Origin of the sequence: Pedobacter sp. KBW06 (assembly GCF_003852525.1) — a bacterium.
Classification (GTDB): Bacteria; Bacteroidota; Bacteroidia; order Sphingobacteriales; family Sphingobacteriaceae; genus Pedobacter.
Genome location: NZ_QAJL01000001.1, coordinates 647,338 through 705,008 on the forward strand (window position 1 = coordinate 647,338; position 57,671 = coordinate 705,008).

Annotated in this window: 43 protein-coding genes (2 of these 43 only partly in view); 12 read left to right on the plus strand and 31 right to left on the minus strand. The window is 44.0% G+C overall.

The features are described from left to right. The 10 genes from DBR43_RS02565 to DBR43_RS02610 form a co-directional block, all read right to left on the minus strand. On the minus strand, window positions 1-605 hold the 5' portion of the coding sequence (locus DBR43_RS02565) for an AraC family transcriptional regulator (RefSeq protein ID WP_124577618.1). It extends 268 nt beyond the left edge of the window; only the first 605 of its 873 coding nucleotides appear in the window; its start codon is at window positions 603-605; the stop codon falls past the left edge of the window. Window positions 606-822: 217 nt separating this feature from the next. Further along, a complete protein-coding gene (locus tag DBR43_RS02570; RefSeq protein ID WP_124577620.1) occupies window positions 823-4,887 on the minus strand; it encodes a hybrid sensor histidine kinase/response regulator transcription factor in 4,065 nt (1,354 codons plus the stop codon). 93 nt (window positions 4,888-4,980) lie between these two features. Beyond that, window positions 4,981-5,736, minus strand: coding sequence for a LytR/AlgR family response regulator transcription factor (locus DBR43_RS02575; RefSeq protein ID WP_124577622.1), 756 nt, complete (start codon window positions 5,734-5,736; stop codon window positions 4,981-4,983). 96 nt (window positions 5,737-5,832) lie between these two features. Continuing rightward, window positions 5,833-7,158, minus strand: coding sequence for a RagB/SusD family nutrient uptake outer membrane protein (locus DBR43_RS02580; RefSeq protein WP_124577624.1), 1,326 nt, complete (start codon window positions 7,156-7,158; stop codon window positions 5,833-5,835). An 11-nt stretch (window positions 7,159-7,169) separates the two neighbouring features. Continuing rightward, window positions 7,170-10,529 carry a SusC/RagA family TonB-linked outer membrane protein gene (locus DBR43_RS02585; RefSeq protein WP_124577626.1) on the minus strand — a complete coding sequence of 1,120 codons (3,360 nt, stop codon included), beginning with the start codon at window positions 10,527-10,529 and terminating at the stop codon, window positions 7,170-7,172. 37 nt (window positions 10,530-10,566) lie between these two features. After that, window positions 10,567-13,254: a zinc-dependent metalloprotease gene (locus tag DBR43_RS02590; protein ID WP_124577628.1), complete on the minus strand. Its 2,688-nt coding sequence runs from the start codon at window positions 13,252-13,254 to the stop codon at window positions 10,567-10,569. A gap of 128 nt (window positions 13,255-13,382) precedes the next feature. Next, entirely contained in the window at window positions 13,383-15,011 is a 1,629-nt protein-coding gene (locus tag DBR43_RS02595) for a histidine kinase (RefSeq protein WP_124577630.1), read from the minus strand. Window positions 15,012-15,305: 294 nt separating this feature from the next. Then, window positions 15,306-16,724: a Gfo/Idh/MocA family protein gene (locus DBR43_RS02600; protein WP_124577632.1), complete on the minus strand. Its 1,419-nt coding sequence runs from the start codon at window positions 16,722-16,724 to the stop codon at window positions 15,306-15,308. Between the two features lie 111 nt (window positions 16,725-16,835). Next, window positions 16,836-18,347, minus strand: a complete 1,512-nt coding sequence (locus DBR43_RS02605; RefSeq protein ID WP_124577634.1) for a sulfatase — start codon at window positions 18,345-18,347, stop codon at window positions 16,836-16,838. A 34-nt stretch (window positions 18,348-18,381) separates the two neighbouring features. After that, a complete protein-coding gene (locus DBR43_RS02610; protein WP_199756936.1) occupies window positions 18,382-20,841 on the minus strand; it encodes a glycosyl hydrolase family 95 catalytic domain-containing protein in 2,460 nt (819 codons plus the stop codon). Window positions 20,842-21,627: 786 nt separating this feature from the next. Between DBR43_RS02610 and DBR43_RS02615 the strand changes: the two genes are divergently transcribed. The 4 genes from DBR43_RS02615 to DBR43_RS02630 are packed head-to-tail and all read left to right on the plus strand — an operon-like array spanning window position 21,628 to window position 26,162. Beyond that, on the plus strand, window positions 21,628-22,311 hold the full coding sequence (locus DBR43_RS02615; protein ID WP_124577636.1) for a DUF4369 domain-containing protein: 684 nt from the start codon (window positions 21,628-21,630) through the stop codon (window positions 22,309-22,311). A gap of 3 nt (window positions 22,312-22,314) precedes the next feature. After that, window positions 22,315-23,466, plus strand: a complete 1,152-nt coding sequence (locus DBR43_RS02620; protein ID WP_124577638.1) for a TlpA family protein disulfide reductase — start codon at window positions 22,315-22,317, stop codon at window positions 23,464-23,466. A 5-nt stretch (window positions 23,467-23,471) separates the two neighbouring features. Beyond that, window positions 23,472-25,178 carry a galactosyltransferase-related protein gene (locus tag DBR43_RS02625; RefSeq protein WP_124577640.1) on the plus strand — a complete coding sequence of 569 codons (1,707 nt, stop codon included), beginning with the start codon at window positions 23,472-23,474 and terminating at the stop codon, window positions 25,176-25,178. A 30-nt stretch (window positions 25,179-25,208) separates the two neighbouring features. Further along, the gene (locus tag DBR43_RS02630; RefSeq protein WP_124577642.1) at window positions 25,209-26,162 is read left to right on the plus strand and encodes a hypothetical protein; all 954 of its coding nucleotides are present in this window, start codon (window positions 25,209-25,211) and stop codon (window positions 26,160-26,162) included. Between the two features lie 20 nt (window positions 26,163-26,182). Here the strand turns inward: DBR43_RS02630 and DBR43_RS02635 are convergent, their stop codons facing one another. The 4 genes from DBR43_RS02635 to DBR43_RS02650 form a co-directional block, all read right to left on the minus strand. Further along, window positions 26,183-26,779, minus strand: a complete 597-nt coding sequence (locus DBR43_RS02635) for an RbsD/FucU domain-containing protein (RefSeq protein WP_124577644.1) — start codon at window positions 26,777-26,779, stop codon at window positions 26,183-26,185. Between the two features lie 70 nt (window positions 26,780-26,849). After that, a complete protein-coding gene (locus DBR43_RS02640; protein ID WP_124577646.1) occupies window positions 26,850-29,570 on the minus strand; it encodes a GH116 family glycosyl hydrolase in 2,721 nt (906 codons plus the stop codon). Window positions 29,571-29,808: 238 nt separating this feature from the next. Beyond that, window positions 29,809-32,106 (minus strand): glycosyl hydrolase family 95 catalytic domain-containing protein, encoded by a 2,298-nt coding sequence (locus tag DBR43_RS02645; RefSeq protein ID WP_124577648.1) that lies wholly within the window; start codon window positions 32,104-32,106, stop codon window positions 29,809-29,811. Window positions 32,107-32,222: 116 nt separating this feature from the next. After that, the gene (locus DBR43_RS02650; RefSeq protein WP_124577650.1) at window positions 32,223-33,806 is read right to left on the minus strand and encodes a cysteine peptidase family C39 domain-containing protein; all 1,584 of its coding nucleotides are present in this window, start codon (window positions 33,804-33,806) and stop codon (window positions 32,223-32,225) included. Between the two features lie 284 nt (window positions 33,807-34,090). Between DBR43_RS02650 and DBR43_RS02655 the strand changes: the two genes are divergently transcribed. After that, complete coding sequence (locus DBR43_RS02655) at window positions 34,091-34,381, plus strand: putative quinol monooxygenase (protein WP_124577652.1); 291 nt, start codon at window positions 34,091-34,093, stop codon at window positions 34,379-34,381. A 7-nt stretch (window positions 34,382-34,388) separates the two neighbouring features. Here the strand turns inward: DBR43_RS02655 and DBR43_RS02660 are convergent, their stop codons facing one another. Together DBR43_RS02660 and DBR43_RS02665 are read right to left on the minus strand one after the other, a co-directional pair. After that, complete coding sequence (locus tag DBR43_RS02660) at window positions 34,389-35,153, minus strand: methyltransferase domain-containing protein (protein WP_124577654.1); 765 nt, start codon at window positions 35,151-35,153, stop codon at window positions 34,389-34,391. A 65-nt stretch (window positions 35,154-35,218) separates the two neighbouring features. Further along, complete coding sequence (locus tag DBR43_RS02665) at window positions 35,219-36,577, minus strand: OmpA family protein (RefSeq protein ID WP_158622402.1); 1,359 nt, start codon at window positions 36,575-36,577, stop codon at window positions 35,219-35,221. A 361-nt stretch (window positions 36,578-36,938) separates the two neighbouring features. Between DBR43_RS02665 and DBR43_RS02670 the strand changes: the two genes are divergently transcribed. Beyond that, complete coding sequence (locus tag DBR43_RS02670) at window positions 36,939-37,817, plus strand: alpha/beta hydrolase (RefSeq protein WP_124577656.1); 879 nt, start codon at window positions 36,939-36,941, stop codon at window positions 37,815-37,817. Between the two features lie 81 nt (window positions 37,818-37,898). On the opposite strand, the gene DBR43_RS02675 is transcribed toward DBR43_RS02670, so the two are convergent. Next, window positions 37,899-38,357 (minus strand): GNAT family N-acetyltransferase, encoded by a 459-nt coding sequence (locus DBR43_RS02675; protein ID WP_124577658.1) that lies wholly within the window; start codon window positions 38,355-38,357, stop codon window positions 37,899-37,901. 167 nt (window positions 38,358-38,524) lie between these two features. Here DBR43_RS02675 and DBR43_RS02680 point away from each other — a divergent pair, with 167 nt between their 5' ends. Beyond that, on the plus strand, window positions 38,525-39,988 hold the full coding sequence (locus DBR43_RS02680) for a PLP-dependent aminotransferase family protein (RefSeq protein ID WP_124577660.1): 1,464 nt from the start codon (window positions 38,525-38,527) through the stop codon (window positions 39,986-39,988). Between the two features lie 76 nt (window positions 39,989-40,064). Here DBR43_RS02680 and DBR43_RS02685 read toward each other — a convergent pair whose 3' ends face one another. Together DBR43_RS02685 and DBR43_RS02690 are read right to left on the minus strand one after the other, a co-directional pair. After that, window positions 40,065-41,447, minus strand: coding sequence for a sugar porter family MFS transporter (locus DBR43_RS02685; RefSeq protein ID WP_124577662.1), 1,383 nt, complete (start codon window positions 41,445-41,447; stop codon window positions 40,065-40,067). A 49-nt stretch (window positions 41,448-41,496) separates the two neighbouring features. After that, window positions 41,497-43,320 carry a class I mannose-6-phosphate isomerase gene (locus DBR43_RS02690; RefSeq protein ID WP_124577664.1) on the minus strand — a complete coding sequence of 608 codons (1,824 nt, stop codon included), beginning with the start codon at window positions 43,318-43,320 and terminating at the stop codon, window positions 41,497-41,499. Between the two features lie 216 nt (window positions 43,321-43,536). Between DBR43_RS02690 and DBR43_RS02695 the strand changes: the two genes are divergently transcribed. Then, complete coding sequence (locus tag DBR43_RS02695; RefSeq protein WP_124577666.1) at window positions 43,537-44,268, plus strand: GntR family transcriptional regulator; 732 nt, start codon at window positions 43,537-43,539, stop codon at window positions 44,266-44,268. Window positions 44,269-44,341: 73 nt separating this feature from the next. Here DBR43_RS02695 and DBR43_RS02700 read toward each other — a convergent pair whose 3' ends face one another. Beyond that, window positions 44,342-45,643, minus strand: coding sequence for a hypothetical protein (locus DBR43_RS02700; protein WP_124577668.1), 1,302 nt, complete (start codon window positions 45,641-45,643; stop codon window positions 44,342-44,344). 337 nt (window positions 45,644-45,980) lie between these two features. On the opposite strand from DBR43_RS02700, the gene DBR43_RS02705 reads away from it, so the two are divergent. From DBR43_RS02705 to DBR43_RS02720, 4 genes are read left to right on the plus strand one after another with little or no spacing between them, the layout of a single operon-like run. After that, window positions 45,981-46,655 carry a TetR/AcrR family transcriptional regulator gene (locus DBR43_RS02705; RefSeq protein WP_124577670.1) on the plus strand — a complete coding sequence of 225 codons (675 nt, stop codon included), beginning with the start codon at window positions 45,981-45,983 and terminating at the stop codon, window positions 46,653-46,655. Window positions 46,656-46,658: 3 nt separating this feature from the next. Next, window positions 46,659-48,320, plus strand: a complete 1,662-nt coding sequence (locus DBR43_RS02710; protein WP_124577672.1) for a peptidase domain-containing ABC transporter — start codon at window positions 46,659-46,661, stop codon at window positions 48,318-48,320. Window positions 48,321-48,324: 4 nt separating this feature from the next. After that, the gene (locus DBR43_RS02715) at window positions 48,325-49,671 is read left to right on the plus strand and encodes an HlyD family secretion protein (RefSeq protein WP_124577674.1); all 1,347 of its coding nucleotides are present in this window, start codon (window positions 48,325-48,327) and stop codon (window positions 49,669-49,671) included. 4 nt (window positions 49,672-49,675) lie between these two features. Then, the gene (locus DBR43_RS02720; protein WP_199756937.1) at window positions 49,676-51,070 is read left to right on the plus strand and encodes a TolC family protein; all 1,395 of its coding nucleotides are present in this window, start codon (window positions 49,676-49,678) and stop codon (window positions 51,068-51,070) included. Window positions 51,071-51,191: 121 nt separating this feature from the next. Here the strand turns inward: DBR43_RS02720 and DBR43_RS02725 are convergent, their stop codons facing one another. The 11 genes from DBR43_RS02725 to DBR43_RS02775 form a co-directional block, all read right to left on the minus strand. After that, window positions 51,192-51,731 carry an SRPBCC family protein gene (locus DBR43_RS02725; RefSeq protein WP_124577676.1) on the minus strand — a complete coding sequence of 180 codons (540 nt, stop codon included), beginning with the start codon at window positions 51,729-51,731 and terminating at the stop codon, window positions 51,192-51,194. A gap of 11 nt (window positions 51,732-51,742) precedes the next feature. Continuing rightward, window positions 51,743-52,093, minus strand: coding sequence for a YciI family protein (locus DBR43_RS02730; RefSeq protein ID WP_199756938.1), 351 nt, complete (start codon window positions 52,091-52,093; stop codon window positions 51,743-51,745). A 69-nt stretch (window positions 52,094-52,162) separates the two neighbouring features. Further along, window positions 52,163-52,888, minus strand: a complete 726-nt coding sequence (locus tag DBR43_RS02735) for a hypothetical protein (RefSeq protein WP_124577678.1) — start codon at window positions 52,886-52,888, stop codon at window positions 52,163-52,165. An 80-nt stretch (window positions 52,889-52,968) separates the two neighbouring features. Continuing rightward, entirely contained in the window at window positions 52,969-53,556 is a 588-nt protein-coding gene (locus DBR43_RS02740) for a Crp/Fnr family transcriptional regulator (RefSeq protein ID WP_124577680.1), read from the minus strand. Between the two features lie 293 nt (window positions 53,557-53,849). Beyond that, window positions 53,850-54,935 (minus strand): NAD(P)H-dependent flavin oxidoreductase, encoded by a 1,086-nt coding sequence (locus DBR43_RS02745; protein WP_124577682.1) that lies wholly within the window; start codon window positions 54,933-54,935, stop codon window positions 53,850-53,852. Between the two features lie 11 nt (window positions 54,936-54,946). Continuing rightward, entirely contained in the window at window positions 54,947-55,318 is a 372-nt protein-coding gene (locus DBR43_RS02750) for a nuclear transport factor 2 family protein (protein ID WP_124577684.1), read from the minus strand. A 2-nt stretch (window positions 55,319-55,320) separates the two neighbouring features. Next, window positions 55,321-56,055, minus strand: a complete 735-nt coding sequence (locus tag DBR43_RS02755; protein ID WP_124577686.1) for an SDR family NAD(P)-dependent oxidoreductase — start codon at window positions 56,053-56,055, stop codon at window positions 55,321-55,323. A gap of 7 nt (window positions 56,056-56,062) precedes the next feature. After that, complete coding sequence (locus tag DBR43_RS02760) at window positions 56,063-56,287, minus strand: tautomerase family protein (protein ID WP_124577688.1); 225 nt, start codon at window positions 56,285-56,287, stop codon at window positions 56,063-56,065. A 4-nt stretch (window positions 56,288-56,291) separates the two neighbouring features. After that, complete coding sequence (locus DBR43_RS02765; protein WP_124577690.1) at window positions 56,292-56,834, minus strand: YceI family protein; 543 nt, start codon at window positions 56,832-56,834, stop codon at window positions 56,292-56,294. Window positions 56,835-56,941: 107 nt separating this feature from the next. Beyond that, window positions 56,942-57,532, minus strand: coding sequence for a Crp/Fnr family transcriptional regulator (locus DBR43_RS02770; RefSeq protein ID WP_233602823.1), 591 nt, complete (start codon window positions 57,530-57,532; stop codon window positions 56,942-56,944). A gap of 42 nt (window positions 57,533-57,574) precedes the next feature. Next, a protein-coding gene (locus DBR43_RS02775; protein WP_124577694.1) for a PAS domain S-box protein crosses the window boundary here: on the minus strand, window positions 57,575-57,671 show its 3' end. The gene runs 2,309 nt beyond the window's last position; only the last 97 of its 2,406 coding nucleotides appear in the window; its start codon lies off the right edge, out of view; it ends in the stop codon at window positions 57,575-57,577.

Sequence of the window (57,671 nt, forward strand, 5' to 3'; positions counted from 1 at the left end):
ATCTTATTCCTGAAATTGGCATAGGTATATTCATAGATATCACTGATGCGGTCCCGCTCTACCTGTTCCAGGTCGTATTGAAAACCGATAGAGGCCAGTGTTTCCAGCTCTCCGCATTTGGCAATTTCCACTAAAGCCTGCATGAGCATGATGATTCTTTCGGTTCCTTCGGCTTTCAGCATTCTCGTGAGCAGGTCTGCAACCTCTTGCCTGTTCTTGCCCGTCACCTTTACCCCTCTTTTGGATTTCTCCAGCACATCTTTCAACAGCTTGTTTTCCGGCAGGTTCAAAAAGAAATCCCCCCAGAGGGCTTCAGAGAAATGGGCCACTTTCACGTCCAGGTTTGCCGTCTTTCCGCCTTCATCGAAATACATTTCGTCAAACTTCCAGTAATGTGGCAGATGTGCCCCTACCAGGACGATATCGCCGGAATTAAAAGGCTGGATATTGTCGCCGATAAACTGCGTTCCTTTACCTTCATTGAAATAGATCAGTTCCAGTTCCTGATGGTAATGCCATTTGTTATTTACAAAAGGTTCGATATCCTGTCTTACACTAAATGATTGAGCAGGAGCCATAGATACTTTAAGTAGTTGCGCTTTCATAATCAATAATTATTTAGTTGAGGACTCGGGGAATCAGCGTGCTGCAAAACTTCCATATAACAGGAAGCCACAGAAAGAAGGATCATCGGATACTCGTTCATAGATTGCTTAATCTTAACAGATATTTATAATTGGTTTTGCTAATGTAAGTCTCATCGCCATATCCGAGGGGGTGAAATCTTAAAGAAAAGGGGTGAAATTCTTAAATCAACGGCCTTTATTCTTCAAAAGCATAATCAGAGGGGGTTCTTCCGAATTGTTTCACAAATTCTTTACTGAAATATTTGGGGTCATTGAAACCCACGATATAAGCAATTTCATATACGGTGTAGACATTCTGGCGAAGCAGCTGGGCGGCTCTTTTCAGGCGGACGGATTTGATAAAGTTATTTACGGTAAGCCCCGTGAGGACTTTAATCTTTTTGTACAGGATCGGCGTACTCATGCCCAGATCTGAGGCAAGGCTGTTGACACTGAATTCTGCCTCAGCAAAATTCTTTTCAATGATGCCCATCACTTTGTTCAGGAATTCCTCATCTGCCGACTCAATTAAAATATTGGAAGGCTGCAAGGTAATCTGCTGAGAAAACCTGCGCCTCATATTGGCCTGCAGCATGAGCAGGTTGGAAATGTTGAGCTGGAGGCTGTTGATGCTGAAAGGTTTGGTCAGGTAAGCTTCTGCTCCTGTTTTCAATCCGTTCACTTCATGGATATTTCCGGATCTTGCCGTCAGCAGGATGATGGGGATATGGCTCGTACGGACATCCGTTTTTAAGGTGCGGCAAAGCTCCAGGCCATCCATTACCGGCATCATCACATCGCTGACAATCAGGTCCGGAATCCTGGCGATGGCCAGCTCTACTCCTGTTTCCCCGTTTTCGGCCACCAGGATCTGGTAATAAGGGCTCAGAGACTGAACAATAAAGTCCCTTACCTCAGAGTTGTCTTCGACAATCAGCAGGGTCAGTGTTTCCTCTTCGCTGCTTTCCGGGAGCTGTGGGCTCCAGGTGTTTTCAGGATCGGCTTCAAACTGATAGTGCTCGGGATTTTCGCTGTTCAGGAACTCTTCCACGAGCTCCTCCTTAGAAAAATGCCCCTGACCGAGCTTCAGCTTCAGGCGGAAGCAGGTATGCATTCCGGTTTCCCGGATCTCTTCTTCCTCTGCCAGGAACAGGCCACCATAATGGAGTTGTGCAATTTTTTTGGACAGCGCCAGTCCGATTCCTGTACCGCTGTTTCTGGACAAAGGATCTTTTACCTGGTAAAAATTGGTAAACAACCTTGCCCTGCTTTCTTCAGGAATCCCCTTCCCGTTGTCAGAAATACTGATCTCCACGAAACCGGAAGCTGTTTTGAGGATAGACAGGTGAATGGCTCCGCCATCCGGGGTAAATTTAAAGGCATTGGACAGGAGGTTAAACAGGACCTTTTCCAATTGCTCATTGTCAAAATAAACTTCGATCTGCTCTTCGGCGGTGATAAACTGATAAGTGATCTGGTGTTTGATCGCGAGGTATTGAAAAGAAAGGAAAATCTCTTTGGCAAAGGGAACGATATTTCCGGGAGAAATGTTCAGCCTCAGCTTTCCGGACTCCGCTTTCCTGAAGTCCATCAGCTCATTGACCAATCTCGTAAGCCTTCCTGCATTTTTCCGTACCGTGAGCAGTTTCCGGTTTAATGCCGGAGATTCCCGGGTTTCATTGATCAGGTTCTCCAGCGGACCAACAATCAGTGTCAATGGTGTTCTGATCTCATGAGAAACATTGGTAAAGAAATCCAGTTTCATCTGATACAGTTCATGCTCTCTTCTGAGCAGTGCCCTGATCCATAAAAATCTGGAGAACAGGAACAGGAGGCCGAGGAAGCAGCTCAGGTAAATCAGGTAAGCCCACCAGGTTTTCCAGAAAGGCGGATTTACATGGATCGTTAAACGTGCCGGCGCGGCGTTCCAGACCCCGTCATTATTGGAACCTCTGATCAGAAGCGTATAGGTTCCTGAAGGAAGATTGGTGAAAGTGGCTGAAGGACTGTTTACATAATTCCAGTCTTTTTCAAAGCCTTCCAGTTTATAGGCGTACCTGTTCTTTTCCGATTTGATATAATTGAGCAGTGCAAAATCTATGGTAAAGATGTTCTGATGGTGAGAAAAGGTGATCGCCTTGGTCAGGCTGAAATTTTCAGAGAGCAATTCCGTTTCATCGTTAATGCTGACCAGCTTATTAAAAAGTTTGAGGCGGGTAAATACGGCCTTGGGCACCATGTTGTTGTCTTTGATCTGTTCCGGAAAAAAGCTGACCATGCCATTGAAGCCCCCAAAGAAAAACTCGCCCTTGCTGTCTTTAAAGAAAGAATTGTAATTGAATACATTGCCCGGAAGGCCATCCCTCACGGTATAGGTTTTAAACACCTTATGGTCGAACTTGGAAAGGCCGTTGTCTGTACTGATCCATAAATTCCCTGCCGCATCTTCCAGCATCCCCAGTACCACATTGCTTGGAAGGCCATCTGCTTTGGTAAAGAAGCGTGTCGTTTTAAGTGCCGGAATATAACGCATCAGTCCCGATTCATAACCACCCAGCCAGATCGTCCCTTTGGAATCTTCCTGAATAAAATTGATGTCGTTAAACATCGCATGGTTGTCTTTGGTTTTAAAACGCCTGACGATATTGGAATTGTGTTCCAGAATGTAAGTTCCCGAGCTGCAGGCCATCCAGATGTTCTTTTTGGAATCCTCAAAGAAACAGCGGACTACTTTCAGATCGTGCCGGGCATCCTGACCGCTATAAGGCGCAAAATTATCGGATTTCTCATTATAAAGGTAAATCCCCTGTGCCCTGGTCCCGATCCAGAAGCGCTGCTGGCTGTCGTGGAGTAAGGCCACGATCCGGTTGGAGTTCAATGCATAAGGATCTCCGGGGTTGGGCTTATAATGTTTGAAGCTCCGGGATTCGGGAAGGAAAAGGTCCAGTCCACCTTCATAAGTCCCGACCCATACTTTTCCATTGTGGTCTACCGACACTGCTTTCACCAGGTTGGAACTCAGGGATGCCGGATTTTCAGGATCATGCCTGAAACTGTTGAACTTCCCCGAACTGCGGTCGTAATAATTCAGCCCTTCTGCTTCGGTCCCGATCCAGAGGTTGTGTTTTTTATCTTCAAGTACAGAACTCACCACATTACTGCTCAGTGCATTTTTGCCGGTATTTGATTTATACTCCCGGAAAGGGGTAGAATTTTCATGGTATACATTGACCCCTCCATAATAGGTCCCTACCCAGATTGACCCGGCAGCATCCTGCATCATGTCGTAAATGGAATTCTGGTTCAGGCTGGAAGGATCATCGGGATGGTGGTTCAGGACCCTGACAGAATGATCTTCCACATCGATGATATTGATGCCGTTTAAGGTAGAGACCCAGAGTTTTCCATCCTTTGCCATCATCATTTTCCGGATCACATTGCTGCTGATGCTGTTGGCGCTTCCTTTTTTAGACCTGAAATGCCGGAAGGCAGTCCTGGTTGGGTCCAGCAGTTCCAGTCCTGCGCTATGGGTTCCGATCCACAAATTATGCTGACGGTCTTCGAGGATAGAAGCGATGTCATTGTCGCTTAAACTTTCCGGACGTTTCGGATCATGAACATACGACTGGTAGCGGTACTTACCTTTCTCCGGGGTCATGCTGTTCATCCCTTGCAGGGTACCGATCCACAATACATTGTTGTGGTCCTGATGGATGGCTTTAATGAGGTGATGGAGCGGGCCGCTCCCGGGCTCTGCCCTGGTAAAATAACGTTCAAAGCGGTCCTGACCAACGAGTTTGTTTAAACCACTGTCTGTTCCTACCCAGATGTGTCCCTGACGGTCTTCATAAATACACCTGATGACATTATTACTCAGGCTGTTTTTTTGTTCTTTATGGTACTGAAAACGCTTAAAGGAATTGGTCTTTGGCAGGTATAGGTTGAGTCCTTTTTGTGTGCCTACCCACAAATTCCCTTTGCGGTCGGTAAGCAGGGCATTGATGTTCTGACTGCTCGTTAAAGAAGACTTGTCTTTTCTATGGTATTTATAAATCTCGAAATTCTGGGTATTGAATTTATTGAGGCCGTCTTTGGTCCCGAACCACATAAAGCCCATGCTGTCCTGCGTGATGGAAAGCACACTACTTTGGGAAAGTCCGTTTTCTACGGTCAGGTGGTTAAAACTAATGTTAGGCTTTTGCGCATGGGCTCCAATAGCACAGCACAGCAGGAAAAAAAACAATAGTCGGTTAGGGTTCATAAAGGTTAGGTACAATATATTACGGATTGGCCCAATATATTGTCGTATTTGGTCGGAAGTAAAAGTATAGAATTTAATGGAAATTAAAAGCGATTATTGATTTAACCAGTTTTTAAAAGCTTCCGCTCTTTCTTCACTGACCACCACTTCCAGTCCTTCTACCGGTGCAGGTTCGAGTACAATCCGCACCCGGTTCCGGGAAAGCTTATACATTTCCCTGATCGCTTTGATGTGAATGATAAACTTGCGGTTGATGCGGAAGAAGTCGGAATTGTCCAGCTGTGGTTCCAGACTGCCTATGGTTTCTTCAATGATGTAATTCTGTTTATCATTGGTCACCAGGAACAGGTATTTATCGTCCGCCATAAAATAAGCCACATCATCAGACTGTACGGTTTTGATGAGTTTGCCGAGTTTAACCATAAAGCGGTTTCGGATTCTGGTTAAAGGTTCCTCTGCTTTAAAACGGATCTGAGGGATATTGATTTCAGAAAATTTGCGGATGCTGTCCAGCTTGGCCAGGGCCGAGGCTACATCTTCTTCGTCGAAAGGTTTGAGCAGGTAATCGATGCCCTGATTTTTAAAGGCTTTTAAGGTATACTGATCGTAGGCTGTGGTAAAGATCACCGGGCTTTCTACGCTCACCTGTTCAAAGATCTGGAAGCTCTCCCCATCGCCCAGGTGGATGTCCATGAACAACAGGTCTGCGGTATTTTTGCCCAGCCAGGCCACCGCAGCTTCGACGGTTCCCAGGATGGCGAGCACTTCTATTTTCGGATTCAGCTTCAACAGCGTCTTGTGCAGCGTATCCGCCGCCAGTTCTTCATCCTCAATAATTAATACCCTCATCTTTTTCTGCTGAACTGTAAATGTAAAAAAAAACTCCGGCCTGTAAAAACAGACCAGAGTAATTCACGTTCAAAAGACGTATACTATATCTCCCCCCTATTGAAGATTAGGATTGTTAGCGATCGCATCCTGAGGGAAACGGATCGTATATCTTGGATCATTTTTCTGAAGCGTAAAAGTTGCTCCCAACGAAGTATGCTTTAATTCCGGCTGACCATAACGTCTTAAATCGTACCAGCGGTGACCTTCCAGCGCCAGTTCTCTTTCTCTTTCGTTGATGATCTCCTGTAAAAGCGCAGCTTTACCAAGTCCTGAGATCCTGGTTTGTTCTGCAGCGAAATAAGCAGGTGTCAGACGTTTTGCTTTCAGGGCCATTAAACTTTGTAAGGCCAGCGACAGGTTATCGCTCTGCAACGCCGCTTCTGCCTGGATCAGGTACAATTCTGAGTTATGGAAAGAGATCTTTAAAGCATCTAAATTACCTTTAACCGATCTGTAATCCGTTCCTCTTTTACTGAAGTACTTCGCAAATCTTTTGTCGTTAACCTGGTCGTAAATACCAATCAGGTGTGGTGCGATTAAAGAAGCATTGGTCGCTCCCGGATCAAATGCCTTTTCCATGGACATGATGTTTTCTTTCGACTGGTAGTGATTCGGTAAAACTGAGGTCGCTACATTCAGGTCTTCCAGTTCCCCGTTCAGCGCTAAAGCATCCTGACTGGCCTTCAGGGCATTTGCCCAGTCTCCTCTGAATTCATAGATCCTTGCAGCAAGTGCCAGGGCAGCACGTTTGCTAAACCTATAGTTCTTACCCGCCTCAAAAGTCGTTACATTAACCAATTTCAATCCCTCTGAAAGATCGGCAAAGATCTGATCATATGCCTTTTCTACAGATACCGGAGTATATTTTTGCTCCAGATCAACGGTTAAAGAAAGTGCTACACCACGATCTGTTGCGGCAGTATTTTTATCATATGGTTTTGCATATAAGTTCAGCAACTCAAAATGGCCATAGGCACGAAGTAAGTAAGCCTCTCCTTTTAACTGTTCTGTTTCTGCACTCTGCCCGGCTTTATCGATCACATCTGCGATTACCGTATTTGCATAAAAGATAGACTTATACATCGACAGATAAGGAAACTGAAGGGAAACAGGATCCGGAGTAACGTCATTCCATTTATAGATATCGCGGTAATTGTTGGTTTCCGAGTTGTCTTCATTCAACAACAATTCTTCCGTACGATAAGCAAGTAAGGACTTATGGTTAGGAAAGCCGGCGTATCCCGAGTTCAGCAATCCCCTGAAGTCTTCTGCAGTTTTAGGAATGACCCTTCCTACCGGTTCTATATCTAAATATTTCTTACAGCTGCTGGCCGATAAAATCAGGCAGATTACAGCGGTTAATTTTATGATCTTATTCATCAGATTTTTATTTAAAAAGTGGCATTTAAACCGATAGAAATACTTCTTGTAATCGGTTGTGAATAAATATTACCATAGGTCTCCGGATCAAAGAAGCCTTTATAGCTCGTTCCGAATACAAATGGATTTCTGCCTTCTACACTAATTCTCAAGCTATTTGCTTTAATTTTACCGGCAATCTTAGATGGCATGGTATAACCAAGACGGATGCTGTTGATCCTCACATAGCTGATTTTCTTTGCAAAAATATCCAGGTCGTTATAAGTATTTCCAGGATCGTTACCACTTTGCCATTTATAAGCCATCCAACGGCTTCCCGCAAAGGTGTCGTATCCATATATTCCAGGTAAGGCACTACCAGGATTTTGTGGCGACCATGCGTTCAGTACATCTCTCGAGTAATTCCTTCCACGGTCTACTTCAGCTGCGCTGTAAGTAGGTCTCGCTTTCACCCACTGGTCAATGTTAAAGATGGCGGTTACCGACAAATCGAAATTCGCATAACGGAAACGGTTGGTTAAGCCCCCTGTAAATTTAGGGTCCATATCACCAGCATAGGTATACAGGTCCTGGAATCCTTTTCCATCCAATCCACTGCTCACCAGTTGTCCGTCAAATATGCCGGCAAGCGGATCGTATAATTTATAGAAATCTTCCAGGGAAACTGTTTTTCCGTCTCTCTGGAACTGAGGAATACCGTTGGCATCCAGTCCTGCTGTTTTAAGTACAAACAATGCATTCACCGGATACCCTTCTTTAGATGGGTTCAGCTGATTCGGGCGAACTTTTTCTCTGATCACCTTACTTTTGTTACGGGCAATGTTAAAATCTGTAAACCATTGGAAATTATGGGTGCTGATGTTTCTCGTGGACACAGAGAATTCAATTCCCTGGTTCCTTACCTGAGAGAAGTTTGAGCTTGTAAAATCAAATCCATTTTCCAGTTGTAAAGCTTCTGTTCCAATCAGGTCATCACTGAAACGGTGGTAATAATCTATCGTGAACTGAACTGCATTATTCAAGATTCCGAAGTCCAGACCTGCATTATAGGTAGTCGTTTTTTCCCATCTCAGTTTATTGTTTGGCGGACTGTTTACAGAAATTACAGGTTGATTTCCACCCGGAAGGATTGGAACATTACCATAATCACCCACTACAAATGGCGAGGTATTTTTGTCGATATTTCCCTGAAGTCCGTATGAACCACGTACACGCAGATTGGAAATCCATTTCGCATTTTTAATAAAATCTTCTTCACTGGCATTCCAGGCACCTGAGATCGAATAAATCGGCAGGTATCTGTACTTAGGATCTACCCCAAAAAGATCTGATCCATCGTAACGGATACTTCCATAAGCGGTATATTTTCTATCGTAAGTATAAGATAAGGTACCATAGAAAGAGGCAAAAGCATTTTCACCTTTTGTTTTCTGATAGGCACGGTATGGAGATGATTTTCCATCGTAATTGCCATTTGGAAATATAATGTTCTGGTTGGTCAGTGTCTGTTCATTAAAACCAAAAGCTTTGACATTGATGTCTTCTCTGTTGTTTCTTCTCAACTCTGATCCGGCAAGTGCCTCGATTTCATGTTTATCAGCAATCACCTTTTTGTACTCCAGAATGGACTTCCAGTTGTACTGAAATAAGGAAGAGGTCTGATTTTGATTCGTTCCCCCTACCGGTAAAAAGTACTCATCTTTTTTAGTTGCAGAGTTGTAATATTTGGTTCCTTCTCTCAGTTTACGTAAAAAATAAGAAGACTGACCTGCATATTTCTCTACGCCAACATCCTCAAACTGAAGGCCCAGTTCCGTGCGGATTTTCAGGTTTTTATTGATCTGATAACCCAGGTCCATAACCGTTTTCACACTCTTACTGTTGAGGGTATAGCGGGTATTTTCACGTTCTTCCACCAGGTTAAAAGGAAGGTAAACATCTCCGTTTACGTTCCCAAACATATCCGGATCGTAGTTAAAAGCGCCTGAAGCATCTCTCACCGTTTGGTAAGGGTTTACATTCCTGGTATAGGTAGCCAGATTCGTAAATGAATCTGCATCTGTCAGGTAATTATTACGTTTGGTTTTGGAACCAAAAATGGCCACTCCTGCTTTCAATTTCGAAGAAATGTTATAATCCGTTTTCAGGGTCATGTTGTAACGTTCCATTCCGGTTTGCTTCGTCGTTCCCTTCTCGTTATAATAACCACCGGAGAAGTAATAGCTCGCCTGTTCCGTTCCACCAGACAATGCCATCGTGTATTGCTGGTTAATGGCCTGCTGATACAATTCCTTTTCCCAGTCTGTACCTTGTGTTCTCAATGCATTGATTGCACTTTGTGTTGCGGTACTTAAACCTGAGAAACCATTGGTTCTATACGTATTGAGTTCTCCGCTTTTGTTAAGAATTCTGGCAATTGCACCCTGGTTATCTCTCCAGGTCAGATCAGCTCTGGAGGCTAAGCCCAATTCAAAATCTACCTTTTCATTGGCATTCATCAAATTAAGTTTGCCAAGGTCTGGTCTTTGTGCGATAAAGGTATTGGCGCTGAAATTGATTGCCATCGGTCCTTTTTTACCTTTTTTCGTGGTAATCACAATTACCCCATTGGCAGCCCTTGCTCCATAAATAGAGGTTGCGGCAGCATCTTTCAGGATGGTAATGTCCTCGATGTCGTCCGGGTTTAGCCCGGCGATCGGCAAATTACGCAACTGGTCAATATTGTCTTTATCTGCAAGTCTGCTTGGAAGATCTGTTCCTTCCAGCGGAAGGCCGTCCAATACCCATAAAGGATCCTGGGTTCCGTTCAGAGAAACTGTACCGCGGATTCTGATCTTTGGTGCTGCGCCTGGTCCGCCGGTAATGGTACTTACATTTACCCCTGCTACCTGTCCTGCCAGCATCTGATCAATTCCGGAAACACCGGTCTGACGGATTTTACTGTAATCCAGTTTGGTGGTTGCCGTAGTATTTTTACGCTTGGCGATATCCGAATATCCGTTCACGACCACTTCGCCCAGCGTATTGTCGCTGTTTTTCAGGGAAACCGTGATGTTCGTTTTATTGATGATATTGATCAGTACTGCTTCATATCCAAGATAGCTCACCTTTAATGAAGTGGTTCCTTCAGGTACTTTTAAGCTAAATTTACCATTGCTGTCTGTTACCGTTCCGATCACAGAGTTTTGAATCACTCCCGGAACACTGCTTTGCTCACCGATGGCGGCATTGTCTACAAATACAGAAGCCCCCGGGATGGGCAAGCCATCCTTTTCGTCCAGCACCTGCCCGGTGATGGTCGTTTGTTTCTGACTGAAACCGGTCAGGCTGATGCCTAACAGGAACAGTATTAAAAGTAATTGTTTATTCATATCCCCTATATTATTTTATTAGTTTGTTGGTTGTTCCTTAGTTCATTTTAAGGCTCTGACGAATCCTTAAGATCAGGTCCATATAATGACCTTTTGTGGCATCATCCCCTCTGCCTTTATTTTTTTCCAATAGTGTTACAATCTGTAACAGTTCTCCGCGTTTCGCTGCGGCCACATCAGAAGTTCTGCTCATCGAGTTCAACTGAATGTTTCTTAAAGCTGTTCCTTCTGCTGCGGTTGCCGTTTTGCCATCGTTTCCGAAGTCGCAGAGCTGCAATTCATTTTTAAGTTTCAATTTGTTTTCCTGTAATGCGGTTTTGTTGATCTTCTCCAGCATTTTATCGGTACTTACCAGGAGTACATCTACATAGTTCTGCTCCAGCATGCGGTCTTCCACAGAAAGTTTTTTACCATTTAAGGTTTTTGCAAACACTGTTCCTCTCAGTTCTTTCAGTAATTCTGACGCGGTAAATACGTTTTCTTTACCCATCATGATTTCCATCTCCATCATTCTCAACAGGCGCTCCTGACTTACCAGGCTATACAATAGACCATATTGAAATTCGCGTTTCAGGTTGTATGGCGCATATTCTACCAGTCCTACCGGTGATTCTTTGATCGGGAAGGTCTTTTTCAGCAATGCGGCATCAAATAACCATTCCGGGGCAGTGATCGCCTGTTCTTTTAAAAAGTCAAGGGCTTTGAGCTGCATGGCTTTAGGAACCGGGGTATAAGCATCTTTATGGTCACCCGCTACCGGGTTTTCCAGGTATAAACCACCAATGTTCGCCATCACATGTTCCGCATAGGTTTGCCATTGAAAGATGGCCGCCATAAACAGCTTTCCAGCCTGTACGTAGTCTTCTCCCTCATTGGAAGCCCAGGTTGAAATCTGTGGAACCAGGCGTTTCAGGTTGGCCAGTCCATACTGACTTGCTTTCACGGCATCATCCCCTAAATCTTCCGACTGTGCCCTTGGGTCGATCACATTTTTCGAGTCCTGCTGCTCTCCGTAATGGTATAAAGGATCGTTAGCATGTGCTTTGATCCATTCTTTAAGGACCGGCAGTTCCTGATGCGGATCTTCCACATCTAACCAGCGGTATCCCCAGGCAATGGCATATTTATCATAAAGCCCGATCTGAGGCGTAATATTGGTCACTTTATCTTCCGGTTGTGCCACATAGTTGAAACGTGCATAATCCATAATAGAAGAAGCTGTTCCGCCCATACGCTTCGTAAATGAAGGCGAACGCAGGGAATCTACCGGGAAGGCAAAAGAGGAACCCATATTGTGTTTTAAACCTAAAGTATGCCCGATTTCATGGGAAGAAACAAAGCGGATGGCATGTGCCATGCGTTCATCAGAAAGCTTGTTTTTTCTTGCTTCCGGATCAATCACGCCGGTTTGTATCCTCATCCAGAAATTCAAAGAGGTCATCACATTGTGCCACCAGATCACATCTGATTCCAGGATTTCTCCCGAACGTGGATCTACCACCGCAGGGCCCATGGCATTGGATTTAGGCGATGCGGCATAGGTAATTTCCGAATAACGGATGTCATCACCATCGTAATCTGTCGTATCTGTGACTTCTCTCGCCTGAATGGCGTTTTTAAAACCCGCTTGTTCAAAAGCTTTCTGCCAGTCTACCACCCCCGCAATGATTTGTTTTCTCCATTGCACAGGCGTGGATGGATCAATATAAAAGATGATCGGCTTTACCGGCTCCACCAGTTCCCCTTTCAGGTAACGGGCACGGTCTTCCGGTTTAGGCTCCATTCTCCATCTGGTTAACAGTTCCCTGGTTTCCAGTTTGTGCTGTGCATCAGAAAAATACCATCTTGGTGTGGTAAAAAATCCAACTCTATCATCTGCAAAACGCGGTTTCATCGGTTTTTCCGGCAATAAAAGCAGGTTTGTCGTTACGGCCATACTGATGGGCGTGCTGCTTCTGCCTTCCGTCACTTTGGTGCTCAGTAAAGCGCGGACCACGATGTTTTCCGGAAAGCTTTTGATGTGCTCAATCCCGGATAAGCTCGTTTTTGGCGCAGTGCCCAATCCGATATCCGTAAAAACATCATTAAAGCTTTTGTCTGTTCCATCAAAAACCCTGTTCATCTTGATCACTACCGCCGAAGAGTCCGGGGAGTAAGCTTCGATCTTAAAGGACTCAATCACGGAGCCCACAAAGTTATCTTTCACAGAACGCGTGATGGCATCCCCCTCCGGTGATTCCACCTGAGGAACAATGGATTTCACCCAAACTGTCTTCGCCAGTTTGTTCTGAGAAAAGCGGATCACTTTATTGTCGTAATTGATCCCTTTATTCAGGCCAAACTCATTCAATGCCAATGGCACGGAAGAGATCTTGTTCACGATCAGAAAATCTTTTCCCATTAATTTTAAAGGGATCTCAAAGTAATAATCGGTTTCGATCTGGTGAACTTTAAATAAACCGTTAAGGGTCTTTGCTTTCTTTAACAGTTCGGTATAATTTTTAAGGTCTTTGCCTTTGGTACTATCGGCAGGATTTTTCTTTTTTAAGGTGTCGGCAACTGCTTTCTTCGCAATTTTTTTAGGCAATTTCTTAGGCGTCTGTGCGTTTACACTGAACGCAAAGAGACATACTAAACCGGTAAAAAAAGGAATCCTGAAGGTATCGGCTAGTTTAATCTGGTGTTTTTTTCCGGTTGAAAAAAATGAAGTCTTATTCAAAATCATGTTCCAAAGTGCTGCATAATTGGCACATTATGAAATTATTAGGAGTGGAATGGCGCATTATGTTTAGTGAAAGCGCAGTTTTAAGGAGTGAAAAAAATCATTGTTAATTAAATATGATGTCCTGATTATTATTCAGTTAAATACAAAACAGGGAGAAAGCACTGATATTGATCCCCTTCAACGCCATACTTCAGCTGTTCGTTTCCAAAATAAGCGTAGGTGCTTTGCAGGTAATTTAAACCCTGCTTTCCGGAATCGCGTACATCGGGACGAAGCTGCAGGTTATTGCTCACCATAATTCCATCGCCCTGGCTCTCCATCCTGATTTTAAGCGGATTGGATTTGGACAGGATATTGTGCTTCACTGCATTTTCAATCAGGGTTTGTAAGCTCATAAAAGGGATTTTCGCTTGCAGGTGTTCTTCAGAAACCTCCAGGGTTAAAGGTTCCAGTGCTTCTCCAAAGCGGATCTTCAATAAGAAAAAGTATTCATTCATGAAGCGCAGTTCTTCTTCCACGGTAGCCAATCCGTTGGGATAGGATTCCAGTACATAACGGTAAACCCTGGACAGCTTGACGACAAATGATTTTGCCAGATCAGGGTCCTGTGCAATCAGGGCGTTTAAAGAACTGAGGGAATTGAACAGAAAATGCGGATTCACTTTCTCTTTTAGTTTTCCAAGCTGCAATAAGGCATTTTCCTTTTGCTGCCGCTCGGCAATGAGGTTTAAGGCCTGTTTCTCCATAGAGAGTTCCTGCCGGTTGATCTCCACCTCTCTCCTTAGTAAAAATTCCTTTTGCCACCTGTGCTGGTACAGCCAGATCAGCCCGATGATGATACTTACCGCAATCAGCCCGAGATAAACGGAATAATTCTTGATCGCCGAAACGTCTTCCTCCAGGACAAAGCTTGGAATATCGACCACCATCGTCCATTTTAAACCGACAATCGCGTTGGGGATATAGTATCTGTTTACAGGGATCTGAATAGAATCTGACATCACCTTTTCGCTTCGGATTTTCCCACCTCCGATCACCTTGGTGTTCATTTTTTCCGTCCGCATCCGGTACATCTTTTTTCCAATCAGTTTTTCATATGGATTGTAGATGCAAACTCCGTTTTCGTCAACAATAAATGCAAAAGTGGTGGTAATGGGATCTATATTATAAAAGGAATGCTGGAGTTCCAGCAAGTTGATGTCCAGCCCAAAGATCAATTTACCTTTTGCGGATTGCAGCAGATCTGAGGCTGTAAGCCAATGCAGGGTATCCCTTTCATTGGTCATCCTGGATCTGACCATCGGCCCATTCTGAATTAAAAACTGTTGCCTTGCCCAGGCTTTGACCTCATCGGGCATTGCCGCTTTACGAACCCCTTCTGCATTGCGAATCAGGTAAAAGAAAGAAGTATCTGCTCCTTTTACCAATGCATACCAGGCGCGATTCACCTTTTTTTCTACCAGCAGGGCTTGCCTAAGTGTCTTTTGCAGGTTTTCATCACTAAGCTCCTCAGCATTACCTCCCTTTCCCTGAGCAAATGATTTGATCGCATTCCGGTTAATATTCAGGATATTATTGAACTCATAACTGAAAATGCTGAGTTTTTGCTTGTATAAAATCCCCCCTGTGAATCCCGAAATCCGGGTCATGCGTTGCTCCAGTAAACTGCCGGTAAAAAGGACAATCCCGATGATAGACAGAAAGATGGTTAAACCGATGACCATCAGGTACCGGGGTTTTTGTACAGCAAACTTCATTGCCGCAAAGATAAGAAAATCAGCACGATAGCTATGCGGCAGGATATTCCGGCAGACCGAAAGGCTAAAGAATTACCTCCGGATAAAATAAAATAAACTCTTTTTACTATTCCTTATAGAAAACAATCAAATAATATTAGAATAATAACATTCGCTAATAAATCGGCTTATCTTTTGACATAGCAGCTACAATTTTTAACTCATAAACGGTATGGAAGCAAATCACAAAAGCCCGGGACTGCACAAACGTTTGCGACAATTCCGGGCTGCTTATAAAAAGGTGATATATACTGTTTATTTCATGCTTCTTACCGTCGTGTTTCCACCACCGTCCAGCGTTAAGTTTACCGGCTTATTGGCCGTCCATCCACCTCTGGTGAAATCAGGAATATCGACACTGGAAGACCGCTTCGAAACAGATTTCTTGCTCAATGGCACAATACAGCTCCATGCTGCGGCATCATACACATCCTGGTCCAAAGGCAGACCATTACGCAGGCAATCGATCAGGCGCCAGTCCATCATGAAGTCCATTCCGCCATGTCCGCCTACTTTCTTCGCGATGTCCCCCACATGTCTGATCAGTTCCGGAGTATACTTATCATATAATTTTTTCATTTCGTCTTCTTTCAGCCATTCTTCCCCAAAGGTGATGCGTTCCGGATCAGGCCATTTGCTGGCAAATCCTTTTGTACCGCTCAACAGGTGGATTCTGGAATAAGGTCTTGGAGAAGTCACATCATGCTGCAGCATTAAGGTTTTCCCTTTGTTCGTTCTGATGGTGGTGGTATTCATATTTCCTCTGTAGTTTCTGCCTACAAATTCATTATAGAAAGCATCTTTTTTGGCTCTTTCCTTCGCTTCATTTCCCATCATGAAATCATTGGACGACATAGAAACAAGGTAATCCATTTTATCGCCCCTGTTGATGTTCATACATTGCGCAATAGGGCCCAAACCATGTGTAGGATATAAGTTACCATTGAAATCAATGTTTTCTTTCAGTCTCCACATGCTTTCATAGCCTTTCTTGTTAAAGTTGAGGCCCAACAGGTCGTGGATATAGGCTCCTTCTGCATGGATCAGCTCTCCGAACATGCCCTGACGGACCATATTTAAAGTGAGCATTTCAAAGAAGTCATAACAGCAGTTTTCCAGCATCATACAATGCTTGCGGGTCTTTTCAGAGGTTTCTACCAGTTTCCAGCAATCTTCGATCGTGAGTGCCGCAGGAACTTCTGTAGCGGCATGTTTGCCATGCTCCATTGCATAAACTGCCATTGGGGTATGTAAATGCCATGGGCTACAGATGTAAATCAGGTCCAGGTCTTCTTTTTCAATCATTTCCTTCCAGCCATTTTCGCCGGAATATTCTGTTGCTTTGGGTAATCCTTTCCCGGTCAGGATTTTTTGTGCAGCAGTTGCCCTTTCCGGAAGTTTATCACAAAGGGCTTTGATTTCCACCCCTTCAATAAAGGACATGCGTCCTACAGCGCCCGGTCCGCGCATTCCAAGGCCAATAAAGCCAATGCGGACTTTATCGATCTTTGGTGCCGCATATCCGCACATGTTAAATTTTGGTGCCGCTTCGCTGTAGCGATAAGTGCTTTCCTCTTCAGCGGCTGCCTCTTTTGAAAAGGCAGGCAGTCCGATGGCTACTGCTCCTGTGCCAATGGCCAGTGATTGTAAAAATTTTCTACGGTTAGGTTTCATTTGTGGTCTTGTTTGGTTAGAATTGATGTATTAAACGAATATAATGAATCTGCCCCCTCCTTTTTAACGCTTTGTCAACGCAAACGCTTGCGTAAAAATCAGGTGACTGATTTATTCCATTAATCCCGCAGCTTCCTGATCGTCGTATTTGGCAATCTGCGCCTTCAATACCCCTTTTAATTCCCTTGTAATCAAGTCATATCCCTTTTTCCCGAAGAGGTTATTTTCTTCGCTGGGGTCCTTTTGAAGGTCATAAAGCTCCCAGGTATTCACCCGTTCATAGAAACGGATCAGTTTGTACCTTTTGGTCCTGACCCCGAAATGCGGTGAAACGGAATGGACGGTATTTTCATAGTAATGATAGTACATTGCATCCCTGCCTTTGGCCCTGGGATTCCCCTTTACTAAAGGCATAAAAGACTTGCCCTGGATTTCTTTAGGCAGGGCTAATCCAGCAGCATCCAGCATCGTTGGCGCAATGTCCAGGTTCATCACAAAATCTTCCGATTTGCTGCCTGCTTTGATCTTTCCCGGATAACGCATCATCATCGGCGTCCTGAAGGATTCTTCATACATAAAGCGTTTGTCGAACCAACCGTGTTCGCCCATATAAAAGCCCTGATCAGACAGGTAAACCACGATGGTATTGTCTGTTAAATGATGCTGGTCCAGATAGTCCAGTGTACGCCCGATATTGCGGTCCAGAGAAGCCGCAGTGCTCAGGTAATCTTTCATATAGCGCTGGTATTTCCATTCTACCAGGGCTTTCCCTTCCAGCTTTCCGGCTTTGAGATCGGCCTCAATGGGTTGATAATAGGCATCAAACTTTGCGCGCTGCTCCGGGTTCATCCGTTTTATCGCGCCATCTGCCTGCTTGCTATAAGAAAGCATTTTCAGATCATAATCCATCAGCATTGTTTTATCAATGGTCATGTCCTGAACTTTTGCCGCTTCCCTGTTCTGGTAAGCATCGTAAAAGTTCGCAGGCATTGGAAATTTCATCTTTTCAAAACGCCCCATATCTGTGGTATCAGGAATCCAGGTTCTATGTGTCGCTTTATGCCCGATCACGAGGCAGAAGGGCTTTGAAGGATCTCTCTTCTCCATCCATTCCTCTGCAGCATCTTCAATCAGGTTAGACACGTAGCCCGTTGTATTTTTCCGGCTCCCATCCATCATCAAAAAATCAGGATTATAATAGTTCCCCTGGTCTGGAAGGATCTGCCAATAGTTGAACCCTTCCGGATTACTTCCCAAATGCCATTTCCCGATCCATGCGGTCTGGTATCCTCCGGATTGCAAATGTTTCACAAAAGTATCCTGGTTGCCATCAAACCTGGAATGGTCATTATCTTTGAAGCCATTTTTATGACTGTATTTTCCGGTAAGGATCACGGCCCTGCTCGGGCCGCAAATGGAGTTGGTCACGTAGGCCTTGTTGAAGAGCACGCCCTCCTTTGCAATCCTGTCGATATTCGGGGTTTGCATCAGTTTGCTTCCGTAAGCACTGATCGTTTGAAAGGCATGGTCATCAGACACGATGATCACGATATTGGGCTTCTTCTGGGCAAATAATGCAGAAGACAAAAGCAGCAAGCTAATAAAAAGCGGGATTTTTTTCATAGAATAAATATAGTCATCGTCTTTTAATTCCGGATTAAGGGCGTTCAAAACGGTAAGATGCACCTTTAACCGCCTTGAAGCTAAGCAGCTCCGCTTTGTCTTTTGTCCGGGCGACCGTTTTACCACTGGCATCTTTCAAAAGCGTATTTTCAGGTAAAGCTACCCAACAGGTTCCGGCATTCAGCGCGAGTATTTTACCGCTTTTCAATTGAGAATTTTGCCATTCAAAATCAACCACAAAAGCATTTCTGGCCCTCATTCCTTTCACGCTTCCATCTTTCCAGTCTGCATCAGAAGGCAATGCCGGCAACAACCGGATCACATTGTCTTTTCCATGACTCTGCATCAGCATTTCTGCGATGCCTGCTGTTCCCCCAAAGTTTCCATCAATCTGGAATGGCGGATGTGCGCAGAACAGGTTCGGATAGGTTCCACCGGAATGCATGTTTAATTTACGGATCGGATCTACCGGGGTCAGCAGTTGCCGGAATAATTTTAAAGCATGATCACCATCTCCAAGTCTAGCCCAGAAATTGATCTTCCAGGCTTTCGACCATCCGGTCCCGTCATCACCTCTTTGTTTCAGTGTTTCCCTTGCCGCATTTGCCAGTTCCGGGCTGTCCCATGGGGTAATCTCTTCGTAAGGATGTAAACCATACAAATGAGAGGTATGGCGATGCTGAGGTTCCGCATCTTTCCAGTCGTCCAGCCATTCATTGATGTCTCCGGCAGCACCGATCTGGTTTGGAGCCAGACGGCTTCTGGTACCGGCCAGCTTTCCTGCCCATTCCTGGTCTTTATTTAAGATTTTTGCAGCTTCAATGCTGTAGCCAAAGATTTCCCTGCAGATCTGCATGTCCATCGTTGGCCCCATGGCCGTTTGTCCTTTAAAACCATCGGGCATGATATAGGTGTTTTCCGGCGAATTGGAAGGAGCAGTCACCAGCCATTTGTGGCTTGGTTCTTCGATCAGAATGGCCGCCAGGAAGTTTGAGGCTTCTTTAAGAACAGGATAATATCTGGCCAGGAAAGCCTTGTCTTTGGTAAATTTATAGTGTTCCCAGATGTGTTCACAGAGCCAGGCACCACCAGTTAAGGTTGAGCCCCATGCGGCACCTTCTCCCGGGGAAGTGTATCCCCATGGGTTGGCGATCACGTGTGCTACCCATCCCGGTGCATTGTAATAGGCTTTTGCGGTTTTCATCCCGGGTTTAACGAGGCTCCCGATAAAGCGGTGTAAAGGATCTGCAAGATCTCCCAGTCCGGTTGGTTCGGCCAGCCAGTAGTTCATCTGGATGTTGATGTTCATGTGATAATCCCCGTTCCATGGTGTCTGGTATTCTTCTGCCCAAAGCCCCTGCAGGTTGGCAGGTAAACTCCCCTGTTGTGAGGAAGAGATGAGTAAATAACGTCCGAAATTATAATACAGGGCCGGAAACTGAGGATCGGGTAATTGTTTGGCATAACGGACCAGGCGTTCAGGGGTACTTAAACCTGCCACTTCAGCACTTGCTCCTTTAAGGTAAAACCGGCTTCTGTTGAAAAAACTACCGAAAGCACTGACATGTGCTTTTTCCAGTTGTAAAGGGCTGAGTTTCTCTGCGCGAAGCAGATTGTTTTTTACAACCGGCACCGGATCTGCCCCTCTTTTGCTGTAATCAGCGATGTTATAATCTGTAGCGGCTGTCCAAAGCAGAATGCATTCATCGGCATTGAGCACTTCGATCGCGGTTCCTTTAACGGATTTCTTTCCGCCATTCGCCTGCACCTGTAATCCCGCAGCAAAGCGCAATCCGGCTTCTTTACCATTTGGCAATTGCCCGGTCATGATCAGGCCCTGGCCCTCAGTTTTTACGCTTGCATTTTCTTTCCTGCTGATGCTGGTGGAAAAGCTGATTTTTCCTTTTTCCGAAGCCCTGATCCTGATCATCAGGACATTTCCCGGAATGCTGATCAATGCTTCCTGCGTATAAGTCACCCCATTCCGTTTCCAGCTCGTTTTCGCGATGGCCTTTTCCAGGTTTAAAGTTCTGTGATAATCTGAATAAGCAGCAGTGGTATCCTTCCAGGAGATGAACAAATCGCCCATGGTCTGGTAACAGCCATAAGGAACATTTTGCCCGTTTCCGGAACCGGAACCCGCCCCTTTTGCTACAAACTGTTTCTGCAGCAACTCCTGGGCCTCTTTATTTTGCCCTTTCAGCAGGTAATCCTGGATGGGTTTCAGGTAATTGCGGGCATTTTCATTGTCTGCATCCTGGACCCCGCCAGACCATAATGAGATTTCATTGAGTGTGATTTTGTCTTTATTGGGGTTTCCACCAATCAGGGCACCAAGACGGCCATTTCCTAAAGGCAAAGCCTCCTGAAAGGAGGCAGCTGGTTTTTTAAAATAAAGCTGTATATCGGACGATTGCGCATAGCCCGTTCCGCTCATTGCAAAGAGCAAACTCTGGCCAATTGTGGCTAAAAACAAGTTTTGGTAAAACTTCATATCTGGTTTGGTTTCAGGTGTGTTACTCAAAGAACGGCACAAATAACCAACAGAAAATTTATCTTTTTGTCAAATTATTAAGGGATTTTGGCTTTAAGCGGTTAATTACCGGTGTTTCCATACTGCTGCGCAGGATCTCCCCGATATGGCAATAAAAAAACATTTGATTCTTATTTAAAAATAAATACATTTACAATAGACCAAACGGAAAATTGATTGCCATTTAAAATTGATTATTTTTCAGTAATTTATTTTATTCACTTATTAAACACTATCAGCGTTAATTATGAATATCCACCCCCTGTTACACAGATCAAATTCAATACTCCGAAATAAATCACTACAACTCACCGGATCAGGTGAAAATCCAGAACCATTACTTACTTAAACGATATTTTGTACAAAAGAAGCGGAACTTTCCCTGTTGCAACAGGAAATTCCAATAACCAGCATAAGGTTATAAAACACATGTCGTACCAAGATGATATTACGTGAAATTATCATCATTAAATTAACCAAATACAAAACATGAAAAAGTTAAATTTAAAAACCGACGCGACCAAAAAATCTGAAGTATTAAACAGGGCTCAATTAAAAAAAGTATTAGGTGGTGCTGTAGCCAGTACGATTTGCAATAGCTGGAGATCAAATCCTAACACCTGCTACAATTGCTGTATCACAGTACATAGCATGGATTACTGTGCTGGTGTTTGCTAAAACCAATTAAAGACCGGGGGAGTTTCTCCCCTGATCTTTAATTTCAGATTCATCCCTAAATTTTTGCCCATGAGATATTACATTGCCTTAGTTTTACTGCTTACTTCTTTATACACTTCGGCGCAAGCCATCAAATTTCATGTACAAGGGACTGTTCAGGACAGCAAGCATGCTAAATTTGCTTATTTAACGACACTGTCCCATCAGGTTCCCATTTCCAGTTCAAAAATATTTATGGTCAGCCCGATAACAAACGGAAAGTTTGATTTCAAAGGGACGTTTGACCCGGGCGAAAACGGCTATCAACATGCCTGTGTATTTGTCGAAGAGCGTGGCAACATTTCAAAAGAAGAGATGATTTCTAAATTCAACCAACTTATTCTGGTTGTCGACAAAGAAAAGAATTTCAAGCACATCATACTTGAAAACATCGGGCTGGACATTCAAAATTTTGATCAGGTGAAAGAGGCCCGTATCGTATCCGGTGGCAAACTGACTACCCAATTGCACGAATGGTTTGCTGCGTTAAGGGCTAAAGACGGTTCATTGTTGAAATTTGTAAAAAAATATCCTGCATCCATGATGAGCCTTGATGCCGTATTCGAGATTAGTCAGGGCATTGGCGAAGCAAATAGTGACAGAATAGAAAGTTACTTCGGTTCTCCCAAAATGCTTTACGCCTCACTTTCTGAGCAGTTAAAGAAGAGTAAAAAAGGAATCGCTTTAAAGAAGCGGATAGACAACTATAAGTAATCCATGGGATTAAGACTGATTTTAGTATTATTCCTGACCAACATCATGGTTACGGCTTCGGGTCAACAAGAAATGTCAGGAAAATTATCGCTGACTGCCGATTTAAGCTCCACGCAGCGGCAACCGCATAAAGTTTTAATTGAAAAAACAAACCTCGGTCGTTATGAGCGTAAAACAGACACCGTCTTCATCACCGGCCCTGAATTCAGTTATCAGACCACCCTTGATGAGCCCGGATTTATAAAGGTCACTTTTTACTGGCCGGAAAAAAAACTCAGCTCAATTTCATTCCTGGGCATTCCTTCCGCTTATCAGTTATCCATCAATAAGGATCATCAACCGGTAATGTCCACTGTTGTGCCCTCAGCAATAGAAACTCAAATCAATGCACTGGAAAAACAGGTGGCCGGCTATGAATCCAGATCGGATAGTTTGGTCAGAAGCATCAGCTATGAGCATAAAAAAATAACAGCGGTTGAAAAGAAAATCAGTTTCATCAGAGACTCGATGGAAAATGCCATTGACGGGCAGCTCTATAAAAAATTTATACTTGAGCACTTAAATACCGCAGCGGGTTTGTATGCACTTTGTAAATATGGCGACAGACCATTGGGAAATTCGCGGATCACTGCGCAACCGGAGCAGGTGGAATCCCTGTTCAATCAATTGGATAAAAGCATCAGTCAATTGCCTTCTGCTCAAACATTATTAAAGAAATTGTCCTTAGGCAGAGAACTGACCATTGGCAAACCGATAAAAGACCTCTCTCTTCCTGACACTGCAGGCAAATATGTTAAAATAAGTGATTATAAAGGACAGTACCTGCTCGTAGATTTTTGGGCCAGCTGGTGCCTGCCATGTCGCGCAGGGCATCCTTTACTCTTAAAAATTTACCGGAAGTATAAGAACTCGGGATTTCAAATCCTCAGCATTTCCCAGGATGAACTCAAAGCAAAAGTAGCCTGGAAACAGGCCATTCAGGAGGATTCCCTAAACCTTTGGCCCCAGCTAAGTGATTTTAATCACCTTGCACAAAAAGCCTTTGACATTCAATATGTACCATCAAATTACCTCATAGATCCGAAAGGAATTATTATTGCAAAAGACCTGAGAGGAGATGCACTGGAAAAGCAATTGAAAAAGATATTTGAATAACTGCTATGATATTTTTATCCGCTCAACCCGACCAATACTATTTCCTGTGGCAACTGCAATTGCAGTTGTTCAATTTCCAGCGACTGGGAATTCATCCCCATCAGATTCATGTATTGATTGGTTATGATCCGAAAAGAGGTTTATCTACTTATTTTAAGGATTTGATTAAACAACACCCGGAGGTTAATATCCATGCGTATGAAGACAGCAGGGTAAAACCCGGATACCTATCCTCTATTCGACCTCACCTCATCGCAAAACATTTCAGGGCCAATAAACATCTCGAGACTAAAGCCGTATTCTATCACGATTCGGATATTATTTTTAACCGGCTTCCTGATTTTGAGAAATTATCAGCAGATGAGATCTGGTATGCTTCAGACACCAGAAACTACACGGATTCCAATTATATAAAGCAGGCAGGAGGCATAGCTACTTTCGGGCAAATGTCTGCGCTTATCGGCGTTTCAACCAGGCAGATTGAGCAGCATGACCTGAATTGCGGAGGTGCACAATACCTTTTAAAAAAGGTTTCGGCCTCTTTTTGGGAAGAACTGGAATCAAATTCAGAATCCATGTTTTCCCTGCTGCATCAATTCAATATGCAATTGGGCTATTGTAATCCTAAAAAAATACAAGCCTGGTGTTCGGATATGTGGTGTATATGGTGGCAAGCCATCAGAATGGGTAAGCAGGTCGCGATTCATGATGAATTGGATTTTGCCTGGGCCGATACCAGGATAGACGATTCTAAAATATTAACCATTACTCACTATACCGGGAGTGAATCTATTAAAGACAACAGGTTCTTCCGGAAGAACGATTATTTCAGCTGTTCACCTTTTAATGATGACTTTTCAGCCATAGATAAAAATTCTTACAGCCATCTTGTAACGACAGAAATCAGGAAATACAAGCAATACCTGTTAAAAGAAAGGTGCAATTTAACTGACTTCAGCTTCCTGATACCAGTCCGCATTGATTCCGAAGACCGGCTTGAAAATGTCTATATCATCACCAAATTTATTCACCAGTACTTCCATACAAATATCATTTTGATTGAAGCGGATGATGTTCAGAAACTGGATCCCAGCCAGCTTCCTGACACCCTGCAATATCACTTCATAAAAGACGACAATACCGGGTTCCACAGGACCCGGTACAACAACCTGTTAATCGGGCTCGCTGACACGCCCTACATTGCCTTATACGATACCGATGTCATTCTGCCCATCAAGCAGATCACAGCAGCCACGGAACTGCTAAGAACAGGTCAGCAGCAGATGGTCTATCCATATGACGGCAATTTCATCGGGGTCGATCTGCTGATGAAAGCAATGTTTTCAAAGCTATTAAATACAGGACTCTTTGAGCATAACTCCGGCAAACTGCTATCTGCTTCAAAACGCTCCTATGGTGGTTGTGTATTTTTAAACAGGAAAGCCTATCAGGAAGCCGGCTTAGAAAACGAACATTTAACCAGCTGGGGGCCAGACGATGTGGAACGCTGGAAGCGAATGCTATTATTGGGTTATCAGATCAAAAGAATACCAGGCTCTTTATACCATTTACCACACCAGGATTCGATCAACAGCGGTTACCCCAATAAAGACAAGCGTATTAAACTGACCAATGAATACTTAAAAATCTCTTCCATGCAAAGAATTGAACTGGAACAATACATCAGCACCTGGAACTGGCCAAATACTTAACCTGTTAAAATTTTCTTAAATTCTGAAACCATGAACACAACACCTTCAACTATTGAACTCGATCTGTCGGACGCGCTCTTGTCAGCTGATGGTTACGGACTCAATAATGGCAAAATGGGATTATGTATTGCCTATTTTTTGAATGGAAGCAATGGCCATCGCCCTGATGCCACACAAAAAGCAACAGCATTACTGGATGAAGTTGCTGAAAATATTGCCCTGGTGGAAGAATACAGCTTTAACGACGGACTGATTGGCATAGGCTGGGCGATAGAGTTTTTAGCGCAGAACAATTTTATCGAGGTCAATACGGATGATTTCCTGGAAGATCTGGACGATGAGCTTTATAAGTTAATCATGTACAGTAAAGCGCCCTCAATCGATCTGAATACCGGTACATTAGGACGGATGTTGTATTTATATAAACGGCTCACTGCCCAAAATCCGGAGCGCAATTTTTATAAAGAGATCTGCAATAAAGAGTGTATGGTGCTGTTGATTGACGAATTGTACGAAAGTTTAATTTCTGACGAGAATTCGGTACTGAATCAGGACTTCAACCAACTTGAGGAAGAGACCATTATAACCATCAGCCAATCCCTTATCATGGCATGCAAACTCCTTCCTCTGCAATTGAATTTTAGTTTATTAAATGAGATCATCTGTAAAATCACTTCAAAGATTGAAGCGCATTTTTCAAATCCCTCCATGGAAAAGGCTACAGATAACAGCAGGTTTTTGTGGCTGTTAAATGGATGGTATGAAGCCGGACTTAGCTTAAACATCAAGGAATGGAAAGAAAAAGCTTCGATAGAAATTGAGAACCCGGGCCAGACCTTTCATTCCGATGAACAGGCTTTTATTCTTAATAAATTTAAGCATACAGAGGTTTCATTTCCCCGGAATTCACTCCTCAATACACTATGGAGTGTATCAGCAGACAACCATGACCACAGCTGGTCTGAAGCATGGCTGTTGCAATGAGAGATATCCGCCTGATTCAATTACGGCTTCATGTTTGCCCGCAATTGTAATTCTTTATCTGCGTTCCAATATCCACAATCCAGCTGCAGAAATACCGAAGTATAGGGAATGGTTTCATTCGTTTTGATCACCAATACCTTAAACAATTTAGATTCCGCATCCAGTTTCTTAAACACCTCATCGTGAAGCAGGGTCTGAACGTTCTGTGCAGCAAACAAGGCTTTGGAATCCTGAATAAACTGAGTTACTCCTTTTGCCTGTTCTTCTTTGATAAAACCCAGCTCTTTATCCCGGTAAATGACCGGCTTCACATGTGTGGACTGATTGACCTGACCTAAAACGAGCTTTAACACCGGCAAGAGCTCTTCATTGGCATAGATATATTCCATCCCCGGAGCATTTTGTTCCGGAAAGGCCTTATCTACAATCAGGATCCAGTTTCTATGTCCAAGGAAGGGAAGCTTTTCATCAAACTGCTGTTTCCAGTTGCTTTCTTTCTTTAGAGGGCTGGCCGTTGTTTTCTGCTCTGCAGCAAAATTACATCCGGCGATCAGGAAGGTACTGCTGATCCCCAGAGCGATCAGCAGTGTTTTTGAAATTGTTGACAATATTTTCATGCGTGTGTAATTGCTTTTTTGATGTACTTACTGGATTCCTTGTACCTGATTACTGATGAGCTAAATGTCATCAGGAAAAAACGACACTTAAACTTTGATTTTCTTTGATCAGCAACCTGCTGTCGAAAATAAGCTCCAGGGTATCTCCCTGTTGTTTAAAGCGCAGTGGCACTTTTTTTTGATCCAGCATCGCCACCGCAGACTTCAAATTTCCTGTTCCTATTTTTTCCAGGCTTAACTTTTGAAGGGATAAATCACCATAGCTCAGTTTCAGCTGATGCGACTGCTTCGTCCCGGTTTGCTTCTGCACATAAGTACCCCATCCTTTGGCCGTGGTAAAGGCTGCTTTAAAATCCGCTTTGTTCCATTTCGGCGCAAAGCCCAGTTCTCCTTTCGGGCCATGACAGGTAAAGCCGCAGGCGCTGATAAAAGTCCCGTAACTCGCCATTGCCCTGGCATAATGGTCACTACATTCGATTTCATTAAAAGGATTTCTTTTTGAAGCATGGTAGCGGTCCTGGATCACCCGGGTCAGCACAAGGCTTTCCCCGATCATTCCCTCTGCCATCATGTGTGCGGCCACCTGGTGCTCAAAGCCGCTCATACATTCATGGAAATACCCCAGCTGCCAGCTTACATTTTCGCCAAAAGGCTGTGGTTCATCGTGAGGATTGGTATTCATCACCATGCCCCCCTCTCCTTCAAGCGCGTAAGGACGCCCCCCAATATGGGTTTTAATATAAGGGCCTACATCCATCGTGAAATTGTATTTCCATAACGCTTTCAATGCTGCCAGCGCTTTATCCTTAGCGAGCACTCTGGGCAAACCCACCTGAAAGGCCCAACTCTGTCCGTATACCTGATCAATATGACAGGTATTGTAGGAACCTAATTTCTTGCGGCCCTGTGCCGCATCGGGACGATGAATAAAGTACTCCCCGTTGAAAAGTTCCTTCTCCATGTTTTTTCGCCCATTGCCGGCATAGTTTTCACATATTTTAGCAAAATCCTTATCCCCCATTTCTTCGGCCATGAGCTGGGCTGCTTTTGCGGCCGCAATACAAAGCCCTACAATCCAGGCGATCTCTCCTTCCCAAACTGCATCCAATGTATTTTCCATTGGCGTATCGGTCATCCCATCCCCGTTTTTATCCTGGGCGAGCATAAATTCCACTGCTTTTTTGATCTTTGGCCAGTTCGTACGCAGAAAGGAGTCGTCGGCATTCATCTGGTGCTCCCTGTAAAAGCGCAATACCGTTCCTGCCTGCCCGTCGATTGCAGGATGGGTTTCATTTTCACCCCGGAACATGATGGCCCCGCTTTCTTCTTTAAATCCAAGGCCAAGATCTACGCGCTCACGCAGGTCTCTTTCCAGCTCGGGAAAGATCCGGGCAACGGCATGTGCATATTGCCAGACATGCGTACAGGTTCCGGCACAAGCCCCCACCCCTTCCCAGCTCCAGAACCTTCCATCTGCAAACCTATAGGTGTTGGCAGTGGCCAGGGTCCCGATGTTTAAAAAGGTCCGCTCCATAAACCAATGTGGTAAGGTAGTATCGTTCCAGGTCTTCACCCAAAGCTCAGTTGTCCTGCTCAGCTTCCCAAAATGGGCATTGAGGTAAGTGCTTACGGCTTTCGCATCTTTAAACCTTTTACCATACTGATATCCTGCTCCGGCATCCTTCACCAGATTTTTCAGTTTGGGATTGGCATTATTGAAATGCCAGCTGACCGAATAATTGGCGGTAACAGATTTCCCTGGGGCAAGACTTTGATGAATGCCAATAGCGGCAACCAGCTTTTCCGGAGCCAATGCGGTAGCCGACTCCACCGGAGTACTGTCAAAACTCTGCGCCTTTACCGGCCAGGGCTGAAAAGCCGCATAACCCTTCGCATTCCCGCCATGAAAGCTGAAACACATGGTACCATGGTCTATTGCTTTAGCCAGCTCTTCGGATCCCCCAAAAGTGGAAAAGATATGTGTGGCATTTGCCGTAGAAAGGGCTTCATTTTTGCGTTTTCCGGAACCTTCCTTAGCGCTTAATTTATTGACGCCGTTTTCCATCCAGCCGATCAGGGAAACTTCTGCAGGGCTGCTGCTTGTATTTTTTACCTCCAGCCTCAATACCGTCGCCGGCAATGCCGAATCGGCAGCATCGAGCGGAATAAAAGGAGAATAGACTTTCAATTGAACAGTCAGCGGAAAATCTTTGCTGCTATAACTGATCGTTGCCATCGGATAGGCAGGCCTGAAAGTAACCTCGTCCCAATGTTCTTCGTTTAATTCTTTTACGATGGTCTTTCCATTGATGACCAGTTTTACCGCAAAACCTTGTTCCAGGACCCGTTTATTGGCTGCAATGGCCGGCTCTATATAGGCCGCACCATCCCGCACACGAATCTGCCTTACAGAGGTCCCGTCATTCCAGTTCACTACTTTAGGATCGATCCCTTCCTGATTCCCCTCAAAGGTTTCATTGTAAATCTGCCAAAGCCAAAGCCTCCCGTCTCCGCCAACATATACTGTTCCTGCATGTAAACCTCCTACAGGCATTCCGATATATTTCAGTTCGTTCCTGGTTTTAAGATAAGCCGTAGCCTGACCCCGGTTAAAAAGTGATTTCAACCATTGCGGATCTATGTTCTTTTCTTCGGGAATATTGTGTTTCGGATAGTCGGAGGCAAAAATGCTTTTTGCCCAGACGGGGAATTGCAGGAAGGCAAAGCCTGCGGTCAGCAAACCTGCTTTCTTTATAAAGTCCCTTCGTGCTGTTGAGGTTGTTTTTATCATTTATGTGGTTCTTTCTGTGTGTTCATCGAAACATCAGGGATCGCCCGGAAGCCCGGCATGCAAATCCGGCTCCGAAACCCTGAGGCATAGGGAGATCAGAAGCGCCCGGAGCACCTGCAAATAACCAGCTGTTCAATTAAATCTAAAGGGTTTAACCGAGATAATTTCTGTTATGCCAAAATCACTTAATATAATGATGAAAGGATACAACATTTACCTGCAGGGCGATCAGTGCGGATCAACCACCTCCCTGCTTTGAACCGGCGAAGGCTTTGGTTTTCAGGCCCCAGCTCCAGTTTTCCCGGATCGTTGACTTTACCGGCAGGATGTTAAATTTGCTCGTATCGTATCCCGCCGAGAGTAAGATCGTTTCGCCGGGAATGGTAGAAAAGCTGAGGTTCATTTTCCCTTCATGCTCAAATACCGTAAAGGCGAGTTCTTTCCTTTTGTCGGAACTTACCATGCTCACTTTCATATCGGTCTGCACCTGGCAGCTATCCCCTTTGGTGCTGAAAATCCGTATAAACGAAGTGGCACCATCTTCCCTGTTCGCAGAAACCAGAAATCCACCTTCCGCACGCAATTTATCAAATGACACATTTTTCCATTGATCAGGGACGGCAGGGAAAACCCTTATTTTGCCTGCCCAGCTTTGGATCAGCAGCTCCTGAATAGAAGTAGCCGCAGAGAGTGGGGTTTCGATCACCGGACCGGACTCCTGATACAGGGTATTGGGCTTGATGAACTGGTCAAACAGCTGGTTCAACAGCTCGCAGGATTCATTTCCTTTCCCCATCATGGCATTGATCGAAGCTGCACCGGTAAAGGTATAACCCTGCAAAGCACCTTTGAGTGAAATCCAGTGGTTCAGGGATTTCTCTATGAGCTCCCTGTTCTCCGGCTGATCGGCATTGATCAGGCGGTAAGGATAAATCATCAGCAGGTGGGAATAATGACGGTGTGAGCTCGTCAGGGGTACATCCTTCCCAATCATCAGACCGGTACTGTCTGCAGGATAAGGAACCAGATGTTCCATTACCGATTCCCATTTTTCGCGGTCTGCATCTTTCAGCCCTTCTTTTTTATCCAGTGCAATCAGCGTTTGCAAGCCCCAGCGCAAGCTGGATAAAGCGTAATTGGCATCTTCGGCATATTTGTACTCCGGAGAAAAAGAAGAAGGCAAATGAAAAACGCCTGCCTCATCTTTTTTCAAATGATACAAAAGATGGTTTACCGACCTTTTTAACAATGGGTAGATGTATTTTGCGAGTTCCTCCCGGTCTTTGGTATAAGCATAATACTGATGATAATAAAACATGACCCAGGTGAGGTTACCGAGTTCAAATTGCCCATGCTCTTTATTGGCCTCCAGCAATGGAGACACCAGGTCATATCCCGTCGTCCGCCCGATAGCGGCCGCATCTTTCTGCCATTCCGTGGGAACATTAGCGATCAGGTTTGCCAGGTTTTTATTCAGGGTATTGAACAGCGATTTACCCAGTTCCATATGATTGGAGGCAAAAATCGGGGAATAGGTTAATTGTGTATTGAGGTTCCACCAAATGCCCGGCCATGGTGTTTTACTGGTAAACCATGGCCCCATCAGGTCGACCATCGGCTTATTGGCCCTGGTTGCCGCAGCCAGCTTATACAGCTGAATCCAGTAAAAACTTTCCATCCGCTGATCCGGAAGAGAAAGAAAGCTCTGCTGGTAAAACTGATGCCACCATTTCTGATGCGCGGCAAAAACAACCGGCATCTTTGTGGCGATGAAGCTGTTAATTGCAGTCGTTGCCTCCTTTACTTCATCCAGCTGCCCCTCCCCGTCATATCCGACAGAAATCAGCATGGTGCTTTCATTTGGCCCTTTTTTCGCCGTCCAGGCCGTGGCATACCCGCCACCGTTTAAGAGCAATTGATGACAAAGAGAAAATATTCCTGATTTTTTAAGGGAGAAGGCCGGGTTTTCCGGATATACTTCAGGATTTCCGGTATTGTTCTGGTTCATGCGCGGACTTTTACTGTTTTCCGCTACAAACTGCCAGTTGATGTTTTTTTCCTGTTGTGTGCCTTTTGCACGGATATAAATGACATTGTTGTTGGCGGCCACAAATGAGCTGAATTCCAGGCTTCCTTTGCTGGTATAGATGGTCCCCTCAGCTTTTGCATTATAGATGTCCAGACTCATCTTAGCTCCGGTGATTTTACCTATGGTCTTCAGTGTCATCCTTCCGATAGGTAATCTTGGCCGGGAAATCAGCGCTTCCGAAAGTGCCGTTCCCTGATGTTCCCGCTGGTCGGTAACATCGGTTCTTCCGATGTCAAACCGGATGGTATAATCGTCTTCTTTGTAGATATTGGTTCCCAGCAAACCGTTCCCCAGTAAGATGCCTGTGTAATAACTTGTGCTGATGGAATCCCAGCGCATGGTCTGGCGCTTCATGTAATCCCCCCAATTGATTTCCGGATTTTTTACCTGGGCAGCCACCGCGATGCTGCATAACAAAAAGACAAAACCAGAGTAAATCTGTTTCATAAGATTAAATTTAAGATGTCCATACCCCCTATGGATGAATCCTTTAATTAAATCTAGTCAGATTTACTCAAAATTTTGCCAATATGCCAAAAAAGCTTAATGTTATACCCAAATCCCTAAATATCCATGAACTGGATATCTTCCAGCCTGTAAGGGTCCATTAGTTTATATCCATTGACAAGAATGGTCGGTGTAAAGGTAATTTCAGCCATTTCGCACCAGGCTTTTTGCTTTTCTGTTACCGTATTGATTTCTTCATTGATCTTTACGGGGTACTGACTGGCCCAGGTATCGTAGTCTTTACTGCTTTGCTTATACCAGCCGTTTAATGCTTCACCTACATATTTTCCATCTTTGGAAAGGCTCAGTGCAGTAACATGCCTGGCCACTTTTGTGCGGGCATCCTCCTCGGTATTTGCTGTAGTAAATAAAATCTTCAGCTGCAGGTCTTCCCGGGTCAGCAACCATTCGTCCAGCATTTTATGAGTGGCAGCACATGGTCCGCAAAAAGGGTTGGTGACCATCGTGATGATCGTTTCTGCATTCGGATTGCCCAGTTTAATGGCCTGCAATTCTTCAGGTACGGCATAACGTGGTTGTCCGGTCAGCAATTTATTAAACAAATCACTATTGTATTTGAAGCCTTTGAGCTGTTGTTTCAGGTGTTTCGTTTGCCCGGCCTTAGTAAGAAAAGGTTTGATGAATGCCCAGATGGCAATTGGAAGTAAAAAACAAACCGCCACAGCCGGAAGCACCGAAAGAGGGATGTCAAAGGTATAAGAGGAATTCATCAGGAAAGCAAAAGCTTCCAGCCAGAGTACGCCTTGTATCGTGCAGCACAGTACACACCAGTTTTTAATCTTGATCTGGTATCCGATGGAATAAAAAGTATAAGGTAAGGAAGCCACACATAGCCAGGCCAGTAAGCTGACGGATTGCGGATACAATAACAGGGAAAGAAAGGAGCCTGCAAAATAGAACATGCCTACTTCACTCCAGCTTAGCCAGCTGGTCACTTTGGCCGCATCCGACTTTAAGATCGCATTACAGTTATTTTCTTTTCCAAGGCTGCATAAATTCTGTATAAAGGGATTGTTGCCGTCAATACTGTGCATCAGCAACAACACGCTCACCACCAGCCCTACCAGTTTTACGACCAGTAAGCCCCCATAGGCAATACTTATTCCTGAGTAATTGATGGAAGCTGCAATACATGCCAGCAACAGCAGGATTAAAAAGGGAGCACGGGCCTGATCGAACCAGCCTTTAAGCAATTCCATACTGTAATTTTCTTCACCACTGTGCGCTTCTTTTTGGGCATACAACAGAATTCCGTCCCAGTTCCTGAGGAAATCTGCTTCTTCCATCACTGCCTTTTTCTCCGTTTCGTTGCTATAGGTTACTTTCCCGTTTGCAATCCCATGGATCAGCACAAACCTTCCACCGCTATCTTTGAAATGCGCAATTAAAGGAAAAGAAAGGTCTGCAGCATTATAATCAGCTTTGTCTATTCTATAGGTTTCGTGGGGGATCCTCCAGCCATTTAAGGAATCACTAATCGCCAGCAAACTCGGATATTCCGGATGCTCATTCAAAGTATTAATGGCTGTAAACTTGCTTACATTGACCTGAAGCGCTTTTATAAGGGAGATAACAACGGCTTCAGAATTTTCCAGCCTGGATTGCAATGGGTTTATCATATAGAGAACAGTTGATTTACAAAAAGGAATATTTACACCTGAATAAATTTACTTTACAAACATTAGGAACAATTGAGTTAAACTAATCTACAAAAAACATAAGCACATTTGCAATATATTTTCTTATAATATTTAACTAATTATCATCTCCTTTATTAAATCCAGAAAAAAGCAGGTGTTTTCATTTGACCAGACCTCAGAATTATAATACAAAGGCATGATTCATCTGATGAGAGGAATAGAAAAACGTCCTTACCTTTGTCCCGACATTAAAACATCAAGAAATGAGTATATACTTAACCGCTATTGTAAAAAGTAAAGAAGGCGCATCTGATGCGATGAAAACACTCCTGCAACAACTTGTTGTGGAATCCAGAAAGGAAAATGCCTGTCTGCAATATGACCTGCATCAGGACCAGGAAAACCCCAATGTTTTTATTTTCCATGAAATCTGGGAAAGCCGTAAAGGATGGGACCTTCACAATTCCCAACCCCATATTGCAGATTTTATAGCCGGTTCAGCAGATTTTATTGATGGAACGGTACAAATTTATCACACAGAAAAGATCAGCTGATCTGACATTAGAATATCCCCGACATGAGGATTCGTTTAAACGGATAAAAAACAGGCTGCCGGGGATATTCTTTCAGCAGTCTCTTTTGATATTCTTTGATGAAATCTTCTTTTAAACCTCCCTCCAGTCTTTCTACATAAGGGATCATTGCCGTGCCCGAAGTCCAGTCGTAAATGGCCATGGCATCTTTCAGAATATGCGGATAAATCTTTTCATAAACCGTGATTTCCCGGGCACCATTGTCGAACAGGATCCTGGAATAATTTTCAATGGAAAGCACAGACAAACCTCTCAGCCAACCATCAAACGCCGTTTTAAAGGGTTCTTCGGCAGCGATGCTTCTAAGTGTACGGTGGGTAAAATGTTCATGATTTGAGGGAACCTGCACAGCGAGTTGCCCGCCTTCTTTAAGGGAAGCAATGATTTCAGGAAACAATTGCTGATGTCCGTCGATCCATTGCAATGCGGCATTTGAAAAGATGAGGTCATATGTTGCCCCGCTTTGGAGATGTGCCTCAATCTCTGATTGCTCAAAACTCAGGTTCTTCCGGCTAAAAGTGCCGGCATCTCTCAACATCTCGGCCGAAGCATCGATGCCCAGGACCTCTGCACCGGGCAGCTGATCGCTCAGCTTACGGGTCAGTTCCCCGGTTCCGCAACCGAGGTCTATCACTTTCAAATCCGGCCTTACCTTTACCAGCGACAGCAAATCATAAAAAGGCTGGTAGCGTTGTTCTTTAAAAGTATTATAGATATCCGGATTCCATGCCATAAGTTCCTGTCTTTTTATAAATGCCCGGCCTGTTACCGGCCGGGCATTTCCTTCGTTATTAATGATTATTTTTGAATTACACGAATGTCAATACGACGGTTTTGGGCCCTTCCTTCAGGCGTATCATTGCTGGCAATGGGGTGCTCAGGACCATAACCTTCTGCTTCCAGACGCTTCGCATCTACCCCCAGTTTCACCAGCTCCTGCACTGCTGCATTTGCCCTTTCGTTTGATATTTTCTTGTTTACCCCAGCATCACCGGTATTATCGGTATAACCTCCCATTTTCAGCTTTAGGTTTGGATAAGCTTTTAAAATCGCAGTGATATTTTTTAACTGTTCCTGTGATTCGGCCTTTAGTGTGCTTTTTCCGGTTTCAAAGTATAACCTGTCAAAAGTAAACCAGGTGGTTTTATCCACTGCTTTATCCTTGTCTTCAATAAAGGAGATCAACCTGTTTTCTACAGAATTCTCTCCGATACTGATCTCCGTTCCGTCCGGTAGTTTTTTAGTAATCCGGGCTCCCAGGTCCCTTACAAAATCTCCGGCTTCATTTAATTTACCGGCAATGGCACCAGTTACGGCCTCTGCCCCTGCTTTCATCGCCGTTCCGGCAGAGTCCATGCGACTTCCCATCGAATCTACTTTCGCTGATAAAGAGTCTGCGCTGACGTTCATCTTAGATGTATTACATCCTGACCTGCCCATGATCCACCAGGCCCCTACCAGGATGATCAATAAAGGAATCAGCCATTTTAAAAAGCCGCCGCCCGATCTGGTATCACCGGATGGTCCGTAATTTATCGGGGCAACTTTCGGGACCTCTACTTTTGGCAGTTCTACTTTCGGCACTTCTACCACCGGTATTTCTACTTTCGGAATATCGACATTTGGCATATTGATGCCCGCCAGACCTAAAGAATCCCCTAAACCTTGCGGAAGGGCAGCAGTAATGTCGGCTTTACTTTCAAAAATTTTTCCTAATAAATCGGTAATGCTCCATCCTTTACCTGCCATTATCTTTGCAATAAATCCGGTAACCAAAGGGGCAATCATTGCCAGTAAACCTGCCGATTTATCAGCAGACAATCCACTGGATGAAGAAAGGGACCCGCTGATCGCATCACTATCTTTACCAAACAAGCCACCTAACATTGACTTTCCTTTCTCCAGTAAAGCATCATCTCCGCTGCCGAGTAAATCTTCAGTCTGACTTACCGTACCTGAATTGGTCACATTGGAGAGTATTTTGCCCAGAAAGCCTGAATCAGCTCCGGCTCCGTTTTTCAGGATCCCGGCAAGGATGGCGGGAATACCTGCAGCAAACCCGGTTTTCACCTGGTCCTCGGTTACGCCAGCTTTCTGGCTTAAAGATGAGACCACATCCGGGCTTACCTCATTCTTTAACATTTCAATTAAATTCATGTTTATAGGTTTTAGGTTAGAAATTTTAAATCATTATGCATCTTTCACAAAAAAGATATCCTAACTCATAATATTCAAACCAACATGATACAACCCACCTATAATTTCAATCCGATACCATAACCAGCATCTACACCAATGCAAATTCAAACACTTAAAGTTGAAAATCAGCGCCTTAAAACAATTTAACAATAAAAGAAGTTTTTTGTTTGGCTCTTGCCTGTCATTACATCAGCAATATTCTGTTTATACTTTAAGGTAAAATATCCATGACCTGTGGCCCTGTGATTTTTTGAACCTGAAAAAGCTCCCTATATTTGGTATTTATTACCCATTATAAACAGAAATCAAAAATCACCCGATGAAAACAGCATCCTTAGTACTATTACTCAGCTTTTTTATGAACCTTTCTTTTGCCCAAAAGAATGGAAAAGACACCGATAAAAGCAGCCCCATGGTTATTGGATCTGTCCAGAAGATCCCCTCAAAAATATTAGGAGAAGAAAGAAAAATCAGCATTTATCTTCCTGAAGACTATAAACAAAACGACACCACCAGGTATCCGGTTATCTATGTCCTTGATGGAGGTGTGAATGAAGATTTTATCCATATTGCGGGAATTGTAAGGTTCAATACCCAACCCTGGATCAACAGGTTTCCTAAATCTATAGTGGTAGGGATAGAGAACACGAACAGGAAACGCGATTTCAGCTTTGCTGTACCTAACCTGGATTTCGTAGAGAAAATGGGCTTTAAGAAAGAAAGCTTCCCCGCAGTAGGCGGATCGGCTAAATACATCGCTTTTCTGGAAAAAGAATTGCAGCCTTACATCAGCAAAAAGTATAAAACAACGGCTCAGAAAACAGTAATCGGTGAATCTTTTGCCGGACTCCTGGCCACGGAGATCTTATTGAAACACCGCGACCTGTTCAGTACCTATATCATTGTCACGCCCAGCCTGTGGTGGGGAAATGAATCTCTGCTGGCGGAAGCAGGGAAATTGCTGAAAACAGGAAATAACAGCAATGTTCAGGTCTATGTTGGCGCCTGCAGTAAAGAAGAAGACCTGACCATGTATAACGACGCAGTAGCACTGGGAGAAGTATTGAAACAGGATGGGGTAAACCTTAAACAGGTTCAGTTTGACTATATGCCAAATGAAATTCATTCTACAGCCATCCATCAGGCGGTTTACAATGCATTCAAATTATTATACCCTAAAACAGAATATCAAAAATAAGGCTGCAACAGCAGTGCTGATACCCAGCAAAGCCCCTGGAATTTCATCCCAGGGGCTTTGTGGTAAACGGATCCTGAGTACTTATTTGATCAGTTCCTGCTTCCACCAGTTGTAATAGTTGTGTTCCCCGTCCAATTCAAATCCACATCTTGGATACAGCTTGTTCCCGATCTCGTTTGTCTTCTGGGTTTCCAGCAAAAGGCCACAGGCATCGGTCTCCTCACAAAAATCCTTACACCTGTCAATAATTTTGACCGATAATCCAAGGCCCCTGTAATCAGGGTGGACAAACAGATCACTCAATAACCACTGGCGTTTCAGGGTCTTGTAATGAAATAAGGAATAAAGCTGGGCAAAGCCAACGGCCTTCCCATCTACCATGGCAAGAAAAGTCTCCGACTCGCCATTTGTAATCCGGTCCTTTAAAAAAGCGGTTGCCTTTCCCAGATCAGAGGGCTGCTCATAGAAAATCCTGTAGCTGTTAAATAATTCCGAAAACTCTTCCAGATGCGCCATACCTGCTTTTACGATTTTTTCCATTTAGCATTAAATTTTAAAGATTAAACAATGCGCAAAGCTTCCTAAAATCAGGAAACTTGTATTCCTCCAGTTTTTAGAATCTGATGGGTCCAGCTCATTTATCACAGAAAAACAATTTAAATTTGGTCCCTTAAGACCACAAGATTCACAGATAAGCATAGGACCGGATGTTAAGACCATGGAAAACGATTTTTAATATTTCTTTTAATGCCGAACAAACACTGGTAGCACAAATTGCTGCAGTGATCAGGCAGGAAATTACAAAAGGCAGACTGGAAAAAGGGGCTCCCCTGCCAGGCAGCAGGGCACTGGCGGAAGATCTTGGTGTAAACCGGAAGACGGTCATCTTTGCCTACCAATCCCTTATCGCCGAGGGCTGGGCAGAAAGCAGGGCGAAGTCAGGAACCTTTGTCTCCGAAAACCTGCCGGAAATAAAGAGGGACCAACCCCAAAAAGCCCGGCAGCTAAATGCCAATTTCGGGTTCAGGGAATTTGCCCCGGATCCGCTCACAGACCGTCCATTGTCGGGAAATCTGATTGTTTTTAACGAAGGCGCTCCCGACAACCGCCTGGCCCCTTTAAAAGAACTGTCCAGAGCTTACCGGCGCATCCTCGAGCGACAGGGAAGATGGCAGCTCCTGGGCTATGGTGCAGAACGCGGGGATTTAAAACTCAGGGAGATGCTGGTCCTGCTTTTATCAAGAGACAGGGGCTTTCAGGTAGATGTGAACAACATCTGCATCACCAGAGGGAGCCAAATGGCCTTATACCTGGCCGCAAAAGTTCTGATCAATACGGGTGATGTCGTTGTTGTAGAACAACCTGGTTATCCTGCGATCAGAAAAATCTTTGCCGAAGCCGGGGCAAATGTAAAAAGCGTAGCAGTGGACGAGGAAGGGCTTGATCCGGAGGCACTGGAATCCATGTGTAAAAAAATGCAGGTCAAAGCCATTTATGTTACCCCGCACCATCAGTTCCCAACCACAGTGACGATGAAAGCCGGCAGGAGAATCAGGCTTCTGGAACTCTCCATAAAGTATGGCTTTGCAGTAATAGAAGATGATTACGATCATGAATACCATTTCGGGGCAGGAAATAACCTCGCACTGTCCAGCAGTGATATGGCGGCCAATGTGATTTATATCAGCTCCTTTAGTAAGTTAATTGCCCCCGCAATCAGGATTGGCTATATCACAGGCCCGAAAGAATTTATGCAATCCCTTGTCAACCTACGCATACAGGTAGACCGACAGGGGGATAACATACTTGAACATGCCATCGCCGACCTTATGGAAGAAGGCATCATCGGCAGGCATTCCAGAAAGGCATCGGTTGTTTACCGTCACAAACGGGACTTAATGGCAGGCTATCTTCATCAATTTTTTGGCTCTTCTATCAAATTCAATAAACCAGAGGGGGGGCTCGCTTATTGGCTGGAATTCAATGAAGAAATTGATTTTGATGCCTATATTCAAAATCTTAAGCATAAGAACGTTCAGATTGTACCTCCCGGAGGTTTTTATGAAGACAACAAAGCAAGAAAAGGCATGCGCCTGGGCTATGGCTCATTAACAGAAAATGAATTAAAAGAAGGCATTCAGCTATTGGCTGATGCTTACCTGAAGCTCTAATTCCTGCTGTTTATGGTTTCTGCGAAGACATTGTTCCTTACTTATTGACTGGCAGGCAAAAAAGTAAAAACAGGACTTATTTTTGCTCCCAAAACGACTCGATTTCTTCCAATGATTTTCCTTTGGTCTCCGGCAGCAGTTTATAAACGGTAATAAAAGCGATCAGACAGAAAAAGCTGAATACCCAGAATGTGGCCGGTGTACCCGCATATTTCAGTAAAATCGGGGTGATCTGTCCCATGATCGTATCGGCCACCCACATCACCATAATACTAAGCCCAAGTGCCTTACCCCTGATTCGGGTAGGAAAGATTTCGGAGGCAACTACAAATTTCAGGGGTCCTATAGAAAAGGCAAAACAGGCCAGAAAAACAGTCACACTGATCAGCAGTAACCATCCCGAAGTGAGGCCTTGTGCAAAGAGAAAACCTGTCACAAATAAACTGATAAAAGCCCCTATCGTTCCCAGCAGATAAAGGGGTCTTCTGCCCCATTGATCCACCTTCCAGATCGCAATAAATGTAAAAATCAGATTGGCTGCCCCAAAGATGACCTGTCCTAAAAAAGAGTTCTCTAAGGCAATTCCCGCATCGTTCAGAATAGAAGGACCATAATAGATGATCGCGTTGATCCCACTGAGCTGGGAAAACAAAGGCAATAAGACCCCAAGCAACATTGCTTTCCTCAGTTTTGGAGAAAACAATTCTTTATAGCTTCCCTGCTCTTCCTTACTTTCTACCGCTACAGCTGCTTCCACCGATTTTATTTGTCCGTTATTCAGCTGTTTCAGAATGGCCAGGCCTTCTGCAGCGCGTCCTTTTCTGATCAGCCATCTCGGGCTTTCCGGAACAAAGAACAATCCGGCCAAAAACAGGATCGCCAATACGCCGCCCAAACTAAACATCCCCCTCCAGACTTCCTTCAGGTAAACCAGATCTGCAAGCGCGGAAAAACCGGTTTCTGAATGCGTTGCCGAATAATTCAGCAACAGCGAATTTGACACATAAGCAATTAAAATACCTGCGGTGATCGCCAGTTGATAACAGGTCACCAGGCGCCCTCTGATCGCTGCCGGTGCGATTTCTGAAATGTACAGCGGTACCACAATGGAGGCAACCCCCACTCCCAGCCCACCTATTAAACGGAAGGCAATCAGCGAGTGAAGCGTCTCGGCGAGCGAGCATCCTATTGCTGAAATCAGGAACAGGATGGCCGAGATGAACAACATCTTTTTCCGGCCAATTTTATCACTTAAATTCCCTGAAAAGGACACCCCTATGATACAGCCGATCAATGCCGAGGAGACAAAAAGCCCTTCATAGAATGCCGTCAAATCAAATTTCTTTTCTACAAAGGGCAATACGCCTGATATCACTGCCATATCGAAACCGAAAAGCAGTCCGCCTAAGGAAGCTACGAGCGTAATCAGCCCAAGGTAGCGGTTATTGTTGTGGTTCATATTTTATATTTGGTCAGGTTATTAGTTAAGTTTAGCTTGGTTGTTCAGGCTAGTCTTTGAGAAAGACCTTGATGACTTTGGCCCGTCTTTGATCATGATTTATCAGTTTATACCTGCCGGTTGCAGCTGGTACAATGAACGTTTCAGCATAATTAAAGCGGTAGGTATCAGCATCGTTGACTTCTGCGGAAATAGAGCTCCCTTCTACCAGCATCAGGATATGACACTTGTCCCCGGTAGAGATCTCGACCGTTGTATCAAACTCTATCCTTTCTATTTCATAAAAATGATCCTGATGGGTAGGCAATTTCAGGAGCTCCCAATCTGCACCCTGTTGAATGACCTGCTGACGGGAAATCAGTTCTTCCCGCACCTTTTCCCCTTTGCGTTCAAAACGCAGGTTGTTAAATGCATGTGCGATATTGATTGGACGTGGTTTCCCATCCAGTCCGAGGGATAGCCAATCGTACATTTTAAATGTAAAAATATAAGGCGTGGCACTGATCTCCAGCACCATGTTATTGGCTCCGGAGCTGTGAATTGTTCCGCCGGGGATCAAAAACAGTTCATGCTTACGGGATGAAAAACTTTGCACATATTTTTCTATCTCAATCTTTTCCTTTTTCAACTGACTGCTTTCCAGTTCAGCACGGAATTCTTCCGGGTTGATGTCTTCCTGAAAACCCAGGTATACTTTCGCACCCGGTTCGCAATCCATGATGTAATAGGTTTCATCCTGCGTAATCGTTTCCCCAAAGTTTTCCTGTATGTATGCCTTTGAAGGATGACATTGGATGGACAGGTTTCCGCCCTGAAAAGTATCAAGGAAGTCGAACCTGATCGGGAAATACGTTCCAAAAGCCGCTGCATGTTTACCAAGTATGGCTTTATATTCCAGTTCCATTAAAAGATCAAAGCTGATCTCCAGCAAATTCCCGTCGCTTTCCAGGACGAGGCCATTTTCCGGTGTGATCAGTTCAAATGACCAGGCATAATTGAGCTCGTCTTTGTTCAACCCTTCCAGGTGTTTTTTCATCCACTGACCACCCCATGAGCCGCTTTCAAACCAGGGTCTGGCCCTCAAAACAGCATGACTCATCCGATGCAATCCTGCTTCCAGATCGCTCCTGAATATCCAGTTTACTTCATCCAGCCACTGCCCGTCGGCAACAACAGCAATTCTGTTCAGCAATGCTGACCTGTGCTGGTTAAGCACCACCCAATCTATAAAGTAAAAACGCTTATACATGGAAAAATGATCATCAGTAATGCTGCTGCCCAGGTTGGTAATCGCCCCGGCCCTCATGCGGTACTGAATTTCATTTTTAGGGATTTCGAAATAGAGGACAGGAGCATCCCATTTCAGCAGGCCTGCCCCTACGCCTATCACGATATTGATGGTTTTTGTTGCTTCTTTTTCAATCGCTGAAATTTCCTCATACCTGAAGAAATCAGCTAATCCAAGCTGGGTCTTCCTGCCCCAAACCTCATTTTTAGCGCCCATATAAGGGGCAACCAGGGCTTCAATTTCCGCTTCCGGCTTAAAGTAAGCGGAGGTATGCTGCCATTTTACAGAAATATCGCGTTTATCCAGTTCTTCCTGAATCTGAAATTGTATTTCTTCAAAAAACACCCCGGCATAACCATCAATAAGGACAGTACCCTGCCCGATGATCCAATTGGTCAGTTCCTCAAAACCATTGGAGATCTTTTGGCTCCCTAACCTGAAAAAAGGTGTGCTTTCATAACTTTTACCGGCGGGTACCGTACCGGTGTTTACAGGCAGCAATGGCTGCAAAGTACGTCGCCAGTTATTTACCGCCCGCTCCTCCTGAGTTTTTGTTTCGGGTATATTTTCAGAATCTTCAATCATATTACAGCTGGGTTAAACGAATCAATATGTACAAACATATAAAATCATAAAAACAGTATTAAAATGAATATAAACAGACATTTATAAGAATAATGTTTCAACGAATACGCTTCATGTTTACATATGTACAAACATAGTAATTTAAGAACTATATCCAAATATATTTTCATAATTTTGCTACAAACCTATTCACTAAGCGGAGAGAGAAATATAGACATGAAGATAGCGATCAACCACAAGAGTCCGATTCCGTTACACATACAGGCAGAGGAGTTATTACGTAAAATGATCAAGTTGCCTGAATTTCAGGATGGCAAGCTTTTACCCAACGAAATTGATCTTGCCAATCAGCTGGCCATCTCCCGGACCACACTGCGACAAGCTTTAAATAAATTAGTTTATGAAGGTTTGCTGATCCGGAAAAAAGGGGTTGGCACCAAGGTTGCCGATGCGTTAATCAGCTCTAAATCTGTAAACTGGCTTAGCTTTTCTCAGGAAATGCAGGCAAGAGGCATTCCTATAAAAAACTTTGAACTTCATGTGAGCTGGATTTATCCCACTGAGATCATCGCCAACTTTTTCAACATCAAAACAGATCAGAAAATATTAAAGCTGGAACGCCTGCGCGGCCGTCCGGAAGGCCCTTTCGTTTATTTTGTATCTTACTTCCACCCCCGTACCAGTTTAACCGGGGAAGAAGATTTCAAAAGACCACTTTACGATATACTGGAGCGCGACTATAACATCATTGCCGAGCTTTCCAAAGAGGAGATCAGCGCAACTGCCGCAGATAAATTTATCGCCTCAAAGCTGGAAACAGAACCCGGCAGTCCGATATTGTTCCGTAAACGGTATGTATATGATCAGGCAGAACGGCCGATAGAATATAACCTGGGTTATTATAAGGCCGATAGTTTTGTCTATTCTGTGGAAAGCAGAAGAGCATAAACATCCCATACTTAACCGGCAAAAAAAAGCCTGAGTGTAAAATGACACTCAGGCTTTTTTTGTGATTTGCTGATTATTTTGTTTTCTGCTTAAGTTCCACAATGGCGGTCCACAGCACCCCTGCCTCTCCCCTGAAGCTCGCAGATCCCTGAGGTTTGTTATCCGGAGTATACCATTCATAAAAACCTTTGTTTTTAACCACCCGGTCCAACATGGGCTTCATCGCTTCCACTGCTTCCTCCAATAGGTTATAACGGATCAACTGAGAAACCATCCTCCCTCCAAACCAGGTCCAGTCGCCCCCATTCTGATACGAGTAAGGTCCCATCCCCTTATTCTTAAAGAAACCTTCAGGATATACCGGGTAAATGGTCAGGCCTATCGTCGCGGCATTTGCTTTCTTTACATTTTCCTGCATTTTTATATAGGCTGATTTCACTTCTTCTTTACTCAGCAGACCAGCTTCTATTGCCACAGCTGTTCCACCGTGATAATAAACCGCTGCCTCATCAAACGAAGCTGGAAAAGGAGAACCATTTAAATAAATATGTGGCAGAAACTTCTGACGTTTTTTGTCCCAAAGGTGTTTACGGACATTGGCCGCAATTTTTGTTTTGATCCCCTTCCAGTGTGCCGCCATTTTTGGCGACAAGCTTGCGATCTCCAAAAAGTCATTGATGGCAATGATAAACATCGCATTGTCGTAAATATCAATTGTTAAGTGTGAATTGCTATCCAAAACCACACCCCAATCGTGTTCAGGCTGTACATCTCCCCAATCCACTGTGGTTGCTCCCCATAACAGCCCGTGTTTTTGGTCAAACCGCTTGCTCAGCAAAAATTCCATTGCCTGTTCCAGGCGTTTCTGTACCGGTATTCCGCCGATAGTCTTTTTTAAAATGCTTTTATCACCTGTTCCTCTGACGTACTTCGCGATTGCCTGCACCAATGAGGTTTCCTGATCGGTTTCTACGGTATTTTTATGTCCTGCATATTCCGGTGCCAGATCCGAATGATAATAATCATAGCCTACCGCCCCTTTTTTAACAGGTACATAACCATCTAAAATTGCACCATCCGGCTGCTGAAATTGAAAGAAAGTAAGCAAATGCTTTTTTATCAATTCTCTATCGTTCACTTTAGCCGCCACGCCAACAAAGGTATTCAGGTCTCTGATCCAGACTTCTCCATAGCCATCGCCGGCAGTAAAGCCTTTTTGTACCAATTGCTCTGCCATTATTTTTACAGAATCCGCCAAAGGTCCTATGGACTTGAGCTTTTTTGAAACATTTGCAGACGAAACAGGCTGTGCAATTGCGCCCTCACTTAAGGCAAAGACACTCAGACAACCTAACATTAACATTTTGACGTTCATTCGTGTATAGTTTTATATGGATTAACACTTAAAATTCAGAAAAACATAAAATAGACTTGTTACTCTTTTATACAAATACACACTTTATCTCCTCATAAACCGGTATTTAATAAAAATACAACCGCAATCTCATCTATTTGTATGTACATATATACATAATAGTAATTTAGCATCAAAACTTTTCCTGAAAAAAGAAGCAGGCCAAAGGATTCAGGCCTGATCAGGGCGATAAATCCGGCGCGTCCTATGGTCAGGAAAATCTAACAAAAAGAAAAACAGGTGTAATATTTTCTTTTTTGATAGTAATACTATTACATTTGTAATCAATACAATCAAAATGGATCAATTACTCGCCAATATAAAAATCCAGGTGAACGACAAAATTTACGTCAAAGACCCTGAAACTTCCGCACTCGGTAGAAAAATCATCGGGAACAGCCTGATCATTATGGATGAAATCGGTTTCGACAATTTCACTTTTAAAAAGCTTGGAGAAAGGATCGGCTCCAATGAAAGTTCCATTTACCGTTATTTCGAAAACAAGCACAAATTGCTCGTCTACCTCTCCTCCTGGTATTGGAGCTGGATCGAATACAAACTTGTATTTGCTACGGCGAACATCCCTGATCCGCTGGATAAACTGAGCCGGGCACTCGAACTGGTAACCGAAAATATTGAAGATGACCTCAGCACAGAACATATTGATGAGTCCCTGCTCAATAAAATTATCATCGCCGAGTTTACCAAGACCTTTCTTACCAAAGAAGTAGATGAGGAAAATAAAGAAGGTTTTTTCCTGATTTATAAAAGAGTGATCAACAGGCTCGTAGATATTGTCAAGGTCATCGACCCGGAATACCCTTATGCAAAAAGCCTGATCTCCAGCATCGTTGAAGGTGCATTACACCAACATTACCTTAAAGACCATTTCAAAACAATTACCGATTGCAATGATAAAGTCAGCCCAACGGATTATTACCTCGACCTTGTTAAGCGCGTTTTAAAACACTAATCAATGACACCAGCAAAAAGATTTTTCAGTCTGCTCAGACTTGACAAAAAAGATGTTTCCCAAATATTTTTCTATGCGATATTTGCCGGGCTCATCAGCCTCTCCTTACCCTTAGGGATTCAGGCCATTGTAAATTTCCTTCAAAGTGGCAGGGCCAGTGTTTCCTGGATCATCCTGGTGATCGGTGTGGTTACCGGTGTCGCTTTCGTGGGTATCCTATCGCTCATGCAATTGAGGATTACCGAAAACATTCAGCAAAAGATCTTTGTCAGGGCTTCTTTTGAATTTGCTTACCGCCTTCCAAAAATCAAATTCGAAGAGCTGTATCATGACCTCTATCCCCCGGAAATTGCCAATCGCTTTTTCGACACGCTCACCATTCAGAAAGGGGTGGCCAAATTGCTCCTGGATTACTCTTCAGCTTTGCTTCAAATCGTTTTCGGAATTATTCTGCTCTCGCTTTACCATTCCTCTTTTATTCTGTTTGGTTTGCTGCTCTTGCTGCTGCTCTATTTCATTTTCAAGTTTTCTTATACCAAAGGAATAGATACCAGTATGTACGAATCCAAGTACAAATACCGGGCGGCCGACTGGCTACAGGAAATTGCACGCAATAAATCCAGTTTCAGAAAAGCGCTTAATTTTGATTATGCACTCCAGAAAAACAATACCCTAACGAACAATTATACCGATTACCGCGAAAAGCATTTCAATATCATCAAGCGCCAATACGGACAGCTCATCCTCTTTAAAGTACTCATTACGGCAGGTTTACTATTAACAGGAGGCTATCTCGTACTGAATCAGCAAATGAATATCGGCCAGTTTGTAGCCGCAGAGATCATCATCCTGCTCGTGATCAATTCGGTAGAGAAAATTGTACTGGGGCTCGAAACCTTTTACGATGTACTCACTGCGGTAGAAAAAATCGGAAAAGTGACCGACATGAAGATGGAAGAAGTGGTCGAAACCGATTCTAAAACACTTTCTGACCAAATCACCATTGAAACTGCACATTTGTATTTCAGGTTTCCCAATTCAGAAAAAGACACCCTGAAAGACATCTCTCTGAAAATCGAACAGGGAGAAAAAGTGATCCTGAACGGAGAAAATGGATCCGGAAAAACAACTTTGCTCCGCACCCTCTCCGGCATACTGAAACCCAGTCAGGGTTCCTTATTTATTAACGACAATACTTTCCGGAAGATGGAGATCAATCAGTACCGCTCTCAGATCGGGATGATCATACATGGAGAAAGTCCCTTTGAAGGCAGTATTCTGGAAAACATCACGTTCAATAATCCAGAACTGACACAGCAGGACATTCACTGGGCTTTGGATGCGGTTCAGTTGAGCAGTTATATCAGGACCCTTCCCGAGGGGCTGGATACCAAGCTCTTTCCGGAAGGCAAACAATTGTCCTCTTCCAATGCACAAAAGATTTTACTGGCCAGAAGCATTATTTCCAGGCCTGCGGTTTTGATTTATGAAGATCCGACAGACAAAATGGACCCCGACACTGCTGCAGCGATTATAGATTTCATCTGCTCAGCCCGGCACAACTGGACAATCATCGTGTCTTCTGCTAATCCTGGCTGGAAACAAAATTCCTCCCGCTCCATTACCATGGAAAACGGAGTCATCATAAACGATACTAAAAAATAACGCTATGCTAAATCTATCTAATCAAAACAGTGCCCAACAGCACCTGCTCCAACGCTATAGCGCCGTTAAAAACTTAAGTAACCGTCCGCATTACAAAGTACTGAACCGGATCATTTTATCGCTTTGCCTGATCTTAATTATCGTACTGTTCCTGCCCTGGACGCAAAACATCTCGGGTTCAGGTGCCATCACGACCTTAAAGCCGAACCAACGTCCGCAAATGGTAAATTCGGCCATTGCCGGAAGAATCGAAAAGTGGTATGTACAGGAAGGTGATTATGTAAAAAAGGGCGATACCATCCTTTTCATTTCAGAGATCAAAGAAGATTACTTTGATCCTAACCTGGTCCAGAACACCGAAAAACAGGTCAATGCAAAGAAAATGGCCTTGCAGTCGTACGGAGGAAAGATCAGTGCATTGAACGCCCAAATTGGTGCCCTTGAGGGGGAGAAAAGCCTAAAGCACCAGCAGGCCAAAAATAAAGTACGTCAGTCACTGTTAAAGATCAAGAGCGACAGCATGGACCTGGAAGCCGTAAAAACCCAGCTCAAAATTGCCAACACCCAGTTCGAACGCGCTGTGCAGCTGAATAAAGAAGGTTTAAAACCTTTAACAGATGTGGAAGAGAAAAGGATGAAGCAGCAGGAGGTACAGGCAAAACTGATCACTCAGGAGAACAAACTCCTGACCGGCAAAAATGAGCTCATCAATGCCAGGCTGGAAATCGAACGGCTTTCTGCTGAGTATGCAGAGAAAATTTCCAAGAGCAGCAGTGATAAATATACCGCTCTGAGCAATCAGTTTGATGCAGAAGCCCAGGTTAGCAAACTGGAAAACCAATATGCAAATTACAGCATCCGAAATGGCATGTATTACATTAAGGCTCCGCAGGATGGCTACATCAACCGTGCCTTACAATCCGGGCTCGGAGAAACCATAAAGGAGGGTGCCCCTATTGTGAGCATCATGCCCGCGGTGTACGACCTGGCCGTGGAAACCTATGTTAAACCCGTTGACCTGACCCTCTTAAAAAAGGGAGAGAAAATCCGCGTATGGTTTGACGGATGGCCAACCATTGTATTTTCCGGATGGCCGGATATGTCTTATGGGACATTTGGCGGAAAAATAGTGGCCATTGAAAACTTTATCAGCCCCAATGGCAAGTACAGGGTATTGATTGCTCCGGACAAAGCGGAAGATCCATGGCCAAAACAGCTGAGCATAGGCTCCGGTGCACAAACGATCGCATTGTTGGAAACCGTGCCGATCTGGTTTGAAGTATGGAGAACACTGAACGGCTTCCCACCCAATTATTACCAGTCGGAAAAGGCGGCTACTGAAAAGAAATAAGGCCATGAACAGCAGATTAATTCTATTTTTACTGGCGATGATCAGTCAGCTGACTGCCATCGCCCAAAAGCCTGAGCCCGAAGTATTGCGTTTCACAGAATTTCTGGGCTATGTTAAAAAATACCACCCACAGGTCCGGCAGGCAGACCTCGAGCTCTCCAAAGCGGAGATGATGCTCATGACGGCCAGAGGTGGCTTTGATCCCAAACTGGAAGTAGATTTCAATAAAAAGGAATTTAAAAAAACAGATTACTATTCCATTTTCAACAGCAGTTTTAAATTGCCCACCTGGTATGGCATAGAAGTGAAGGCTGGTTTTGAAAAGAATGAAGGTGTTTACCTGAACCCCCAGAGCAAAACGCCGGGACAGGGTTTAACTACCCTGGGCATTACCGTTCCTTTAGCCCAGGGCCTCCTGATCAATCAGCGCATGGCCGATCTGCGGATGGCCAGGCTGCAAATTAATTTAAGCAAGGCCGAGCGACAGCTACAGGCGGTAAACGTCTTGTATGATGCATCCACGGCCTATATCAACTGGAAAAGAACTTACGATGAAGTACAGCTCTATCAGGAATATCTGTCCTTTGCAGAAAAAAGGGCCGAGGGGATTAAAAAACTGATCAAAGCCGGAGATAAAGCGGCAGTCGACAGTATTGAAGCCCGTATCGTGGTAAAAAACAGGCAACTCAACCTGACAGAAGCAGAACTGAAATTAACAAAATCCAGACTGGAACTTTCCAATTATTTATGGGTAGAAAACATCCCTTTAGAACTGGCAGAACAGGTGAGACCAGATCAGGAATTGCAAAATGAGCTCAAACTTGCACTCAATTTTGAAGTCCTGCAGGAGAAAGAGCAGTCACTGGAAAACCACCCCAAGATCATGGCCATGCAAAATAAAATTGCCATGCTGACGGTAGAAGAAAAGTTAAAGCGCAATATGCTCCTGCCAAAAATTGATGTGGGCTATCATTACTTATCAGACCCCTCCTATTTCAGCAACTATGGTCTTGGCGATTATAAATTTGAGCTTAAATTCAGCATCCCTGTATTTCTCAGAAAAGAAAGGGGTGCGCTTAAACTGGCAAAGCTAAAGATCCAGGATACACAACTCGATTTGAACCTGGAAAAGCTGCAATTAAAAAACAAGATTACCGCACAGAAAACGGAGATTAAATCGATTGAAAACCAGATTGACATTACGAATTCTCTGGTCAAAGATTACGACAAAATGCTCATCTATGAAGAGCGCCTGTTTTCTCTGGGAGAAAGTTCTGTATTTCTGCTCAATTCCCGGGAGAACAGTCTGGTCAGCACAAGGCTCTCGCAGATCAGTCTTCAAAACAGGTTTTTGATCTCCAATGTCGAGCTTTTCAGGATAGTTGCCAATACGGAATAAGTTCAAATTTCAAAACAAGCCCCCTCTAAACTATGGTATTCAGAGGGGGCTTAATAGGATTTCATATCCAGTTGTTGTTCGATCATGGAGAAAAACAACTGGATATATCTGCTCCCACAATTTAGCTTTCGGATGCTTTTTTTAACAAAGCCAATCCCTGCTCATTTATGTTTTCCATTTCTTTTTTTACCCCAAATAGCCACAGGAAAAAAGCATCGGCCAGTCCGGACTGCAGTACAAATTTCTGAATAACTTCGGTACTGTTCCCCTTCCCTTTTATGCTATAATCAAATGTAGGCTTTGCGTTGAATGGTTTTTGAATGTATACCCTTATTCCAACAAAGCTATTCGCTTCGAGCCTTTCTATTTCCTGATGGCCAAGGTCCTTTCCCTTATTACCCTCCCAGTGGTATTGGGCACCAACAGTTCCATCATCTCCCTTTACAGCATATTTCTGAGTCGGGTCTTCCGCCAGAAAGGGGGACCACTTAGGGTAATTATTCAACTGGCTAATCATCTCATAAACCCTTTTCTGCGGTGCCTGAATGCTTACCGAGCGTGTAATTTCAATTGTCTTTAACTTAGCCGCATTATAAAATCCGAAGGCTAAAAAAAGGAGTATTACTCCTGATACGATTCCGATAATCATCTTGATTCCCATTTTGCCATCACTTAATCCATGGACAGAATCTCACGCACCTCTACGTTTCCACCTATCTTAAGGATGGGACAATTTTTACCGATTTCTGTCGCTTCGTCTATATGATTAGCGGTAATGACCATATTACCACCTAAGGTTTGATTTTCGGCGATGTAGATACCTTCAGAAATCTCGCGGACAGCATTCAGCATCCTTCCTTCAAATCCCAGTTGGTGCGTACTCACCAGCTTCTCCTGCATGGCAAGGTTTCCGATAAATGAACCCCATTGCTGATGTTGCTCCGACAATTGTTCTGCTGAGGGCTGATCATCAAAGTTGGGTTCGAACCTGAACAATAACATAAATTCTTTTGACTTTTTCATTGTATTTAATTTTAAGATAAACAATGAGTCAAAAGTATCCAGCCCGCTTGCTATAAAACTTTACCTATGTCAAGAAAACAACTCCACCGGTTTTTTCAGTTTCAAATAGATCGAATAATGTAGAAAAACAATGATCGGCGGTGCCAGTGCAGGAATAAAGTAAAACGGGAACATGGCCAGCGTATCGACTCCCATAATGCCACTATCGATGGAGAGCTTCGTCAATACATTGGCAGATACTGCTGTAAACAGAATGTCAATCAAGCCAAATGTATTCCAGACCCATGTGACCTTTTTGAAGTTCAAACGCTTCTCTCTGATCAATTTTGAAACCCAGATACCGGAGATTGCTGTAAGTACATCTCCAGTTCCCGCAATGAGCCCAAACCACCCGGGAAGGGCATCATATAGCGAAAGGATCAGGAAAAAACCACCAATCAGCCTGAAAACATGGACTTGCACCAACCGTTCCAGGCTCACATGCTCAATAAACACCTTATACCATTTGGTTTTTGCTACAAAGAGAAAAAGAAAAAAAGCGAATGGGAAAGTCGTCAATAAAAGAACCTTTGGAGGAAAGGACACCGAATTAAATTTCCCGGTACTGCCCATAACAACCACATACAGAACATACATAAAAAAGAATGCCCCAACAGCATTAAAAACAGCTGTTGAACCAGGCCTGGAAAATGCCGACCTGGCTAAAAACATGGTCAAAATAACCGGAGCAGGTATCGCCAGCAGGAATAAAATTTTAATCCAGTCAGGAACTGGGTATTCAATCAATATATTCATTATTAAATGTGATTAATTCGACTAAAACTACGGATACGCTTAAGCTTTTCACTTTACATAAGACAAGAAAAACAGCAATATTATTTGTTGCCTGCAATTGCGTTTCGGATCCGGCTTAATGAAGTATCAGCAATCCCAAGATAAGTTGCGATCTGCTTCAACGGAACATTCTGTACGATATCAGTCTTGTCTGCAATCAGGGCCAGGTACCTTTCTGTAGCAGTAGAGGTAATTGCCGATAAGCTATGGCTCTTTAATTCAAAATAGCTTTTTATCAGGTTCGTTCTCCCCACTTCCCTGAACGCTTCGATCTTGAACAGTTTCATAAAATCTCCAAAGGTGATCTTCCATGCAATACAGGGTGTAATCGCCTGTATATTTTCCCTACAGTGGCTTTTTAGGAAATAGGACTGCCAGTCAATGACGATATCCTTAGTGCTGAAAAAATTGGTAGTAATGTCCACTCCGCGTAAATCGATGGAATACGAGCGGGCAAATCCCTGTTCCAGGAAATAGTAGAAATTCCCGACCTGTCCTTCACGGACCAGAAAGTCATTTTTTGCAAATTCAACCCTTTGGAATTGCTGCAGTACCAGCTCAAGTTCTTCGCTTTTAAAATTTTGTTCTTTGAAGATTTCATTCAGAAAGTGCCTTTGTTTAAAAGCCATATTTTCGGGGCAGTTTAGTCTTTATTAATGTATTCCGGATATTGTCTTTTCTGACAGACCATCACATACTGACATTGCATTTTTGATGTTCAGCGTTATAAAAGTCGCGGAATCAAAGGTAACAAATTCAGGGCCCTGCCACCTGAATTCCTGCAAGTTTTATAATTAAAAAGAAAAAAAATGATAAGTCATCATAAAAGCAGGTCTCAATATCCCTGCTCTCTTTCCGGTTTTCTATTTTTTATCAGAAAATAAAAGAACAGTTAGCGCATATACGTTAGCTGTTCTTTTATTTAAATCTTCAAATTATCAAAATAACTGTTCGTTTCTTCCAGAATAGCCCTCATTAATTCAGCTGCTTTGGTATGTTTCAGTACCGGTGCAATCTGACCGCCCCAAAACAAGACCATATCCCATTTTTCACTGGCCATTGCTGCTTTTCTTAAATGCGACATGAACGATGTTTGAAGTGGAAAAGGCAGAAAGTCTTTTTCCAGGGAGACCAGGTCCTTAGCAATGCGGCTGGTTATTCCTCTCCCCAGTCGCCCGGTATATGCACGCGACAAGGTCGTATACTTTGCAGCATCAGACAGCAGCATCTGCTTATGGATCGCCGTAGCATTCGATTCGGCTGTCGCCAGAAAAGCCGTACCAATTTGTACCGCATCTGCCCCAAGCGCCAGCGCAGCGGCAACTCCCTTTCCATTTGCAATCCCTCCGGCAGCAATAACAGGGACCTTCACCTTCTCTCTGGTCAGCTGCAGCAATACAAATGTTCCAATGGTAGATGTTTCTGCTGAGGCCAGAAATGAGGGCCGGTGTCCACCACCTTCAAATCCCGAGGCAATGATCATATCAACCCCCGCAGCTTCCAAAACAATGGCCTCATCCAGGGTCGTTGCCGCCCCAACAGTGACGATACCAAGCCGATGACATTGTTCAAGAATATCCGCAGAGGGGCTGCCAAACATAAAGCTGAATACCGGCGGGCGCTGGTGCAAAATCACCTCGACCTGGTTTTCAAACCTGCTTTTGAATGGCTCAGGCTTCCCGGGAAGTTCAATTCCCAGTTCCTCAAAATAAGGTTTAAATAACTGTTGAGCCCGGTTAAACTGTTCATCAGATACCGTACCATCTACCGCATCTGTATCCGACACCCAGAGGTTAATGTTATATGGTTTATCTGTCGCCAGCCGGATCTGCTGGTTTACTTGAAGGATCTCCTGCGGGCTCAAAGTATAGGCTCCGAATCCTCCAAGCCCTCCCAGGTTTGAGACTGTTGCGACCAACTCCACAGAAGACAGGTTGCCACCGAAGGGCCCCTGCAGAATGGGATACTGAATGCCTAATATTTCAGCTGCTTTTGTTTGATACCACATTGCTTTTATAATTAGATGCTTACATCGCTGAGCATTTTATTAACGATCAGCCATTGATTGTTGATTTTGTGAAAGGACAGAAACTCCTCATAGTTAAAGTCGTACATTTTAACATGAACCCTGGCAACCGCTATGGTATTCACCACATCTATGGAGACAATCGTCCCCCTAAAAGGTTTCCCTGAATCTTTCACACTTAGCCGGTTCTTTACCACCTCAAGATACTCGTTACGGGTTTTGGCATAAGGCACTCCCTTTACATCTCCCAATAACAGTGCTTCGGAATACATCGCAGCACCTAATTTTTCTATGTCACCTTCATAAATTCCCGGGAAATAATCATTTTCCAGTACTGCGGTGATCGCCAATGAATCTTCTTTCATAATTAGTTCAGGTTATGCCCGGCAGCCATGCCACCATCCACATTAATAATAGCCCCACTGATGAATTTGTTTTTCGCAATGGCATAAACCATTTCTGCAACATCCTCCACTTCGCCCACGCGGTTCAATAAATGCAAACCCGCGCTTTGATCAGCGGCATCGCCGTGCATCGGTGTCCGGATCACCCCGGGTGCCACCGTATTTACCCTGATGTTATCTTTACCAAACTCCGCAGCCAGTTGCAAAGTCAATGCATGTATCGCAGCTTTAGAAGCAATCGGAGCGGTTGAAGGCGCTCCGCCCAATGCATGGTGTACCAATGGGGTTCCGATATTGATGATCACACCTGCAGCCTGTTTGAGCATTTGCGGCAGAATTGCCTGTGTGGTAAAAAATGTCCCCTTCAGATTGGTATCCAGAAAACGGTCCAGGTAAGCTTCATCAACTTCCAGAAAAGGCCTGGTTTCATAGATCCCGGCATTGTTGACCAGGATATCTACGCCGGCAAACTTTTCAAGCGCCATTGCCAGTAACTGCTCCCCCGTGCTTTTATTTTTCACATCCCCTACTACCATCGCCAGGCGATCACCGGCACCTAACTCCTGATACACCGCTTCCAGTTTTTCTGCTGTTGAAGAATTGATGACCACATTATCCCCGTTTTTCAAAAAGTGACGGGCGATCTCTTTACCTATGCCCGAAGAGGCACCGGTAACAATTATTGTTTGTGTTTTCATTTGATTTTTAAGCTTGTTTTTGATCTGCTGTGATTCCCCTTGCCCTTAGTTCCGAGACCTGTTCTCCCGCATAACCCCAGCTGTCGAGGTCATGTTCCTGAATCACCACATGGGTCAGTTGCGGATCCTTGTTCAATACCTCAGTGATCAGCTCCGTTACCCCTTTGATCAGGGCTTGTTTTTGTGCTTTGGTAACGCCTTCACGGGTTACTTCTATTTTTACAAATGGCATAGCTTTATGATTTATGCTCCTGAACTGATTGCCCAGCTTTAGCGGTTATACTTACATTTAATTCAAAATCATTGTAGATCAGGGTATCACCCAGGTTTTGAAAAAAGTTTCCGGAGCGGAACTTCATCCCATAATTCGTTCTGTCGATGATCAGTTTGCCACTGGCGGTAAAGGTATCACCAGCCAGATGGATCACCGTATCAAAACTTACAGGATGCGTAATGCCTTTAATGGTAAGCTCCGCATCGATATGATTTCCGGCAGCAGCAGTAATGATCAGGCTTGCTTCTTTAAACTGCTCCGTCGAGAAGAAATCGTCAGAGATCAGATGTCCCAGGAATTGGGCATTTGTATCAGGATCGGTAATGTCCAGGATTTTAATGGAAGTGGTATCTGCGATAAAGCTACCGCTTGTAATTTGACCTTCGTTCAAAATGAACCGGCCTTCTTTAATGGCTATTGTCCCATTGTGTGCGCCCGTTACTTTTTTCCCTGTCCAGTCAATATTGCTCTGTGAAGGAACGATGTTGAATTGTTGATTTTCCATGTGATTTGTTTTTAATTACAACACAAAGTACGCAAGGAAAAACGGCCGGAAGGTGTGACCTACATCACATTTAAAAGGGCCATAAATTAGGTGATCTACCTCACATTTCAGGTATGGTAAAGCCGGCTTAAGGTTTCCCGGGATACGCCAAGATAAGCGGCAATCAGGTTTTTAGGCACCATATTATAGAGCTCCGGATAGAGCTTCAGTAATTCCTCGTACCGGAATTTGACGTTGTTGTTCATGAAGGACAACAACCGTTTCTGACTGGCCACATAACCTTTGTTTGTTCGCCAGCGAAAGAAGTGTTCTACGGAATGGATCTCCCTGCAAATTTTCTCCCGGTTGGCATTGCTAAGGCACAATACTTCTGCATCCGAAATGCAGTCTAACGCGATCTTTGCTTTAGTACCGTTATAAAGTGCTTCAAAATCGGAAGCCCACCAGGTTGGCATTGCAAACTGCAGAATGAACATTTTCAATTCTTCGTTGATAAAAAAGGATTTCAGGCAGCCGTAAATCACAAAATATTCATGATCAACCAGGCTTCCTTCGGAAATAATTACCTGTCCTTTTTTGAATTTCCGCAATTCAAAAAGGGAAAAGAAATAGTCGAACTGTTCATCTGTAAGTTCAGTGTTTTTTAAAACATGCGCCTTTAAAACTTCCTTAGCATCCATATAAATTGTAATTTCCAAAAACTTTATCTAAAATAACAACGATCCCGGCATGTTTGTCAATTAACAAGGAATATGAACCATAAAAGTTGATCCCGCTCCTTTTGAGCTCTCCAACGAGATCTTTCCCCCATGGTAATCCATGATGGAATTCGCCAGA

Bases quoted from the DNA above. Each gene is read 5' to 3' on its own strand.
- DBR43_RS02570 (WP_124577620.1), bottom strand. From the start codon at position 4,887: ATGAACCCTAACCGACTATTGTTTTTTTTCCTGCTGTGCTGTGCTATT.
- DBR43_RS02575 (WP_124577622.1), bottom strand. From the start codon at position 5,736: ATGAGGGTATTAATTATTGAGGATGAAGAACTGGCGGCGGATACGCTG.
- DBR43_RS02580 (WP_124577624.1), bottom strand. From the start codon at position 7,158: ATGAATAAGATCATAAAATTAACCGCTGTAATCTGCCTGATTTTATCG.
- DBR43_RS02585 (WP_124577626.1), bottom strand. From the start codon at position 10,529: ATGAATAAACAATTACTTTTAATACTGTTCCTGTTAGGCATCAGCCTG.
- DBR43_RS02590 (WP_124577628.1), bottom strand. From the start codon at position 13,254: ATGATTTTGAATAAGACTTCATTTTTTTCAACCGGAAAAAAACACCAG.
- DBR43_RS02595 (WP_124577630.1), bottom strand. From the start codon at position 15,011: ATGAAGTTTGCTGTACAAAAACCCCGGTACCTGATGGTCATCGGTTTA.
- DBR43_RS02600 (WP_124577632.1), bottom strand. From the start codon at position 16,724: ATGAAACCTAACCGTAGAAAATTTTTACAATCACTGGCCATTGGCACA.
- DBR43_RS02605 (WP_124577634.1), bottom strand. From the start codon at position 18,347: ATGAAAAAAATCCCGCTTTTTATTAGCTTGCTGCTTTTGTCTTCTGCA.
- DBR43_RS02610 (WP_199756936.1), bottom strand. From the start codon at position 20,841: ATGAAGTTTTACCAAAACTTGTTTTTAGCCACAATTGGCCAGAGTTTG.
- DBR43_RS02615 (WP_124577636.1), top strand. From the start codon at position 21,628: ATGAGATATTACATTGCCTTAGTTTTACTGCTTACTTCTTTATACACT.
- DBR43_RS02620 (WP_124577638.1), top strand. From the start codon at position 22,315: ATGGGATTAAGACTGATTTTAGTATTATTCCTGACCAACATCATGGTT.
- DBR43_RS02625 (WP_124577640.1), top strand. From the start codon at position 23,472: ATGATATTTTTATCCGCTCAACCCGACCAATACTATTTCCTGTGGCAA.
- DBR43_RS02630 (WP_124577642.1), top strand. From the start codon at position 25,209: ATGAACACAACACCTTCAACTATTGAACTCGATCTGTCGGACGCGCTC.
- DBR43_RS02635 (WP_124577644.1), bottom strand. From the start codon at position 26,779: ATGAAAATATTGTCAACAATTTCAAAAACACTGCTGATCGCTCTGGGG.
- DBR43_RS02640 (WP_124577646.1), bottom strand. From the start codon at position 29,570: ATGATAAAAACAACCTCAACAGCACGAAGGGACTTTATAAAGAAAGCA.
- DBR43_RS02645 (WP_124577648.1), bottom strand. From the start codon at position 32,106: ATGAAACAGATTTACTCTGGTTTTGTCTTTTTGTTATGCAGCATCGCG.
- DBR43_RS02650 (WP_124577650.1), bottom strand. From the start codon at position 33,806: ATGATAAACCCATTGCAATCCAGGCTGGAAAATTCTGAAGCCGTTGTT.
- DBR43_RS02655 (WP_124577652.1), top strand. From the start codon at position 34,091: ATGAGTATATACTTAACCGCTATTGTAAAAAGTAAAGAAGGCGCATCT.
- DBR43_RS02660 (WP_124577654.1), bottom strand. From the start codon at position 35,153: ATGGCATGGAATCCGGATATCTATAATACTTTTAAAGAACAACGCTAC.
- DBR43_RS02665 (WP_158622402.1), bottom strand. From the start codon at position 36,577: ATGAATTTAATTGAAATGTTAAAGAATGAGGTAAGCCCGGATGTGGTC.
- DBR43_RS02670 (WP_124577656.1), top strand. From the start codon at position 36,939: ATGAAAACAGCATCCTTAGTACTATTACTCAGCTTTTTTATGAACCTT.
- DBR43_RS02675 (WP_124577658.1), bottom strand. From the start codon at position 38,357: ATGGAAAAAATCGTAAAAGCAGGTATGGCGCATCTGGAAGAGTTTTCG.
- DBR43_RS02680 (WP_124577660.1), top strand. From the start codon at position 38,525: ATGTTAAGACCATGGAAAACGATTTTTAATATTTCTTTTAATGCCGAA.
- DBR43_RS02685 (WP_124577662.1), bottom strand. From the start codon at position 41,447: ATGAACCACAACAATAACCGCTACCTTGGGCTGATTACGCTCGTAGCT.
- DBR43_RS02690 (WP_124577664.1), bottom strand. From the start codon at position 43,320: ATGATTGAAGATTCTGAAAATATACCCGAAACAAAAACTCAGGAGGAG.
- DBR43_RS02695 (WP_124577666.1), top strand. From the start codon at position 43,537: ATGAAGATAGCGATCAACCACAAGAGTCCGATTCCGTTACACATACAG.
- DBR43_RS02700 (WP_124577668.1), bottom strand. From the start codon at position 45,643: ATGAACGTCAAAATGTTAATGTTAGGTTGTCTGAGTGTCTTTGCCTTA.
- DBR43_RS02705 (WP_124577670.1), top strand. From the start codon at position 45,981: ATGGATCAATTACTCGCCAATATAAAAATCCAGGTGAACGACAAAATT.
- DBR43_RS02710 (WP_124577672.1), top strand. From the start codon at position 46,659: ATGACACCAGCAAAAAGATTTTTCAGTCTGCTCAGACTTGACAAAAAA.
- DBR43_RS02715 (WP_124577674.1), top strand. From the start codon at position 48,325: ATGCTAAATCTATCTAATCAAAACAGTGCCCAACAGCACCTGCTCCAA.
- DBR43_RS02720 (WP_199756937.1), top strand. From the start codon at position 49,676: ATGAACAGCAGATTAATTCTATTTTTACTGGCGATGATCAGTCAGCTG.
- DBR43_RS02725 (WP_124577676.1), bottom strand. From the start codon at position 51,731: ATGGGAATCAAGATGATTATCGGAATCGTATCAGGAGTAATACTCCTT.
- DBR43_RS02730 (WP_199756938.1), bottom strand. From the start codon at position 52,093: ATGAAAAAGTCAAAAGAATTTATGTTATTGTTCAGGTTCGAACCCAAC.
- DBR43_RS02735 (WP_124577678.1), bottom strand. From the start codon at position 52,888: ATGAATATATTGATTGAATACCCAGTTCCTGACTGGATTAAAATTTTA.
- DBR43_RS02740 (WP_124577680.1), bottom strand. From the start codon at position 53,556: ATGGCTTTTAAACAAAGGCACTTTCTGAATGAAATCTTCAAAGAACAA.
- DBR43_RS02745 (WP_124577682.1), bottom strand. From the start codon at position 54,935: ATGTGGTATCAAACAAAAGCAGCTGAAATATTAGGCATTCAGTATCCC.
- DBR43_RS02750 (WP_124577684.1), bottom strand. From the start codon at position 55,318: ATGAAAGAAGATTCATTGGCGATCACCGCAGTACTGGAAAATGATTAT.
- DBR43_RS02755 (WP_124577686.1), bottom strand. From the start codon at position 56,055: ATGAAAACACAAACAATAATTGTTACCGGTGCCTCTTCGGGCATAGGT.
- DBR43_RS02760 (WP_124577688.1), bottom strand. From the start codon at position 56,287: ATGCCATTTGTAAAAATAGAAGTAACCCGTGAAGGCGTTACCAAAGCA.
- DBR43_RS02765 (WP_124577690.1), bottom strand. From the start codon at position 56,834: ATGGAAAATCAACAATTCAACATCGTTCCTTCACAGAGCAATATTGAC.